This window comes from Verrucomicrobiia bacterium, assembly GCA_036405135.1.
GTDB lineage: Bacteria > Verrucomicrobiota > Verrucomicrobiia > Limisphaerales > JAEYXS01 > JAEYXS01.
Window position 1 is genome coordinate 57672 of the sequence record DASWYF010000028.1, and the last position, 57230, is coordinate 114901.

General features: G+C 56.9%; 54 protein-coding genes (2 of these 54 cut by a window edge). 32 read left to right on the forward strand and 22 right to left on the reverse strand.

The features are described 5' to 3' along the window. Together VGH19_14220 and VGH19_14225 are read left to right on the forward strand one after the other, a co-directional pair. Positions 1-2100: the end of a hypothetical protein gene (locus tag VGH19_14220; GenBank protein ID HEY1172521.1), read on the forward strand. 15732 nt of this gene lie to the left of the window's left edge; the window shows 2100 of its 17832 coding nt (coding positions 15733-17832); the start codon falls outside the window, past its left edge; it ends in the stop codon at positions 2098-2100. Positions 2101-2114: 14 nt separating this feature from the next. Then, on the forward strand, positions 2115-3872 hold the full coding sequence (locus VGH19_14225; protein HEY1172522.1) for a ShlB/FhaC/HecB family hemolysin secretion/activation protein: 1758 nt from the start codon (positions 2115-2117) through the stop codon (positions 3870-3872). Between the two features lie 15 nt (positions 3873-3887). Here VGH19_14225 and VGH19_14230 read toward each other — a convergent pair whose 3' ends face one another. The 6 genes from VGH19_14230 to VGH19_14255 all read right to left on the reverse strand — a co-directional run bounded on the left by VGH19_14230 (position 3888) and on the right by VGH19_14255 (position 11169). Further along, on the reverse strand, positions 3888-4688 hold the full coding sequence (locus VGH19_14230; protein HEY1172523.1) for an alpha/beta hydrolase: 801 nt from the start codon (positions 4686-4688) through the stop codon (positions 3888-3890). Then, positions 4681-6012, reverse strand: a complete 1332-nt coding sequence (locus tag VGH19_14235) for an MFS transporter (GenBank protein HEY1172524.1) — start codon at positions 6010-6012, stop codon at positions 4681-4683. The genes VGH19_14230 and VGH19_14235 overlap by 8 nt, the downstream gene beginning before the upstream one ends. Positions 6013-6016: 4 nt before the next feature. Then, a complete protein-coding gene (locus VGH19_14240) occupies positions 6017-8158 on the reverse strand; it encodes an AMP-binding protein (GenBank protein HEY1172525.1) in 2142 nt (713 codons plus the stop codon). Positions 8159-8190: 32 nt separating this feature from the next. Further along, entirely contained in the window at positions 8191-9678 is a 1488-nt protein-coding gene (locus VGH19_14245) for a nitrilase-related carbon-nitrogen hydrolase (GenBank protein ID HEY1172526.1), read from the reverse strand. Positions 9679-9708: 30 nt separating this feature from the next. Continuing rightward, positions 9709-10179: a MarR family transcriptional regulator gene (locus tag VGH19_14250; protein ID HEY1172527.1), complete on the reverse strand. Its 471-nt coding sequence runs from the start codon at positions 10177-10179 to the stop codon at positions 9709-9711. 486 nt (positions 10180-10665) lie between these two features. Next, positions 10666-11169, reverse strand: coding sequence for a zinc ribbon domain-containing protein (locus VGH19_14255; protein ID HEY1172528.1), 504 nt, complete (start codon positions 11167-11169; stop codon positions 10666-10668). A 224-nt stretch (positions 11170-11393) separates the two neighbouring features. Here VGH19_14255 and VGH19_14260 point away from each other — a divergent pair, with 224 nt between their 5' ends. After that, positions 11394-11807 (forward strand): hypothetical protein, encoded by a 414-nt coding sequence (locus VGH19_14260; protein HEY1172529.1) that lies wholly within the window; start codon positions 11394-11396, stop codon positions 11805-11807. Positions 11808-11864: 57 nt separating this feature from the next. Further along, positions 11865-12422: a dihydrofolate reductase family protein gene (locus VGH19_14265; GenBank protein ID HEY1172530.1), complete on the forward strand. Its 558-nt coding sequence runs from the start codon at positions 11865-11867 to the stop codon at positions 12420-12422. Positions 12423-12519: 97 nt separating this feature from the next. Here VGH19_14265 and VGH19_14270 read toward each other — a convergent pair whose 3' ends face one another. The 4 genes from VGH19_14270 to VGH19_14285 all read right to left on the reverse strand — a co-directional run bounded on the left by VGH19_14270 (position 12520) and on the right by VGH19_14285 (position 16910). Then, positions 12520-12960, reverse strand: coding sequence for a hypothetical protein (locus VGH19_14270; GenBank protein ID HEY1172531.1), 441 nt, complete (start codon positions 12958-12960; stop codon positions 12520-12522). A gap of 103 nt (positions 12961-13063) precedes the next feature. Beyond that, entirely contained in the window at positions 13064-14020 is a 957-nt protein-coding gene (locus tag VGH19_14275) for a thiamine pyrophosphate-dependent enzyme (GenBank protein ID HEY1172532.1), read from the reverse strand. Between the two features lie 25 nt (positions 14021-14045). After that, complete coding sequence (locus tag VGH19_14280) at positions 14046-15854, reverse strand: 2-oxoacid:acceptor oxidoreductase subunit alpha (protein HEY1172533.1); 1809 nt, start codon at positions 15852-15854, stop codon at positions 14046-14048. Between the two features lie 258 nt (positions 15855-16112). Further along, complete coding sequence (locus tag VGH19_14285; GenBank protein ID HEY1172534.1) at positions 16113-16910, reverse strand: HAD family hydrolase; 798 nt, start codon at positions 16908-16910, stop codon at positions 16113-16115. A 70-nt stretch (positions 16911-16980) separates the two neighbouring features. Here VGH19_14285 and VGH19_14290 point away from each other — a divergent pair, with 70 nt between their 5' ends. The 5 genes from VGH19_14290 to VGH19_14310 all read left to right on the forward strand — a co-directional run bounded on the left by VGH19_14290 (position 16981) and on the right by VGH19_14310 (position 20088). Continuing rightward, complete coding sequence (locus tag VGH19_14290) at positions 16981-17481, forward strand: tetratricopeptide repeat protein (GenBank protein ID HEY1172535.1); 501 nt, start codon at positions 16981-16983, stop codon at positions 17479-17481. Then, a complete protein-coding gene (locus VGH19_14295; GenBank protein HEY1172536.1) occupies positions 17478-17705 on the forward strand; it encodes a hypothetical protein in 228 nt (75 codons plus the stop codon). Before VGH19_14290 ends, VGH19_14295 begins: the two co-directional genes overlap by 4 nt. Next, entirely contained in the window at positions 17702-18010 is a 309-nt protein-coding gene (gene nirD / locus VGH19_14300; GenBank protein ID HEY1172537.1) for a nitrite reductase small subunit NirD, read from the forward strand. Before VGH19_14295 ends, nirD begins: the two co-directional genes overlap by 4 nt. Positions 18011-18269: 259 nt before the next feature. Next, the gene (locus VGH19_14305) at positions 18270-18551 is read left to right on the forward strand and encodes a hypothetical protein (GenBank protein ID HEY1172538.1); all 282 of its coding nucleotides are present in this window, start codon (positions 18270-18272) and stop codon (positions 18549-18551) included. A gap of 289 nt (positions 18552-18840) precedes the next feature. After that, positions 18841-20088, forward strand: coding sequence for an alpha/beta hydrolase-fold protein (locus VGH19_14310; protein ID HEY1172539.1), 1248 nt, complete (start codon positions 18841-18843; stop codon positions 20086-20088). 73 nt (positions 20089-20161) lie between these two features. Here the strand turns inward: VGH19_14310 and VGH19_14315 are convergent, their stop codons facing one another. The 3 genes from VGH19_14315 to VGH19_14325 all read right to left on the reverse strand — a co-directional run bounded on the left by VGH19_14315 (position 20162) and on the right by VGH19_14325 (position 21650). Continuing rightward, on the reverse strand, positions 20162-20728 hold the full coding sequence (locus VGH19_14315; protein HEY1172540.1) for an NUDIX hydrolase: 567 nt from the start codon (positions 20726-20728) through the stop codon (positions 20162-20164). A 196-nt stretch (positions 20729-20924) separates the two neighbouring features. Then, on the reverse strand, positions 20925-21119 hold the full coding sequence (locus VGH19_14320) for a hypothetical protein (GenBank protein ID HEY1172541.1): 195 nt from the start codon (positions 21117-21119) through the stop codon (positions 20925-20927). A 12-nt stretch (positions 21120-21131) separates the two neighbouring features. Beyond that, positions 21132-21650, reverse strand: coding sequence for a peptidylprolyl isomerase (locus VGH19_14325; protein HEY1172542.1), 519 nt, complete (start codon positions 21648-21650; stop codon positions 21132-21134). A gap of 142 nt (positions 21651-21792) precedes the next feature. On the opposite strand from VGH19_14325, the gene VGH19_14330 reads away from it, so the two are divergent. The 11 genes from VGH19_14330 (at position 21793) to VGH19_14380 (ending at position 31106) form a co-directional block, all read left to right on the forward strand. Next, entirely contained in the window at positions 21793-22872 is a 1080-nt protein-coding gene (locus tag VGH19_14330) for a peptidylprolyl isomerase (protein ID HEY1172543.1), read from the forward strand. Between the two features lie 22 nt (positions 22873-22894). Then, on the forward strand, positions 22895-23299 hold the full coding sequence (locus tag VGH19_14335; GenBank protein HEY1172544.1) for an FKBP-type peptidyl-prolyl cis-trans isomerase: 405 nt from the start codon (positions 22895-22897) through the stop codon (positions 23297-23299). A 404-nt stretch (positions 23300-23703) separates the two neighbouring features. Then, positions 23704-24720 (forward strand): F0F1 ATP synthase subunit A, encoded by a 1017-nt coding sequence (atpB, locus tag VGH19_14340; GenBank protein HEY1172545.1) that lies wholly within the window; start codon positions 23704-23706, stop codon positions 24718-24720. A gap of 78 nt (positions 24721-24798) precedes the next feature. Further along, positions 24799-25005, forward strand: coding sequence for an ATP synthase F0 subunit C (locus VGH19_14345; protein HEY1172546.1), 207 nt, complete (start codon positions 24799-24801; stop codon positions 25003-25005). A gap of 75 nt (positions 25006-25080) precedes the next feature. After that, positions 25081-25644 (forward strand): F0F1 ATP synthase subunit B, encoded by a 564-nt coding sequence (gene atpF / locus VGH19_14350; protein ID HEY1172547.1) that lies wholly within the window; start codon positions 25081-25083, stop codon positions 25642-25644. A 26-nt stretch (positions 25645-25670) separates the two neighbouring features. Beyond that, the gene (locus tag VGH19_14355) at positions 25671-26063 is read left to right on the forward strand and encodes a F0F1 ATP synthase subunit delta (GenBank protein ID HEY1172548.1); all 393 of its coding nucleotides are present in this window, start codon (positions 25671-25673) and stop codon (positions 26061-26063) included. A 24-nt stretch (positions 26064-26087) separates the two neighbouring features. Next, complete coding sequence (atpA, locus tag VGH19_14360) at positions 26088-27629, forward strand: F0F1 ATP synthase subunit alpha (protein HEY1172549.1); 1542 nt, start codon at positions 26088-26090, stop codon at positions 27627-27629. 34 nt (positions 27630-27663) lie between these two features. Next, on the forward strand, positions 27664-28545 hold the full coding sequence (gene atpG, locus VGH19_14365; GenBank protein HEY1172550.1) for an ATP synthase F1 subunit gamma: 882 nt from the start codon (positions 27664-27666) through the stop codon (positions 28543-28545). Between the two features lie 12 nt (positions 28546-28557). Further along, positions 28558-30009: a F0F1 ATP synthase subunit beta gene (atpD, locus tag VGH19_14370; GenBank protein HEY1172551.1), complete on the forward strand. Its 1452-nt coding sequence runs from the start codon at positions 28558-28560 to the stop codon at positions 30007-30009. 77 nt (positions 30010-30086) lie between these two features. Further along, complete coding sequence (locus tag VGH19_14375; GenBank protein HEY1172552.1) at positions 30087-30494, forward strand: F0F1 ATP synthase subunit epsilon; 408 nt, start codon at positions 30087-30089, stop codon at positions 30492-30494. Between the two features lie 159 nt (positions 30495-30653). Continuing rightward, a complete protein-coding gene (locus VGH19_14380; protein ID HEY1172553.1) occupies positions 30654-31106 on the forward strand; it encodes a ferritin-like domain-containing protein in 453 nt (150 codons plus the stop codon). A 29-nt stretch (positions 31107-31135) separates the two neighbouring features. On the opposite strand, the gene VGH19_14385 is transcribed toward VGH19_14380, so the two are convergent. After that, positions 31136-31510, reverse strand: coding sequence for a (2Fe-2S) ferredoxin domain-containing protein (locus VGH19_14385; GenBank protein ID HEY1172554.1), 375 nt, complete (start codon positions 31508-31510; stop codon positions 31136-31138). A 148-nt stretch (positions 31511-31658) separates the two neighbouring features. Between VGH19_14385 and VGH19_14390 the strand changes: the two genes are divergently transcribed. The 3 genes from VGH19_14390 to VGH19_14400 all read left to right on the forward strand — a co-directional run bounded on the left by VGH19_14390 (position 31659) and on the right by VGH19_14400 (position 33844). Then, on the forward strand, positions 31659-32174 hold the full coding sequence (locus VGH19_14390; protein HEY1172555.1) for a hypothetical protein: 516 nt from the start codon (positions 31659-31661) through the stop codon (positions 32172-32174). A 94-nt stretch (positions 32175-32268) separates the two neighbouring features. Then, positions 32269-33504, forward strand: coding sequence for an IS4 family transposase (locus tag VGH19_14395; GenBank protein ID HEY1172556.1), 1236 nt, complete (start codon positions 32269-32271; stop codon positions 33502-33504). A 106-nt stretch (positions 33505-33610) separates the two neighbouring features. After that, positions 33611-33844: a hypothetical protein gene (locus VGH19_14400; GenBank protein ID HEY1172557.1), complete on the forward strand. Its 234-nt coding sequence runs from the start codon at positions 33611-33613 to the stop codon at positions 33842-33844. An 83-nt stretch (positions 33845-33927) separates the two neighbouring features. Here VGH19_14400 and VGH19_14405 read toward each other — a convergent pair whose 3' ends face one another. Then, complete coding sequence (locus VGH19_14405; protein HEY1172558.1) at positions 33928-34815, reverse strand: TIM barrel protein; 888 nt, start codon at positions 34813-34815, stop codon at positions 33928-33930. 116 nt (positions 34816-34931) lie between these two features. Here VGH19_14405 and VGH19_14410 point away from each other — a divergent pair, with 116 nt between their 5' ends. After that, positions 34932-37541, forward strand: coding sequence for an alkaline phosphatase family protein (locus VGH19_14410; protein ID HEY1172559.1), 2610 nt, complete (start codon positions 34932-34934; stop codon positions 37539-37541). Positions 37542-37552: 11 nt separating this feature from the next. Here the strand turns inward: VGH19_14410 and VGH19_14415 are convergent, their stop codons facing one another. Then, positions 37553-39226, reverse strand: coding sequence for a sulfatase-like hydrolase/transferase (locus tag VGH19_14415; GenBank protein ID HEY1172560.1), 1674 nt, complete (start codon positions 39224-39226; stop codon positions 37553-37555). A gap of 264 nt (positions 39227-39490) precedes the next feature. On the opposite strand from VGH19_14415, the gene VGH19_14420 reads away from it, so the two are divergent. Beyond that, complete coding sequence (locus VGH19_14420; GenBank protein HEY1172561.1) at positions 39491-40069, forward strand: hypothetical protein; 579 nt, start codon at positions 39491-39493, stop codon at positions 40067-40069. 186 nt (positions 40070-40255) lie between these two features. Here VGH19_14420 and VGH19_14425 read toward each other — a convergent pair whose 3' ends face one another. Further along, positions 40256-41581, reverse strand: coding sequence for a hypothetical protein (locus VGH19_14425; GenBank protein ID HEY1172562.1), 1326 nt, complete (start codon positions 41579-41581; stop codon positions 40256-40258). A gap of 525 nt (positions 41582-42106) precedes the next feature. Between VGH19_14425 and VGH19_14430 the strand changes: the two genes are divergently transcribed. From VGH19_14430 to VGH19_14455, 6 genes are all read left to right on the forward strand, one after another. Further along, positions 42107-43717, forward strand: a complete 1611-nt coding sequence (locus VGH19_14430; GenBank protein ID HEY1172563.1) for a sulfatase-like hydrolase/transferase — start codon at positions 42107-42109, stop codon at positions 43715-43717. Positions 43718-43798: 81 nt separating this feature from the next. Beyond that, positions 43799-45613: an arylsulfatase gene (locus VGH19_14435; protein ID HEY1172564.1), complete on the forward strand. Its 1815-nt coding sequence runs from the start codon at positions 43799-43801 to the stop codon at positions 45611-45613. Positions 45614-45735: 122 nt separating this feature from the next. Then, positions 45736-47268: a sulfatase gene (locus VGH19_14440; GenBank protein HEY1172565.1), complete on the forward strand. Its 1533-nt coding sequence runs from the start codon at positions 45736-45738 to the stop codon at positions 47266-47268. Beyond that, a complete protein-coding gene (locus VGH19_14445) occupies positions 47265-48671 on the forward strand; it encodes a sulfatase (GenBank protein HEY1172566.1) in 1407 nt (468 codons plus the stop codon). Before VGH19_14440 ends, VGH19_14445 begins: the two co-directional genes overlap by 4 nt. 54 nt (positions 48672-48725) lie before the next feature. After that, entirely contained in the window at positions 48726-50141 is a 1416-nt protein-coding gene (locus tag VGH19_14450) for a hypothetical protein (protein HEY1172567.1), read from the forward strand. Next, positions 50141-51682, forward strand: coding sequence for a sugar ABC transporter ATP-binding protein (locus VGH19_14455; GenBank protein HEY1172568.1), 1542 nt, complete (start codon positions 50141-50143; stop codon positions 51680-51682). Before VGH19_14450 ends, VGH19_14455 begins: the two co-directional genes overlap by 1 nt. 67 nt (positions 51683-51749) lie before the next feature. Here VGH19_14455 and VGH19_14460 read toward each other — a convergent pair whose 3' ends face one another. The 5 genes from VGH19_14460 to lepB form a co-directional block, all read right to left on the reverse strand. Further along, positions 51750-53042, reverse strand: a complete 1293-nt coding sequence (locus VGH19_14460) for a sulfatase (GenBank protein ID HEY1172569.1) — start codon at positions 53040-53042, stop codon at positions 51750-51752. A 178-nt stretch (positions 53043-53220) separates the two neighbouring features. Then, on the reverse strand, positions 53221-54129 hold the full coding sequence (locus VGH19_14465; GenBank protein HEY1172570.1) for a carbohydrate kinase: 909 nt from the start codon (positions 54127-54129) through the stop codon (positions 53221-53223). A gap of 189 nt (positions 54130-54318) precedes the next feature. After that, positions 54319-54972: an endonuclease III gene (gene nth / locus VGH19_14470; protein ID HEY1172571.1), complete on the reverse strand. Its 654-nt coding sequence runs from the start codon at positions 54970-54972 to the stop codon at positions 54319-54321. Positions 54973-55129: 157 nt separating this feature from the next. Beyond that, the gene (locus tag VGH19_14475) at positions 55130-55456 is read right to left on the reverse strand and encodes a hypothetical protein (protein ID HEY1172572.1); all 327 of its coding nucleotides are present in this window, start codon (positions 55454-55456) and stop codon (positions 55130-55132) included. 30 nt (positions 55457-55486) lie between these two features. After that, a complete protein-coding gene (gene lepB, locus VGH19_14480) occupies positions 55487-56071 on the reverse strand; it encodes a signal peptidase I (protein ID HEY1172573.1) in 585 nt (194 codons plus the stop codon). A gap of 452 nt (positions 56072-56523) precedes the next feature. Between lepB and VGH19_14485 the strand changes: the two genes are divergently transcribed. Further along, positions 56524-57230 carry the 5' portion of an SGNH/GDSL hydrolase family protein gene (locus VGH19_14485; protein ID HEY1172574.1) on the forward strand. The gene runs 310 nt beyond the window's last position, so only the first 707 of its 1017 coding nucleotides appear in the window; its start codon is at positions 56524-56526; its stop codon lies off the right edge, out of view.

Here is a 57230-nt window from a genome sequence, read left to right on the forward strand (position 1 = left end):
ACGAATCTCGATGGTCGGACGGACATCAATGCCGTGACGATCAATCTGAACGGTGCGAGCGCGCTCTTCAATGATCCGGTGCTGTTGCTGGCCAACCTGACGATCAATGAAGCCGGTGTGGGCAGCATCACCTTCAATAATACGTTGAATGGTGCCTTCGCCCTCGTGGTGAACAGTGATGGCGGCGGCTTGACGATCTTCAACGGTGTCGTTGGTGGCACTGCCGCGCTGGTCAGCATCACGACGGATGCAGATGGTGCGACGCAGATCAACGGCGGGACGGTCACGACGACCGGCTTCCAAACTTACAACGATCCGGTGACGATCGGTGCGAACACGGTGCTGAACAGCACGGCGGCAGGTAACATCACCTTCGTCACGACCTTGAACGGTCCGTTCACCTTGCTGGTGAATACGGCTGGCACGACCACGTTCGGAGGACCGGTGGGTGGCATCACTCCCCTGAACAGCGTGACGACGGATGCGCCTGGCTTTACCGCGATCAACGGTGGCAGCGTGGTGACCTTCGCTACCCAGACTTACAATGATCCGGTGACGATCGGTGCGAACACGATTCTCACCAGCACGGGTGCGGCTGCACTGGGCAACGTGACCTTCAATAGCACGCTGGACAGCGCGGTCGGTCCGTTCTCCATGGTCGTGAATACGGCGGGCAACACGGACTTCAACGGTGCGGTCGGTGGAATCGGTGCTCTGTTGAGCCTGACCACAGATGCGCCGGGAACGGTGTCCATCGACGGTGGCGCGGTGACGACCACTGCATTCCAACTCTACAATGATGTGGCGACGATCGGCGCGAACACGGTGCTGACCAGCACAGGTGCCGGTGACATCACCTTCATGCAAACCTTAGATGGCGCCTTCACGCTGAACGTGAACACGGCCGGCAACACAATCTTCAACGGTGTGGTCGGTGGTATCACCCCGCTGGTTTCCGTGGTGACGGATGCTCCGGGGGCCACGCAAGTGAACGGAACGGCGGTCACAACGACCGGCCTGCAGACCTACAACGACCCGACGACGGTGGGTGCGAACACGGTATTCACCAGCACAGGTGCGGGTAACATCACCTTCGCGAGCACGTTGAATGACAACGATGGTGCAGGTGCCGCTGGTGGCTCGAATGTGACGGTGAACACGGCCGGTGCGACTACCTTCGGTGGAGCGGTGGGCGGTATCAATCCGCTGACCAGCCTGACGACGGATGCCGCAGGCAACGTGGCGATCAACGGCGGTCTGGTGACGACGTTCTTCAACCAGACCTACAACGATGTGGCTACGCTGGGTGCGGACACGGTCCTCAACAGCCTGCTGGCCGGCAATATCACCTTCGCCCAAACGTTGGACGACGATCTGACGATCCCGGCGAACACCTCGAACTTGATTGTGAACACCTCGGGCATCACAACCTTCGGTGGTGTGGTGGGCGGCATCTCGCCTCTGACCAGCATCACGACGGATCCGGCAGCGGGACCGGTGGTGGCGGGTGACATCACCCGGATCAACGGTGGTTTGGTCATCACGACCGGCTTCCAGACCTACAATGATCATGTGACGGTCAATCAGGACACCACCTTGACCAGCACGACGATCGGCAACATCACCATCGGCCAGCCGAATCCGCCGGTGCCGTGGGGCTTCACGACGCTGATGGGCACGGTGCCAGGTGTGGACATGATCATCAATGCCTTCGGCGGCAATGTACAGATCAATGCCGCTGTCTCGGCGGTCGAGACGCTTAACGGATTCGCTGTGAGTACATACGTTGCAGCTAACCCGGGCAACACGGGCATCAACCTGCACATCTCGGCTCCGACCTCGCCTTATGTGTTCATCTACACTGAGCCGCAGTCCTCGTTCAACGTGAACAACACGTTCTTCCTGGAAGAGCAGATCTTCGGCCGTGATGTGGCTAACCTGTTCCGTTATCCGGGTGACTCTACCATGATCAGCTCCAGCATCTCGGCGCTGCTCTCAACCAACAATGTAGAGAAACTCATCGGTGCATTGCCAACAGACAAAGTATTGACCAGCTACGACCTTGCAATCCTGGAAGAGGATGCCCGCAAGAAACGCTGATTCCTGAATAGCCTATGTATCCCCAATCACTGAAGACGCTCTTGGGAGTTGGACTGGTGGTTTTGAGCAGTTCGCCGGTCTGGGCGCAATCTGAAAGGTTGCAGCCAAAGAAGCCTGAGACGCCAGCACCCGCTACTGTGCAAAAGGCCGATCCGGCGACGGTTGGACTTACAGGTTCGCCGCAAGATCCGGGTCCTGCGCTGAAGGGCGTGGCCATACTCGGCTCCCGTGAAGAGGTGAAATCCAAAGGTGATGTGGCGGCTGATGGTGTGGAAGTAGGCCCTGGCAGCCAGCTAGATTTGCTGCGTTCCAAGGAGTTCAAAGTTGCCATTCAGCCGCTGATCGGACAGCCCATCAACAACTATAACTTGGGCCGTTTGCAGCGCGAGATCATCCTCTTCTTCCGCAAAAACCATCGCCCCTTGGTGGACGTCGTTTTGCCGGAGCAGGAGTCGGTTGGCAACGGAGTCGTTCAAGTGTTCATCCTTGAAGGAAAACTTGGCAAAGTAGAGGTTGAAGGGAACAAGTACTTCAAATCGGAGCTCTTCACCAAGAGCATCAGCTTGCGTCAGGGAGATGTGATTGATTCACAGGAATTGCTTTCCGATCTCGACTGGATGAACCGTAATCCGGGTCGTCATGTGGATGCTGCTTTTCGCCGTGGCGAGAAGCTGGGTGAGTCTGATGTCGTCCTGCGGGTCAAAGACCGGTTCCCGCTCCGTGGATATGTCGGTTACGAAAACAACGGTCCTTTCGTGGCTGGTGAAGATCGTGTTTTCGCAGGCTTTAATTGGTTCAATGCGTTCGGTGTCGATCACCGTCTGAGCTACCAATACACTACCGATATTGAATTCGATCTCATTCACGCTCACTCAGTGAGTTATGAGATTCCGCTGCCTTGGCGGCATACGATCAGCCTCTTTGGCGGCTATGTTGATTCTGAAGCGGACTTGCCAGCTTTTGCTGCCACCCAGAAAGGTTCCAGCTATCAGGCGAGCGGGCGTTATGAGATTCCTTTGGGCCGCATTGGCAACTTCTCGCACTTGGTGAATTTCGGCATCGACTTCAAGCGCTTGGATAACACCCTTGAGTTCAGCAATTTCCCGGTCTTCGGCCGGGAGTTGGACGTGTTCCAGGCGGCCGTGCAGTATCGTACGGAATGCACGGACAAATGGGGTGGTACGGGGCTGAAGGTTGAAGGCTTTTACAGTCCGGGCGATGTCACGGCCAACAATGACAATGCTTCTTACCAGAGCTACGTGCGTCTACGTGATTCCAGTTACATGTATGGCCGCCTGACCTTGGAGCGTATCACCAAACTGCCGTCGGACTTCTCTTGGGTCGTGCGTGCAGTGGGGCAGCTTGCCTCGCAGAATATCCCTACCACCGAACAATTGGGCATCGGTGGCTCCATCGGGCCTCGTGGCTATGATGAGCGTGAGGCTAACGGTGACAGTGGTTACCTCCTGATCAATGAGATCTATTCTCCCAGCCTCCCGTTGTTCAGCATGATCAACAAGAAGGCAGGAGATAATCTGCGTTTCTTGGCGTTCTTTGATCTGGGTGAAACTCAAAACAAAGACCTTGCTCCGAACGAAGATCCTCATCTCCAGTTGATGTCATTCGGTGTGGGTATGCGCTATCAGTTCCGCACAAACCTTTCTGTGAAGTTCGACTACGGCTGGCAGTTGATCGACTCCGGCTCTCCGCTCAACAACCCGCATAGCCCGGAGAATTCCCGAGGCCACATCTCGGCGATCTTGAGCTTCTAAGCCAAATAATCTGATTTAACCCACGCGCCCGAGCCATTCCTGGATGGTTCGGGCGCTTTTCGTTGGAGCGGAGAAGAGAACGTTGTGATCCGCTTTCAGGATGAGCTTGGAATCGCGATAACCGGGGCAATGACATTTCAGCCACGGCGTCACCACAAACCAAGGCACCAACTGATCCCAGACCCCGCTAAGGCTGAACACGGGCACCTGTGTGCGCCGGACAAGTTCCGCTGGAGCATGACCTTGGATCAAGCGCAGCCGATGTACCGCTGCTTGCGCATCTTCCGGCGTCCGTCGCTGGATAAACATCTCCACTGAACTCGCCGTCTCCGGTGTCTGCTCGTAGAAGCGATGCACGTAGCGCGCGTAATTCTTCATGGCCCTGCGGACACGCCCCTCATCCGCCATGAAGCGGGTGAAGCCTTTGCTGGCCATGCTTACTGCCCAAGGCAGTGGATGCCGCCCAAAGCCGCCCGCGAGAATGATGCCTTGGCATTGGAAGCCTGTGTCAGTCTCATTCGCCAGCAACCATGCCACTTGCGATCCGAAAGATTCCCCCAAGAGCCAGCCCCGCGTGATGCCGTTCTCCTTTAATGCTTTTCTGATGTGTTCGGCGTAGTCAGCCAAAGTCCACGTGACCGTTCGTGGATAAGTGATCTCCACGAAGCAAAACTGAGGGATGAGTTTATTCCGTAAGCCGGTGATGACACTCCAGTCACCATGCGTGCCGGGCAGATAGATGAGCGTGGGCAATGTCAGCGAATCGTGAATGCGGATCCGCACAGACTCATCGGCGCTGACCTTCTCCTCAGGCATTGCGCAGCTTCTCCCAATCACGCGGCTTGTCATCCACCTTTTGCAGGATGATGAAGCCCGCGATCATCATCGCCAGCAGGAAGAGCATGCTGATGCCCTGGCCAGTCAGCGGGTCCATGTTCATCTTTTGAATGAAGAACCAAGTGGATGCCGCCCAGATGCCCGGACCCGTGATCGCGGAGAAGCGCCCCACCATGCCGTAAAGGCCGTAGAATTCGCCTACGCGATCAGGTGGGGTCAGGCGCAGCATGTAGGGGCGATCTGCGGACCAGACGCCGCCCAGTGCGAATCCAGCCACGCCAGCGAGCACATACATCGCGGCCATGGGCAGCTTGAAAACGCCGATGCAGAAGCCGAGGATGAAATTGCCGATCCAGAGGGTCAGCACCATGTTCAGCGTCTTCTTCGGGCCGATCTTGTCCGTCAGCCAGCCCCAGAAAAGCCCGCCAGCGATGGCGAAGGTGATGGCAAACGTCAGGATGAGCTGCGCCTTCTTCTCGCCTTGCTCTTTATCCAATCCCGAAGCGATGGCGACATTCACCGTGAAGAGCGACATCACTGTAAGCACCGTATTGATCGGGTCCGTGTAAAACACACGACCAATCAAAAAGCGTCCCAAGCCCGGAAATTTGCTGCCATCTTTCAAAGCCCGGATTGTTTCACCGGTGGATTTACGGACCATATCCAAATCAATCGGCCGGGGATTTGGATTGCCGCGTTCCTTCACAAAAGCGAGGCAAGGCAGCGAGAACAGCAGGAACAGCAACGCAGTCAGCACGAAGAGAAATGGCTTGTCACCCGTGCCGAAGTAGAGCGAAGCACCCACTGCGATATAAGATCCGAGATAACCGATGCCCACGCCGTAACCGCCGATGCGCCCGCGATTCGTCTCATTGCTCACCTCTGGTAACAGCGCATCGTAGAACTGCGTGCCTGCCTGATACGCGATATTCGCGAGGATGTAGCAAATGGCCGACAGCATGAACCCAAAGCGCCCCAGTGTCGTCGTCAGCAGGATGCAGATGAGCGTGCTTGCGAAGAGAAAAGGCATCCGGCGCGGCGCACGATCGGTCATTGCTCCAAGGATCGGCGAAGCGATGAAGATCAGGCCCATCGAAATGGCGGTGATGATGGTGAAGACTGTGTCCGCCTTTTCCGCACCGTAGAGGTCGCGCACGTAGAAGGGGAAGAAGAGTGATGTCACACCCATCGCGAAGATGGTGTTCGCGAGATCGTACATGACCCACCCAGTCACGGCGCTCTTAGTTACAACATGCGGTGCCGGTACAGACGATGTGGTCGCCCCGGTGGTTTCGGAGTTCATAGGATTACTTCTTTTCCTCGCTGATAAGCTTCTGCAGCTCGCGATGGTTCACTTTACCCGTGCCCAGCTTGGGGATCTCGCGCACCGCTTTGATCTCACGAGGAGCACTCAGGTTGCTAAGCCCCTTTTCTTTGATCACCTTGCGCAAGTCTTCCAGCGTGAGCTTGGGCTCATTGCTGATGGCGATGAGCTTCTCGCCCTTTTCTTCATCGGGGATGGAAACGACTGCCACTTGGCAGCGCAAGCCGAACTGTGGGAACGCACCCGCGAATGCATCTTCAACTGCCGTGAGACTCACCATCTCACCGCTGATCTTGGCGAAGCGTTTCATGCGGCCGCGCACGGAAAGGAAGCCATCGGCATCTACGGCGACGATGTCACCTGTATCATACCAGCCGCCGTTCTCCTTGAACTTCGCATTCGCATCTGCGTTCAAATAACCCTTCATGATGTTTGGACCACGCACATGCAGGCGCCCGCCATCTTCCACGCCTTCGACTGGTTCGAGTTTGTATTCGATGCCCGGCAGCAAACGCCCCACGGTGCCATTACGCGGTTGCAACGGCGTGTTCACGCTCACGCACGGACTGCACTCCGTCGCGCCGTAACCTTCCAAGATGCGCACGCCGAATTTCTCGGACCAGGTCTTGGCAGTCGTCTCTTGGAGCTTCTCAGCCGCCGCAAAGAGATAGCGCATGCTGCGGAAATCATACGGATGCGCCTTGCGCGCGTAACCGTTGAGGAACGTGTTCGTGCTGAGGAACACTGTGCAGTCGCGATCATAAAGCGCCGTAGGTACTACACGGTAATGCAGAGGCGAAGGATAGACGAATGAGTAAAGCCCGCGCACCAGCGGCAGCAACGTGCCAACGCTGAGGCCGAAACTGTGGAACATCGGCAGACAGTTGAACACGCGATCATTATCCTGCAGATCGGTGATCGCGAGCATCTGTCGGATATTCGCGAGGATGTTTTTGTGAGTCAGCTCCACGCCCTTCGGCACGCCTTCTGAACCGCTGGTGAAAAGGATGACGGCGGTGTCATTGTAATCCTTCGTGCAGGGCAGGGCGGTACGCGGCCAGAGCAGGTGCTTAATTAGCGTGGAGAGCTTTTGTCCGCCAGTGACACCAGCACGCAAGTCCTCGAGGTAGATGAATTCAATGCCCGCCTTGATCATCGGTTCAATGTCCAGTCGTGCCTTCTGTAGAAAAGTCTTGGAGGTGACGATCTGTTTCATGCCTGCGAGTTGCGCGCAAGCGATCATGATGGGGATGCCCGTGCTGAAATTCAGCAACGCTGGCACGTGCCCCAGTGACCAGAGGGCTACACACGTTACCGGTGTGGCACTGATGTTCGGCAACAGCACACCAATATGAGTGGATTGCTCAGGGAGACGTTTCCGTAATTCCTGGCCGATCACATCCGCGCCCACGAGGAACTTGCGGAAGGAGAGTGGTGTGCGGTTCACGTCTTCCAGTGCGATCTCGTTCGGTACATCCGCTGCGGTTTCTGCGATGGCATGCACAAGGTTTTTCTCGCCGAACGCCATTTCCGTATCGAACTGCAATGTCACTAGTTTATCGCGCAGCCAGTTTGTCACCACGACGCGTGCTTGCGATGTGCTCAAGTGTTCCAGCTTCGGCACGGTATGGATGCCGCTGAAATGCGCGGTGACTTCCGGGAACCATTCCTTCCAGCCCGTGTGCGGCGAGAGCGGCAGGCGATGCGCCTTGCGCAGATAGCACGTGATAACTTTCGCGTTCGTCTTGTAGATGAGGAAGCCCGTGCCATCGAACAGCTTCATCAGATTGCCTGTGCGCGAGAGGCGGCCTTCCGGGAAGAGCACAAGGCGACCGCCCTTCTGTAAATACTCCGCCATCTGCTTCACTGCGTAAGGCGAGTTCGGATCGATAGGGAAGGTGCGCTTGTTCACCATCACTTTGCGATGCAGCCAGGATGTCTTAGCCGTGTTAGCCGAAGTGACGAAGCGCCAATCATCATCCAGACATACTGCGAGGAAGAGCCAATCCAGCCATGAGATATGGTTCGGCAGGAGCAGCACCGGCCCCTGCGTCTTCAGCACCTCGGTGTCATATGCCCGGAAACGGTAGAACAACCGGACGAGGAACTGGAAGAATGCTTTCATGCTTATATGTTGTTACGACTAGAGAACAGATTTTAATGCGTGGGACGAGCAGCAAGTTCTTTGGCTTTGCGGCGACGCAATGTGAGGGCCAGCAAGCCGATCAGTGGCGTGGCCGCACTGGCAGCGGGAGCAAGGTGGCGATCGATGGGCAAGGAGCCTTGCGTCACCACCGTCATGCAGCCGCCGATAACTTCGCCATCGCCGGGCATCGAGGCGGAGGCGAGCACGCGACCTTTGCCATCCACCAGTTGCGAGATACCCGAGCTGGCCACGCGAAAGATAGGCACGCCGTGTTCCATTGCGCGAACCGGAGCGACGCGGGCGTGAAGCTGATGCTGGTATTCGCCCCAATGCATCACATCCATGGTTGGCACAAGAATGCCCTGCGCGCCTTGGCGGACGAGTTCATCCACCACACGGGAGAAACTAAGATCGTAGCAGATGCAAATACCCAAGCGGCCCCAAGGCGAATCCCACAGGGCTTGCTTCTCCGCCGGCAAACCATCGGCGAAGAATTGGATGGGCACTTGCTTTACTTGTTCAAAGACCGTTTCGCCTGTGGGGCCGATGACGAAAGCGGTGTTGTAGAAATCACCATTGGCCGCCGGAGCTTTACCGCCCGCCACGAGATACTTCTGGTTCGTCTTGCACCACGCGCGGACTTGTTCCGGCACGGGACCGGAGAAGGTATATTCACTCAACATGATGAGCTGGGCCTCGGGTTGCTTCACCAACACATCTTTGAGGGCGCGCATCACTTCGCCGTCGGCAGGAAACTCCATCTGCACGCCAGCCACGGCGAAGGAGCGGACGGGCACGCGTTTGGAGAGTTTGGAGGGCAGGGACCAATCGCGGGTGGAGGCGGTGAACGCGAGCATCACCAGCGCGGTCACGACGAGCATGGCTTCACGGCGCAAGAGCGAGAGCAGGCAAGCCAACAGCATCAGCATGAAACCGAGGCCATAGACACCGAACATCTGGAGCAAGCCGCCGGGCAGATGCAGCCCCATAGTGAAACCGGCGTTCAACCACGAGAAGCGCAGGTAGTAGAGCTCGCTGCGGAAGTATTCGATGCCCATCCAGACCAGCGGCAGGGTGATGACAAAGGCCCACGCGGGGAACTGGCGTCGCATATGGCAACCCAGCCAGAGGAACAGGCCGAACCAGAAGGACAGCACGACCCACAGAGGCACAGCGGCCCAACTGAAGATGTTAAAGAAGAAACTCAATTGCGGTGCGACCAGCGAGAAGCCGAATAAGCAGCCGATGATGAAACTGGCGCGGCCGGGCTCAAGTCGTGTGAGTTGAACCAATGAGAGGTAGGTGAGTAACAGCCAGCCTCCCGCCGCTGGTGTTACATACGCCGCGTGAAAACCAGCCATGCCTGCAAGCAGCCACAGAAACGCTTCGGACTTCGTCAATGCGGCCGAGCCGAGGAAATGCAAGCCCTGCAATCGCGTGTGAAACCATTGCGGAATCAATAGAGCGATGTGCGGGATGTTCCAGGTGCGGGTTTGCATGGCGACCTCCTTGTTGTTTACGGCAGTTGTTTATTTTTGGCTGTACTTCTGGGCAATCACTTCCGCCTGCGTCTTGATGGCGTCGAGTTCGTTCACCAGCTCCTTCGCGCGCTTGGCGGACATCGGGCTCCAGACTTCCTCTGAAGCCTGATAATAAACGGGCAAAATCTCCTGAAGCAACTTGCGACCAGCATCGGTCAGCACCACGCGATACGCGCGGCGATCTTCTGGCACGCTCTGACGTTTCACGAGCGCGCGTTCCTCCAAGCGATCCACTAAGCCGGTGACATTCGAGCGATGGGTGAGCAGGGCTTCGCTCAAGTCCGTCTGGGAAAGGCCATCCTCATGGTCGCGCAGGATGTTCAGCACGTTGAACTGGCTGGGGCTGAGATCCCAACGGGAGAAGAAGAGGCGGCTGGAATTCCAAAGGGTCTCCGCCGTGCGCAAGAGTTGAAGCATGGCCTCGTAGTGCGGTCCGGGTTGCGGCGTTTTCGTGCTCACGGAGATATGTCTATAGGTAGATTGTTGATATGTCAACAATATGATTTGGGATAGAGAATGAGAGTATGCAGAAGTGCGAAGCGAATGCCTGTGCTGCCGGATTCCAGCCGGCAGTAAGCAGGTGTACGACGAAGCCTGTGTCAGTGCTCACAAACCTTATCCTGTCGGAACAAAGGTTGCTGGTTGATTATTTGTGAGCGTTCTTACCAATCCACACCCTTTACTGCCGGCTGGAATCCGGCAGCACATTGCGCTCGGCTTTCAAGCCGCCGTGTGATGAGAATGAAACGCCGTCACGTAGTGACGGAAGATTGCTTGAAGGGCGATATCTTGCGTCGCTACGCGACGCTGGAAATTGACGACGCTCGCCACGGGTTAAAACCCGTGGCTATGAATCTGTCCTCGCTGACGCGAGGGGGAAATCGAGGACGACGACGAGAACGCCCCGACCAAAACGTGCGGGGTTCAGGACGAAGGACGATTGCGTCAATAATCGTAAAGCCCGCTATCTTGTGTATAGGCGCCACCGCCTTTGCCGCCGCCGGGGCCGCCCATCCAATCGCCGAGCACATCGCCCATGTCGGCCTCGATCTTTTCTGGGTCTTCGCCTTGTTCGAGGCGTTTGATGGCGACATCAAGTTCCTTGGGCACGGAGCCGGCGGGCATGATGTCTTTCATCTTTTTCATCATGTGCGCGATGTGCTTGGGGTTGTTCTCATCCATCGTGCCCATGTCGCGCTCCATCTCGTTCATCACCTTTTGCACGCGGGGATCGTCGAAGTTCGGCATAGCCATGTCATCGCCGCCTTGGCCCAAGCCGCCAGCAGATGGTTCCGTTGCGCCTTTGATCATCGCGAAACGGCTGAGCTCCTTGACCATCTTTTTGTTGCCGCACTTGGGGCAAGCAGGCAGGCGGTCGGGATTGATGCGCTTGGACAGGAAGTTGAAAATCTTCCGGCACTTGGGACACGCATATTCGTAAATGGGCATGAGGAAAGCATAGCCACAAAAAGGCGCAGAAGGCACAAAAAACTGAGGCATGGGTAAGCGCAAAGTGGTGGAACTCGCTCCTTCCGTATTCGGCCAAATTTCCGGTGGTGAATCGCCATTGAGTGGCTTACTATCAATTCAAGAGTGAATTCTATCTCCTTAACCTCAGACACACTGGACCAAACCACAGTTTTGGCTAATGTCTAATTGGCCGTTCACACGCTATGCACGAAGTACAGTTTACTACCACTGAAGTTGAATTGGCAGAGGGTCGATTGCTTCCGCATACCCGCACGGCTCACGTAGCCAGTCTCGTAGATTTCTTTTTTGCCCACGTGGGATCGCATTTATTCGGTGTCTTTCCACCGCGTCGGTATCTTAACGACTTTATACGGCTTGGCAGCATAGACGGCCAGTTTGAAGGCCGACATGTGATCTTTGAGTGGCAGCCGTACGAGCTTTCAGAGGCAGAATATTCGCAGGTTGCCGACACGGTTCGTCAGTTGCCGGGACAGCCGTTCGAGTTCATTGACCCGCCCAATACTGTGAAGACCAAAGCAGAGTTCGAGCATTGGGCATTCGTTCGAGCTCTTGACCGGCCGGAGAGAGAATTTACGGATGATGCCGATTCGGCTTAGCCATTCCCTGAACTTTTATTCTCAGATAGCTCCAAGGTGAATAATACTCTTACTTAAATGCGCCTCCTCCGTTACTCCATCAACATCACCTTGGACGGCTGCTGCGATCATAGCGCCGGTTCCACGGATGAAGAATTGCACCGTTTCTGGACTGAGCAAATCGCTCAGGCCGATGCCCTCCTTTATGGCCGCGTGACCTATCAGATGATGTCCGCCTGGCGCTCCGTCGCCGAGACCGGCGTGCGGCCGGAGTGGATGTTGCCCTGGATGGAACCCTTCGCCCACGTCATCCACCCCAAGAAGAAATACGTCGTCTCCAGCACCCTAACCCATGTGGATTGGAACGCTGAACTCGTACGTGGCGATCTGGCGCAAGCTGTGCAACGACTCAAACAGGAACCGGGCAATGCAATCTCCCTCGGAGGCGTAACACTCCCCTTGGCCTTGGCGGCACTGGGATTGATCGATGAATACCTCTTCGTGATTCATCCCCGGATCGCCGGTCACGGTCCGACGCTTTTCGCCGGACTGCCGAAGCATCTCGACTTGAAGCTCGTCAGTCGGCGGGAGTTTGCCTCTGGAGCGGTGGCTATGGGGTATGAGCTGAGAAGTTAGCGGGTGTTTTCTCCACCCAACTCTCTCGCTCAAATTCTGCAGAACTCTCTTTCTCTTTTAACGTTCTCGTAGATCAGCATGGTGGCTTAAGACAGGCTCAGTTGAAGTGAAACCATGCTTTTACAACGGCCCAGAAAACTCCGATTACAATTCCCGCCAGCAGCAGGATTTTGCACAATCGGGGGATTATGTTGTCCCATGAATCAGCCATGGTTTCCCACCTGTATCCAGCCTTCCAAGTATCATCGCCAGTAGCATAACGTTGGAAAATACTGATGACGGTCACCTCATCGAGTGTTGGGGAATCAGCGGTAAATTGTGCAACATGGTTCTCCTCCAATGAAAAGCCGATCCATCCTTCTGTGGGCAATCCAGATGTGGTCAAGGAGTTGCCTTCGCTTCGCCGCAAGGTCAACAGCGAGATGGGAGGAGAAAGCCATTTGCTTTCCTCGCGGGGAATGGAACGAAATGCCTCCGCGATTTTCTCCAAAGAGGGGTTCTCGATGCGCTTGCCATCCACATCCAGCACCAAGGTCATGTTTCTTTTTTGCCTTTGCTGGACCTGTTTTTCAATGCGAAAGGGGAAACAAAAAAGCCCCGGCTTTGTAGCCGGGGCTTTCGAATCTTTATGACCTGAAAGATTACTTCATGCGGTCGAAGTTCTTTTGCAGGATCTGCCAGTCTTTCGCGTCTTTCACCTTCTCGCGGTGCGAGGCGATGAGCTTGGCTTCGTTCTGGTTCTTCGTCGGGCGGCTGTTCTTGTAGAAGATGCCGAACTGGCCCGGGAACGGTTCGTCCGCGAGCTTGTAGGCGGCGTATTCATCCGTCACGTCGTGGCCTTCCGGGATGAGGTCGAACTTGCCACCCTTGCGCGGGTTGGCGGAGTCGAACGCGCCGGGGAAGAACTCGATGCACTCGCTCAAGCACTGGATGAAGCTGAAGCCATCATGATCCATGGCGGCTTCCATCATCTGCAGCACGTGATTCGGGTTCGTAGAAGTCGTGCGGCCCACGAACGTCGCGCCCATGGACACCGCTTGCTTCACCGGATTGATCGGGCGATCGGAAGAACCCCAGATATCCGTCTTGGACTTGAAGCCCATCGGGGATGTCGGGGACGTCTGTTTCTTCGTCAAACCGTAAACCTGGTTGTCCATGACCACGTAGGTCATCTTGATATTCTTACGCGCCGTGTGCGTGAAGTGGTTGCCACCGATGGAGAAGGCATCGCCGTCCCCACCGAAGACGAACACGTGCAGGTCCGGGCGGCTCAGCGAGATACCGCTGGCGAAAGGCAGCGCGCGGCCATGGATGAAGTGCGCGCCGTGCGCCTGCACGAAGTAGGGGAAGCGGCTGGAGCAGCCGATGCCCGCCACCGTCGTGATCTTCTCATGCCACATCTTGCGCTTTTCGATCAGTTTGAAATAGAGCGCGAGAACGGAGAAGTCACCGCAGCCGGGGCACCACGTCGGGTGATCGGCGGCGACTTCTTTCTTGGTCAGGCCCTTGCGATCGGCATCCGCGATGGGCGGCACCGGGGCGGTGTTCAGGCTGCCCGTGCGGGACAGCGGCTGGAACGGGAATGCAAAAGTTTCCATATGCTTGCTTAGATAAATTATGCGGTTACTTGGCCAGCTTGTGGGCGTTATCCAGGATTTCCTTCACCTTCCAGGTGAGGCCGTCCACCTTCGTGATGCCGCGGATGCTCGCGTTGCAATAACGCGCGCGGAGGATGGCGCAGAGCTGGCCGTAGCCGTAGAGACCTTCATCGTTCAATTCCACGACGAAGATGTGTTTGAAGCCGCTGAAGATCTTGTCCAGATCGTTCGGCAGCGGGTTGAGATACTTGATGTGCAGCGCGGAGATGGCCTCGCCAGCAGCGCGGGCGCGATCCACGGCTTCGCGGACTGGACCTTGGCTCGAGCCCCAGCTCACCAAGAGAATCTGGCCTTCGTTCGGGCCATAAACCTTCGGCAACGGCAGGTCGGCGCCGAGCTTCTTGATCTTGTTACGGCGCTTGGCACCCATCTGCACGTGCAGCTTCGGTGAACCAGTCGGGTGACCGAGCTCATCGTGCTCCAGACCGGTGACCACGGGATACTTGCCGCTGCCCACACGTGTACCGGGGGCGAGATGGCGCGTGATGCCGTCGTTTGCAGAGAGGTCGTAAGGCTTGTGATCGGTGACCGGTGTGAGGTCCGGGCTGATGTCCTGGCAAATCTGCTCGAGGTTCGGTTCCGGGAACGCTTCGATACGCGTGGCGATGCCTTGATCCGTGAGGAACAGCACGGGCACGCTGTATTTGCGGGCGATGTTCACGGCCTCGATGGCCATGTAGAAGCAGTCTTCCACATTCGCCGGGGCGATGACCACGCGTGGTGAATCACCGTGACCGCCGAAGCAGGCGATGTTCAGGTCGGACTGCTCAACGTTCGTCGGCATGCCCGTGGAGGGACCGCCGCGTTGCACGTCGATGACCACCAGCGGCATTTCCGCCATGACGGCCCAACCGATGGCTTCCGTCTTCAGCGAGATACCAGGACCGGAGGAACCCGTGACCGCCACGCGACCTGCGTAGCTGGCGCCGATGGCCATGGAGACGGCTGCGATCTCGTCTTCGCACTGCACGAAGGTGCCGCCGTATTTCGGCAGTTCCTTGCGGAGCAGCTCCATGATGTCGGACCAAGGCGTGATCGGATAACCGGCACCGAAACGCACACCCGCGGCGATGAGGCCGTAGGCGATGGCTTCGTTACCGTTCATCACCACCTGATTGCCGCCCTTGTGGACGCCTTCATTAAATTGATAGATCTCGACGGCCTTCTCGAGCGAGTGGCTGTAACCGGCGTTGAAGCAGGTGACGGCGTTCTGGACGATCGTCGGGTCTTTGCCACCGAAACGCTCTTCGATGAGCTTCATCAGCTTCGGCACGTTCAGGTCGAACATCTTGGCCAGGAGGCCCATGGAGTAGATGTTCTTGCCCTTATCACGGCCGGTGCCGCCGATGGCTTCCACCGTGAGGCTGGAGATATTGATGCCGATGTGGTGATACGATTCCTGCCACTCGGGCTTCGGCGTGCAATGATCGGCGTCATAGAGGACGATGCCGCCCTTTTTCAGCGAGTTGATGTGGCCTTCGTAAGAGTGCTGATAGAAGGCCAGCAAGAGATCCGCCTCATCACCGGCGCTCAAGACCTCGCCGGAGCCGATGCGGACCTGGAAGATGGAGGGACCGCCGGAAATGGTGGCGGGAATGGTCATAAACGTCATGACCTCCTGCTCGCTGCGGCCGGCGAGGCGCGCGAGGAAACCACCGATGGCCTGAATACCGTCCTGTGAATTTCCCGCGATACGGATGACCGCTTCAGAAATGCGGGACACCTTGGGGGAAGCACCGCCCGAAGTGGGGGCGGCAGTTGTAGACTCGCTCATATTTGCCTGAAAATCGCTTTAGATACCGCCGGGACCTGTCTTAGTTGTTTTGATGTTTAGACAGTAAGTCCGTATTAACGTCGGTACCTGCGTTTGAGGTTCACACTATCATGGGGGGGCGCGTAGTCAAATGATTAGTGGAACTTTATCTGCTTCATTATCAAGTATTTGCGCATAAAACGCCCTTCTTGAAGGGGCGGTTTTGGAGAAAATCACTAAGCTGTCAATAGTAAAATAAGCAAATCTACTACTTGAATATTAGGCCGACAAAAGTCGATCCATATAGAATTCGATGCCTCTCGCGACGCCTTCACCGCATGGATGCTGGCTGAGATAGCCACCCTCGCGCTCTACCTGAGCTTTCACGACAGGAATCGCATTTGAAGGTGCAACGAGTGCGTGTGCGAACTGCTTTTTCAGCATCGGCAAGTCATTCAAGTGATCGCCTGCGGCTAAAGTCCGCTCCGGCGGAATGCCTAATAAGCGACCGACTTCTGCGAGTGCCGTGCCTTTATTATAAGCGGCATGGCTGAAGCGCGCATAGATGTCGTTCCGCACCAAAGTGAGGTTCGGGATCGTGGCGCAGTAAGCCTCCATGTAAACTTGGATGGCGTCCGCATCCTGGTTGTTATCCGCAATGAGGCAGAAAGGGGACCACGGGTCTTCGTAAAGCGTGGCTTTAAATTTCGAATTCACCCAGCCGACCAAATCAGGCAAATCCTTGCGCACGAGGGCGAAGAGCGCGTTTTGATCCGCCGTGCAGCGTTGATTCCACGGGTCTACGCTGCTGAATTTGAAATGACCATCCTCGCCGGTGCGTTGATGGATCTCGCGTTCCACCACTACGACGTAGTCCGGTTTGATGCGCACATGACCGCGGCCCAGCGTCTCCATCAGGCTGTTCATATCACGGCCCGTATTGATGATCCACTTCGCGCCTTTGCTTTGCAGATGCGCGATGATGGCTTGCAAGGTTTCGGGCACGGGCGGATTCGTGAATTCGGAGAACAGAGTTCCGTCGAAGTCAGTCGAGATAAGCTGGATGGGCAAAGTCATTTTGATTCAAACGATCAGGCTCCGCTTGCGCCCGTAGAGAAACGTAAGCTAGGTTCCCCTGTCAACGCTTATGGCCAGCCTCCAGGAACAATACGACGACGCGATGTATGACTTCAGTTGCGGCGATTACGACGCTGCGATCGGGAAGTTCCGCGCCATCCTCGCCGTGGAGCCGGAGCATTTCGATGCCCAGCTCTCCCTCGGCATGGCCTACTATCGTAAGGAAGATTATACCACAGCCATCGCTGAAGGCCACAAGGCAGAGAAGCTGAAACCCAAAGAACAGCTCGTGCACACGAACCTCTCGCTGTTCTACATGAAGTCGGGCGATAAGAAGACCGCCGAACATCACGGCCTGCAGGCACGCATCGCCTCCTGGAAGGAGAATATGGGCGCACCAGGCGCGGCTCCAGCGGATGCGGGTGATCCAGAATTGCAGATGGCGAAGCCGAAGGTGGAAGGATTCAAAACCCCGGAGAAATTTCCCGATATGCCGTGGAAGAAGAAGCCGGTGGTCAGCGCCTCTTCGCCTAAACCCGACACGGAGAAGAAAGAAGGCGGTAATCCATGAACCGGCCTATTGTGTTTGGTTTCATGGTGGTGTGCGCATTGTTCTGGACCGTGATGTTCGTGCTCCCGTTTGTCATCAAGCCTTCAGCGGAAAGCGGGGAAAAGCAGTCGACGGTCTTGAAAGATATTGAAGCGCGGCGCTCAACCGCCTTGGGTTTCATGGTGATTTCGTGGGTGGGCGTGGCCGTGCTGCGGATGGGCAAGTCCACCAGCAAATCCGCATGAGCGAGTTCCTTCCAGCCGCACCATTGGCACAGATACCTGCGGGTCGCGGGCTGACTGTGCAAGTTGGCGGACGCGAACTCGCGCTGCTGCGGGAAGGAGATAAAATTTACGCACTGGATAACAAATGCCCGCACAAAGGCGCGCCATTGAGTTTCGGTTGGGTGGAGAATGGCAAGGTGGCGTGTCCCATGCACGGCTGGGAATTCGAGTGTGGAACGGGAGTTTGCACCGATCGTCCGAATGTGGCGGTGAACCGGTATGAGGTGAAGGTGGAAGAGGGGATGGTGATGGTGAAGGTGGAGTAGGAGCGTGACTCTCCGAGTCGCAGCAATACGCCTGAGCAAAGTTAGCTCACAAAACGACTGGCGTATTCGCCGGGGGAGGTTTTTAAAATGTTTTACCTCGTTTGATTATTGGATGTTGCCGCGACTCGGAGAGTCGCGCTCCGGCCGCGTGGGCTGGTTCCCCATCGCTTTTTGCGTCAGGCTGTGTTAGATAGATTTCAACGTGAAGCAGCGACTCATGATTTAACCATTCACAAATCACGATTTACACTTTCTCACCATGAAAAGCGCATACGAACTGGCGATGGAACGCCTAAGCAAATCCTCGCCCACCGTCAAGCTGACCGCCGCACAGAAGACCGAACTGGCCGAGCTGGAATCCGTTTACGCGTCCAAGATCGCGGAGCGCGAACTGGCCACGAAGGACGCGATCAAGAAGGCGGAATCGGAAGGGGATTTCGAGAAGATGGGCGAGTTGGAAAAGGAACTGCCGTTCATCCGGAAGAATCTGCAGGCGGATCTGGAAGCGAAGAAGGAAACGGTGCGGCAGCGGAAGAAGTGAAGTCTGTTGTTTGCCTGGTTCGCTTTTAATCGTGCCGTTAGGCGCGAAAGATTCTTAGCGGCGGCCTTTAAGCCGCCGTCTTTTTTGATAGGACTGCGTCGCGTTAGCGACGCAAGATGCTTTTCTCTTCGGTCACTACGTGACCATTCATCACTTACGTCTCACAGCGGCTTAAAAGCCGCTGCTAGGAATCTTTTGGCCCTACGGGCCAAAGGGTGACAGTTAGGCCTTGCCTGTTGCGAAAGAGAGCCAAGTGAGAAGGGTGCTGTGCTTCGCGATTTAGCGTGAAATGAAAGGAAACTTTTGGCCTCATGGCACGGCGGTGAGCAACCGCGGCATGCTGGCCAAAGGTTATTTTACGGCGACTTATGTTTCCTCTGTGGATGACACGGAGCAGCCGTTTGCCCTTTGGATTCCCCGGAGTTACTCGCGGCGCAAGGCTTATCCTCTCATGGTGGTGCTGCATGGTTCGGATGCGGATCATCGGATGATCCCGGAGAGCTGTTTTGAGATCCAGAAAAACGGGTTTCGCGAAGACATGATTTTGCTCAGCCCGTTTGGACGAGGGGATATTGATTACGCTGGGCCCGGTGAGACGGATATCTGGGCGGCGATGAACTGGGTGCGGGAGCGGTATCGCGTGGATGCGCGGCGGCAATATCTCACAGGGCTTTCACTCGGCGGTTACGCAGCGTGGCAACTGGCGTGCGAATATCCCGAGCAATGGGCAGCCATCGCGCCTGTGTGCGGTGGTGGTGATGTGAAAGCCGTGAGCGCGATGAAGTCCGTGCCGGTGTGGTGCGTGCACGGGGAGAAAGATGATGTCGTGCCGGTGGAGAATGCGCGGCGCATGGTGGATGCGCACAAGCTCATGGGCGGCAAGGTGCGCTACGATGAATTGCGCGGCTGGGGACACAATGTGTGGGATTGGATCTACGACGGCGACCGCAAGACCGACACGCTGGCGGAATGGTTTTTACAGCATCGCAAGGCGAAGACAGTGGAAACGCGAGTGAGTCCGAAGCGGCGCGGCACGTTTCTCGATCTGTTCAACGAGCGCGTGATCATCTCGTATCCGGCGAATTCACCGGTGCCGCGTGAGGTGGATATGCTGCGGCAACAGGCGGAGAAGCTGGCACGTTTTTCTTGGGGTGAGAACACGATGCGCACGGGACGTCTCATCGTGAAGAGTGATGCGGAACTCACAGCGGCGGAGGTGGCGAGTGCCAATATCATCGCGCTGGGGCGCAGTGATAATCATGCATGGTTGCAGAAGGCGGAGCGCAAGCTGGTCGCGCGGCATGTGAAGGGGCAGTTGCAGGTGAGCCGCAAGCCGTATCTCGGCAAATCACTGCTCGCACTGACGATGCAGCCGAGCCCGTGGAATAAGGAGAAGCTGCTTGGCGTGCTTACGTATCAGCAATTCCGCCAGATGAAGGACATCGCGGATTTTGTGCTGAACCGGCTGAGCGGTTTGGGCGCGGTGAATGTGTATGACACGGCTGAGAAGAAATTCCTAATGACCAAATCCGAATGACGAAGGAATGACCAATTTCCAATGCCCTAATTGGACATTGCTCATTCCTTCGTCATTCGTGCTTGGACATTCGTCATTTCCCAGCTTGTTTCCTCTGCCACAGATCAAAATGGAACAGTGCCACCACCACGAGTGAGTGCTGGATCTTTCCTGATCGCACGAGTTCCGGGAGGTCCTTGATCGGCACCAAGCGCGTGATGATGTCTTCACCGGTATCGAAACGGGTTTCCGAGGAGAAATGGCAATTGCGCACCAACACCGTGTAACACGTGTTGTTCATGATAGCCGGATTGGCGGCGACTTGGCCTAGCAACATGGCGTCAGTGCCTTCAAAGCCGGTTTCTTCCAGTAGTTCGCGCACGCCAGCTTCCACGGGATCGTTATCGCCTTTGTCGATGATGCCGCCGGGGATCTCGAGCTCGATGGAGTTCGTGCCATGACGATACTGCTCGATCATCACGATCTCGTCGTCTTCGGTCAGGGCGATGATGTTCACCCAGTGACGGGATTCGATGACGTAGAACTCCATCTCCTTATGCGTGCGGGGCGAGACCTTGCGGTCGGCGCGCGTGGTGAAGATGCGGTAGTTGTTCAGCGGTTTTGATTCTACCAGCGGCCACGGCCTGATTCTATCGCTCATGCTGTCTCCTTGGGATTATTCCTGAACCACGAATGGACACGAATGCTTGTAGCGGTTTTGGAGCGCGGGTCTCTGACCCGCAGCAATGTCCGAATGCCCGCAGGTAACAACATGGCCTGCGAGGTTGTTGGAATTTGCTGCGACTCGGAGAGTCGCGCTCCAGGGTCTTGCATTCATTCGCGTCTATTGGTGTTTCCTAGAATCCCCGTTCCTTGGCAGCCCAGCCTTGTCGCATCAAGGTGAGCAGGTGTGTCAGCGCTTCCTCGTAAGTTTTCCCTTTGGTTTCGGCGAGCTGGCGGGCCCGCTTATCGAGCTGGCCCGCCATCTCCAATGATTTTTCCTTGGGACAACCCATGGCCACGAGCACTTGCGCGAGTTGTTCGTGGTCCATGGTGTGAAACTGTTAAGCAGTGATGGTGCTGATGCGCACGCTTTCCACCTGGATGCGTTCCTTCGGCTTGCTGCGTTCGCCGCCATTGCTCATGCCTGTGGGTGTATCGCCGATGAGACCGAGCACATCATCACCTTGGATGACTTTGCCGAAGGCGGTGTATTGGCGATCGAGGAACTTCGCATCGGCGAGGCAGATGAAGAACTGGCTGCCAGCCGAGTTCGGGTCTTGCGAGCGAGCCATGGAGAGCACGCCGCGGACATGGGGGCGTTCATTGAATTCCGCCTTCACCTTCCAGCCCGGATTACCCGTGCCCCAGCGATATTCTTCCTCCGGGTCTTTGGTCAGCGGATCGCCGCCCTGGATCATGAAACCCTTCACGATGCGATGGAAGCAGGTGCCATCGTAAAAGCTTGAGTTCGCGAGCTTTTTGAAATTTTCAACGGTCTTGGGAGCGACGTCCGGCCAGAATTCCACGACCATTTCTCCCTTGTTGGTCTTGATGACGGCCACTTCTTTATTTGCTTGCATGATAAGGTTGTCCGTTGCCTTCCGGCGGGGACGTGGGCTAACTTCCGCCTCTGCCGCCGGTTTGTCACGTCATTTTGCGGTGAACCGGCGGAGCAGTTTGGACGTCCAATAAGTTGAACGTCCGTAAATCGAGACTAACTATATGAAGCAATCAGTGATCCGTTCGCTGTTCCTCGGTGGCCTCTTGATGGCCGCCACGCTGCCTTTTTCAACCATGGCTCAAGACGCATTAAAAGACGGGCTCTACGCGGAGATCGATACCACGAAGGGCAAAATCCTCATCCAGCTCGAATTCGAGAAGACGCCGCTGACGGTGGCGAACTTCGTCGGTCTGGCGGAAGGCACCAAAGATTCCAACAAGCCGAAAGGCACGAAGTTCTATGACGGCGTGATCTTTCATCGCGTCATCCCCGGCTTCATGATCCAGGGCGGTGATCCGGATGGCCGCGGCACGGGCGGTCCCGGTTACAAGTTCCCAGATGAGTTTGATCCCACCCTGAAGCACACGAGCGAGGGCATCCTGTCCATGGCGAATTCCGGTCCCGGCAGCAACGGCAGCCAATTCTTTATCACGCTCGGGCCTACGCCACATCTGGATGGCCGGCATAGCGTGTTTGGCAAAGTGATCCAAGGTCAGGATGTGGTGAAAGCCATCGGCGATGTGCCGAAGGGCGCGCAAGACCGCCCGATCACCGAAGTGAAAATGAACACGGTGAAAATCATCCGCCAAGGCGACAAGGCCAAGGCGTTCAAGGCTGACCAGGCGGCGTTTGATGCATTGCTCAAAGGCGCAGGTGCCCGCGAAGCGGAGAACAACAAGAAAGCGGCGGAAGCAGCCAAAAAGGCGACGGAAGCCACGCTGGCCGAGATTAAAGCGCGTTTCCCGAAGTCGGAAATGGTGACTACGGCATCAGGTCTTCAGTATCTTACGGTCACTGATGGTTCGGGCGATGGCATCAAGGCGGACGGAAAAGCCAGTGTACACATCGTGGCCAAACTCGCGACGGGTGAATTGCTGGATGATACAACCAAGCGCGGCCAGCCGGTTCCGTTGGAACTGGGCCGTACGATGCCCGGTTTGTCCGAAGGCGTCACGGGTATGAAGAAGGGCGGCAAGCGCATCCTTATTGTTCCTCCCAAGCTGGGCTTCGGCGAAGCGGGTGGTCGCGGCATCCCTCCGATGGCGACGATTATCTTTGAAGTCGAATTGGTGAGCTTTTAAGCAATCAACTCTAACTACTACTATGAGCCGCGAACAACAGCAGCTTGATAACGCCATCGCCAGCCTGAAGGCTAAGCATCCCAACGCGCAACTGGTGACCAGCCCTTCGGGCTTGAGCTACTTGGTGACGGCCGAAGGCCAAGGCAACAAGCCCAAGCCGGGCACGGATATCAAAGCGCATTACACGGGCAAGCTCGTGAACGGTACGGTGTTCGACAGCTCGGTGGAGCGTGGCGAACCGTTGGAGTTCACCGTGGGCGTCGGCCAGGTCATCGCTGGCTGGGACGAGGCGCTGGTGGATATGAAGAAGGGCGAGAAACGCGTCCTGATCATCCCGCCGCAGCTCGGTTACGGTGCGAGCGGTGCTGGTGGTGTCATTCCGCCGAATGCCACGCTGATCTTCGAAGTGGAGATGGTGGGATTTTAAGTAATCCTTAGAATATTCAGAAAACCGCTGTCTGGCTTCTGCTGGACGGCGGTTTTTGCTTTGGAGCGCGACTCTCTGAGTCGCAGCAGGGTGAAAAGCCAAATAGCGGTAAAAATGGCTGCGGTTAAGTGATGGAAAGCCTTTGAAGTGACTCGGGCTGCTTTTGCTAATGAGAGTTGCTGCGACTCGGAGAGTCGCGCTCCACTTGGAAACCGGCTGAAATCAGGGGGTATGAGCGGAATTTCTGATTAAGCGGATAAGTAGACTCAAATTCGTCCCTTTTGTTCAAAAAAATCGCTTGTGAAAAATTTCACGATGAGACACTCTGCCGGACCGTTTCGGTTGTAACGAAGTACGAATGCGGCCTTTTTGTGAGGTCCGTAAACGTGTTTTTGGGTAATAGAATGCGCACGCTGAAATCAATTTTGGCGGCAGTGGCCTTGTTGGCTCTGCCTCTGTTCGGTCTGGCAGCTGAGTCTGTGGCTCCAGCCGTGCAGGAAACTTTGCATGCGGCTACGAATGCCGTCGGTGAAGCGGCTGGTCATGCGGCTGACGCAGCTCATGCGGCAGGTGCGCATGCCGAGCATCATGCTGAGGGTTTGCCTGCTCATGCTCCCGTGCTCGTGGATTTGGGTTTCTTCAAGGTCACCAATTCTATGGTGGTCACTTGGATCGTGGCGATTTTCCTGATTGTTGGCGCGCAGATGGCGACGAGCAAGCTGCAGCGCGTTCCCTCCGGTTTGCAGAACTTCGCTGAGTGGGTGGTGGAAAGCTTGGAAAACTTCCTCGCAGGTCTGCTGGGTCACAAGCTCGCCCGTGAAACGTTCTGGTTCTACGCTTCGGTGTTCCTCTTCATTCTTTTCGCCAACTGGTTCGGTTTGATCCCGGGTGTGGGTTCGATCGGTTGGGGTGTGCCGGATGCGGAAGGTCACTTGCATCACTTGAGCCGTCCGGTGTTCCGTGGTGCGAATGCGGACCTGAACATGACTTCGGCCATGTCTATCGTATTCTTTGTGGCGTGGATCTATTGGGCGGTGAAAGCGAATGGTGTGGGTGGCACCTTCAGTCATATCTTCGGTTATCATGGTGACGCGGTGGGTGGTATGAAGGCGTTCCTGATCTTGGTGTTCTTGATGGTGGGTCTGTTGGAGGTGGTTTCCATCCTGTTCCGTCCGGTGTCCCTCAGCTTCCGTCTCTACGGTAACATTTTCGCCGGTGAAAACTTGCTGGAAGCCATGGCGATCATGGGTGGCAAATACTTCGGCTGGCTGGTGCCGTTGCCGTTCTATTTCTTGGAGTTGCTGGTCGGCTTCGTGCAGGCCTTGGTGTTCACCTTGCTGACGGCGATCTTCACGCAGTTGATCTGCTCGCACGGTGATGGGGATCACGCTCATGAAGAGGCGGGTCACGAGCATCATTAAGATTTAAACAATTTCGGCAGTCTGACCATTGGCTATGACTGTGGGGGCTGCCGGGAAAGACAAAGAAAGGTAAATAACATGTTCGCAGAAATCAGTGGCAATCTGCACGTAGCCATCGCGGCTCTCGGTTCCGCTATCGCCGTAGGTATCATCGGCATGAAGGCGTCCGAAGCAGTTGGTCGTAACCCGGGTGCATCAGGCAAGATCCTGACCCAGGCGATCATCAGCTCCGCTCTGGCGGAAGGTATCGTGTTCTTCGCGATCTTCCTCGTGAAGAATACCTAAGCCTGAGTGCTTGTAGTTATATCCGGGCTGCTTCGGCAGCCCGGGTTAATGCGAACCAGTTAATTTTTTGATTTTATGATCAATCACTTGATGCTTGCGGCAGCAGCGGCTGCTCCTGCTGGTGCGGAACAAAGCATTCCGGCGCAAATCGCCGAGACGTTCGGTTGGAATGCATCGCTGTTCATCTCCCAGCTCATCTCGTTCGTTGTCGTGGCGTTGTTGCTCAAGAAGTTCGCCTACGGCCCGATCTTGAACATGCTCGCTGAACGTCAGAAGACGATCCAGCAGGGCTTGGAGAACGCCGAGAAGATCAAGGTGGAACTCGCCCAGGCTGAGACGGAGCGCAAGCGTCTGATCTCTGAAGCCAGCGCAGCGGCCAGCAAGATCATCGAAGAAGCCCGCACAGCAGCGGCCCAAATCACCGAGCGCGAAAGCCAGAAGGCGGTCGCGGCTGCGGCTGAGATCATCGCCAAGGCGAAGCAGGCGAATGAGAGCGAATTCAAGCGTTTGGAAACCGAGTTGAAGCGTGAGATCGGTAACCTCGCGGTGAAGGCGGCGATGCAAGTCTCCGGCAAGATCCTTTCTGCGGATGACCAGAAGCGTCTGGCCGAGGAAACGAATCGCCAGTTGGCTGCTTAATCAACTAAGCAACTTTTTAAACTACTGTGAAAATCGGCAAACAAGCCCGTCGTGATGCGAAGCAGCTCTTTTTGACCTGCCGCGTGAACGGCCTGTTGGACGAGAGCCGCGTGCGGGAAGCGGTGACCCAGGTGATCGCGCGCAAGCCGCGCGGTTATGTGGCCACGCTCCAGCATTTCCAGCGCTTGGTGAAGCTGGACTTGGACCGTCGCACGGTCCGCGTGGAAAACGCGACCGAGACCTCGCCGGAATTGATGGCCAGCATCAAGGCGAACTTGGAAAAGCGTTACGGCACGGGCTTGAACGTCACCTTCTGGGTGAATCCGGCCTTGATCGGTGGTTTGCGTATCAAAGTGGGCAGCGATGTGTATGACGGCAGCGTGGCCGCGCGTCTGAATGCCCTTAAAGAATCTCTGTAATTTTAGGAATTTTAACGAACTGCTATGAGCTCCATTCTCCAGGATATTGAAGCCCAGATCGCCGGCGTGAAGACGTCGGTCTCCAAGCAAAACGTCGGTATCGTCCGTGAGATCTCTGACGGTGTGGCGAAGATCGAAGGTCTGACTGACGCGATGGCCAACGAGATGTTGGACTTCGGTAACGGCGTCATCGGCCTCGCGCTGAACCTCGAAGAAACCGAAGTCGGTGCGATCATCTTGGGTGACTACCTCTCCGTGAAGGAAGGCGCCGAAGTCCGCACTACGGGCAAGCTGCTCTCCGTGCCGGTGGGCAAGGGCCTGCTCGGTCGCGTGGTGGACGTGCTCGGTCGTCCGTTGGACGGCAAGGGTCCGATCCAAGCCACGACGCAATATCCGGTGGAAAAGATTGCGCCCGGTATCATCAAACGCCAATCCGTGAGCCAGCCGCTCCAGACGGGTATCATGGCGATCGACGCGATGATCCCCGTGGGCCGTGGTCAACGTGAATTGATCATCGGTGACCGTTCGACGGGTAAGACCGCGATCGGCGTGGACACGATGATCAACCAGGCGAAGATCAACAACCAGGCGAAGCAAGCGGATGGTTCCTATCCGAAGGGTTTCCGCCCGGTTTACAGCATTTACGTGGCCGTCGGTCAGAAGCAATCCAACGTGGCGCGCGTGATCGCGGAGTTGGAAAAGGCGGGCGCGTTGGAATACTCCATCGTCGTCGTGGCTGCCGCTTCCGATTCTGCCGCGAACCAATACCTCTCTCCGTTCTCCGGTGCGGCGATGGGCGAGTGGTTCATGGATAACGGCATGGATGCGCTCATCATTTTTGATGATCTCTCCAAGCAAGCTGTTGCCTATCGCCAAGTTTCCCTCGTCTTGAAGCGTCCGTCTGGTCGTGAAGCGTATCCGGGTGACGTGTTCTATCTCCACAGCCGTTTGCTCGAGCGTTCCGCCCGTGTGAATGAGCGCGCTGGTGGCGGTTCTTTGACGGCCTTGCCGATCATCGAGACGCAAGCTGGTGACGTGTCCGCGTACATCCCGACGAACGTGATCTCCATCACGGACGGCCAGATCTACTTGGAAACGGATTTGTTCTACCAAGGCGTTCGCCCTGCTATTTCCGTCGGTCTCTCGGTGTCCCGCGTAGGTTCCGCCGCGCAGATCAAGGCGATGAAGCAAGTGGCCGGCAAGATCAAGCTGGACTTGGCGCAGTTCCGCGAGCTCGCGGCCTTCGCGCAGTTCGGTTCCGATCTCGATGCGAAGACGCAAGCCACGCTCGAGCGCGGTAAGCGCATCGTGGAACTGTTCAAGCAGAACCAATACAATCCGTTGCCGGTCGAGAACCAAGTGGCCGTTCTGTGGACGATGCAGAATGCGTTGCTGGACGACGTGGCCGTGGACAAGGTCAAAGATTTCCAAGGCAAGCTCCTCGACTTCCTGGGCACGCGCAAAGCGTCGTTGCTTGAGAAGATCCGCACCGAGAAAGCCATCAACGACGCTCTCGCAGCCGAGTTGAAGGCGGCGGTGACCGAGTTCAAGCAGTCTTATCGCTAAGCGATCTCACAGCCGTAAACGCATTTAACGAACCATGCCCAGCACGCGCGACATACGCCGACGGATCAAGTCGGTGAAGAACACGGCGCAGATCACCAAGGCGATGCAGATGGTGGCGTCGTCCAAGATGCGCAAGGCGCAGTTGGCCGCCCTCGCGGGCCGTCCCTACGCCACGCTCATGAATGAGGTGCTGGCAGCGGTGAGTGAAGGCGCCGGTGAGTTCACCCACGCGCTGATGGACAAGCGCGAAGTGAAGAAGCGCGCGATCATCGTGATCAGCACGGACAAAGGTCTGTGCGGTGCCTTGAACTCCAACTTGCTGCGTGAAGCGGGTAAGCTGGACAAGAACACCACAGTTTACATCACGGCTGGCCGCAAGGCGTCGCAGTTCATCGCGCGCACGAAGCGTAATCTGGCGGCGGAGTTCACCTACAAGGACGCTCCGCAGTTCAGCGAAGCGCGCGCCATCTCCAAGTTCGCCCAGGAACTGTTCCTGAGCGGCGAGGTTGATCAGGTGGACGTGCTCTACACGAATTTCATCAACACGCTCACGCAGAAGCCCGAGATGCGCACGCTGTTGCCGATCGGCGAAGTGGGTGCGTTGGATGCTGACATGGGCGGCCATAATAACGAAGCCGCGAAGCTGCAGAAGAGCGAGCTGGAATATCAGTTTGAGCCGAGCGCGGGCGAAGTGTTCAGCAACTTGCTGCCGCATTACCTGAACTATCAGGTGTATCAATATCTGCTGGAAGCCAAGGCGTCCGAGCATAGCGCACGGATGGTGGCGATGAAGAGCGCGACCGACAACGCGAAGCAACTCATCAAAGACCTTACGCTGGAATACAACAAGCTGCGTCAGGCAAATATCACGAAAGAACTTTTGGAAATCACCAGCGCCGCGATGGCGATGGGCTAATTCTAGATCCGCATGAACAAAGGCAAAATCGTTCAAATCATCGGTCCGGTGGTGGACGTGGAGTTCACAGGCAATCTGCCTGCGATCTACAACGCACTGACCATCAATTTCACCCCGCCCGGCGGCGAAGCCGTCAAGTTGACGCTCGAAGTGCAACAGCACCTCGGCGACAACTGGGTCCGCGCCGTGGCCATGAGCACGACGGAAGGTCTCCGTCGCGGCATGGAAGTCACGGACGTCGGCGCACCCATCTCGATGCCCGTCGGTGAGGCCGTGATGGGCCGCGTGTTCAACGTCACTGGCGACCCTATCGATGAGCAGGGCCCGGTGAAGGCGGACAAGTTCAACCCGATCCATCGTCAAGCCCCGGCGCTCGTGGACCAGTCCACCAGCCCGCAGATCCTGACCACCGGTATCAAAGTGATCGACCTGATCTGCCCGTTCTTGAAGGGTGGTAAGGTCGGCGCGTTCGGTGGCGCCGGTGTAGGCAAGACCGTCGTGATCATGGAGCTGATCAACAACATCGCGAAGCTGCACGGCGGTATCTCGATGTTCGCGGGTGTCGGTGAGCGTACCCGTGAAGGTAACGATCTTTACAACGAAATGATCGAGTCCAACGTCATCAAGGTGAAGAAGGACGAGCATGGTCATCCGAAGAAGGATGAGCATGGCATGCCGATCATCGAACCCGGTTCCCGTATCGGACTGGTGTATGGCCAGATGAACGAACCTCCGGGTGCACGTCTGCGCGTGGCATTGTCCGCTCTCGCCGTGACGGAATATTTCCGTGACGAGAAGAACCAGGACGTGCTGCTGTTCGTCGATAACGTGTTCCGCTTCTCGCAGGCCGGCTCGGAAGTTTCCGCGCTGCTGGGTCGCACACCGTCCGCGGTGGGTTACCAGCCGACGCTCGCTGCCGAGATGGGTAACTTGCAGGAACGCATCACCTCGACGAAGAAGGGTTCCATCACGTCCTTCCAGGCCGTTTACGTGCCTGCGGATGACTTGACTGACCCGGCGCCCGCCACGACGTTCGCGCACTTGGATGCGACGATCGTGCTGGAGCGTTCCATCGCCGAGTTGGGCATCTTCCCGGCCGTGGATCCGCTGGCCTCGAACTCCCGCGCTTTGACGCCGGACATCGTCGGCCAGGAGCATTACAATGTGGCCCGTGGCGTGCAGAAGATTCTGCAACGCTACAAGGACCTGCAAGACATCATCGCGATCTTGGGTATGGATGAACTCTCGCCCGAAGACAAGACGACGGTGTTCCGCGCCCGTAAGATCCAGAAGTTCCTCAGCCAGCCCTTTACGGTTGCTGAGCAGTTCACGGGGCGTAAGGGTGAGCAGGTGCCGGTGGCCGAGACGGTGCGCGCGTTCAAGGAAATCATTGAAGGCAAGCACGACGACGTGAACGAGGCCGACTTCTACATGAAGGGCTCGATCGACCAAATCAAAGGCTAGTTTAGTTGAGTGATGATGGTTGAGAGTTGAGGGCTATTCCCTCTCTCAACCCTCAACTCAAACTACACTCAACAGCAATGGCTACACTGAAACTAGAAATCGTCACGCCGGAAGCGAAGATCTATTCCGAAGACGTGGACATGGTGACGCTTCCCGGTGTCGAAGGCGAGATGGGCATCTACCCGATGCACGTGCCGCTGATGACGCAGGTGGTGGCGGGTGAAGTGGCCGTGCGCAAGAACGGCCAGGACAGCCTGCTCGCGGTGGGTGATGGATTCGTCCAGATCACCGGTGACCGCGTGGCCATCCTCACGGACATGGCCGTGAAAGCGGATGACATCGACGAGAACAAGGCCGAGGAAGCCCGCAAGCGTGCGGAAGCGCGTCTGCAGGAGAAGCTGAGCGACGAAGAGTCCGCCTTGGTGCAGGCTGCGCTGGCGCAATCGCTGGCCCAGTTGAACGTCAAGCGCCGCCAACGCCGCTAGTTCGCAATCTAAAAATCTTTACACGAAAAGGACGCCTGAGAGGGCGTCCTTTTTCTTTTTGTGAACTGTCAGGTTTCGTCGGTCTGCTGGGTGTACACCTACCACGGGAAGCGGCCCGGCTTTTTGGCAGAGGCTGTTTCGATGCTATAGTGCCCCATTATGGGCAAAGACAAGATCATCAAAGAACTGGCCACGGCCTATGCCATGGAATTGGAGACGGTGCAGAATTACATCGCCAACTCGGTGAATCTGGATGGTGTGCGGTCCGATGTGGTGAAGAAATCATTGGCGGCGGACATCACCACGGAATTGATGCATGCGCAACGCCTGGCCAAGCGGATCAAAACGATGGGTGGCTTGGTGCCGGGATCGTTAGATTTGCCGCGTGATCAGAAATATCTGCAACCCCATAAGGACACCACCGACATCGTGGCTGCGATCAAGGGTGTGATCGAGGCGGAAGAGGGTGCTATCGCTCAATACACGAAGCTGATCAAGATCTGTGACGGCGAAGACTTCGTGACGCAGGATATGGTGATCGAGATTTTGGCGGATGAAGAGGAGCACCGGCGTGAGTTCGTCGGCTTCCTGAAGGAATACGAGAAGAAGTAAACAGTTCTTCAGCCTGAAATTTTATCCAATTAGTCCGCTGCGGATTTATCCGTCAGCGGATTTTTTGCGAAGGCATATTCCTTCACGATACGCCCGTGAATAAGATGTTCCTGGATGATGCGTTCGAGCACTTCAGGGGTGCAGGAGTGGTACCAAGTGCCTTCGGGATAAACGACAGCGATGGGGCCCTGTGTGCAGACTTTCAGGCAATTCACCTTGGTGCGAAACACTTGCGGCTCGGAACCGACAAGTTTCAATTCCTTGAGGCGATCTTTCAGAAAGTCCCAAGCTTTGAGGCTGACTTTTTCGCTGCAGCACTTGGGCTTGTCAGGGCCGGCACAAAGAAAGATGTGACGCTTGAATTTCTCGAGGCCCAAATCTTCGACGGTATCTTCTAATGACATTTCGCCCATGGGAATAAGTTACGCCGGGCCGCAGACCGGAGCAAGGGAGCTTGTTGTGTCTTAGGGGATTGAGTTTATCTTCGGCTGGGGTATGAGTTGGGACAGTTGGATCTGAGTCAATTCAGGTCATAATAAAGCAGAAGGAACTATGGCGAATTCTTTTGGATTAGTCTTTTGGGGATTGGTGCTGATCGGCATCGATGTCCGTGTAGGATTCGATCTGCTTCCTGATTTCATTGGATACATCTTGGTGGCGATCGGTTGCAGCAGGTTGGGAGCGGCATCACGGAGGTTTCCATTCACCAGCAATCTTGCGTGGATTATGGTAGGGCTATCACTGATCAGTATCGTTATGCCGGGAGGCGTTTTGTCGCGATTGCTATATTTGGTATCCGCGTTGGTTGATTGCGGGATGATGTGGCAGTTGCTAGCCGGAATCATCGAACTGACCGAGGTGAAAGGACGTTCGGATTTGGCGAAGGACGCGGACAGGTGGCGGACGGCTTATATGGTGATAGCAGTTATAGGGGCGGTATTCGTCTTGTTAGCTGTGGGAAGTTTTCTCAATGCGTTGCTTTCCCTCGCGTATCTCGTGGTGGTGGTGTTGATCGTTTATCTGATTCACCGGGTGAAGTTGGAGGTGGTTGAAAAGGTGAGTATTTAGGGGCAGTATTTTACCAAGGAAGTCCAGTAGCAAACCACAGGAGTAGAAGCAGAAAATGCTGGTCTGAGGATTTTGACTGCGCCACACGGAGCAGGTGAAAACAAAAAAGCACTCAAACCAGCACCGTTCGAAACTGGAAGTCCTGCGGCAGATTTGCAATCTCATTCCCGGTCATCTGGTGGAGCGGCTGGGGCGGCAGACGGGGGTGGCGGAGCGGGCACGCACCTTCACCTGTTGGAGCCATGTGGTGAGTCTGGTGTATGCGCAACTGACCCATGCCATCAGCCTCAACGATGTGTGCGACTCCTTGCGGCTGCATGGCCATGCGCTGGCGACCATCCGTGGGGCGGTCGCCCCCAGTGCCAACGCGCTGTCCCATGCCAACAAGGTGCGTGATCCCCAGTTGGCCGAGCAGCTCCTGTGGGCCATGCTGGAACACTTGCAAAGCATCACCCCGGCTTTTGGCACAGGCAAACAACGGCTGACCCGTTTCAAGCGCACGGTGCATGCGGTCGATGCGACTGTCATCACCTTGGTCGCCAACTGCATGGACTGGGCCCGTCACCGTCGGCGCAAGGCCGCCACCAAGCTGCACCTGCGGCTGGATCTCCAGACCTTCCTGCCCCGCCTGGCCGTGCTGGATCTGGCCCCGCACCATGAAAGCAGCCATGCGGCGGCGCTGTGCGCCGGGCTTAAGAGCGGTGAAATCGCCCTGTTTGACCGGGCTTACATGATCTTTGCCCAGTTGTATGATCTCCAGCAGCGCGGCGTCTTCTGGGTCACCCGCGCCAAGGAGAACCTGGACTACCGGGTGCAGCACCGCTTGCCGGTCCCGGAGGACGGCCCCATCCAGCGCGACGACCTGATCAGCTTGCAGGGAGTCAAAAGCAGCCAGCACTATCCGGAAACCCTCCGCCGCGTGGTGGCCGAGGTGGAGGTAGACGGGCAGCTTACCGAACTGGTCTTCCTGACCAATAATCTGGAATGGCGCGCCACCAGCATCGCCGAACTCTACCGTTGTCGCTGGGACATCGAGAAGTTCTTCCGCCAGCTCAAGCAAACCCTGCAGCTGGCTGACTTTCTGGGCAACAGCGCCCACGCCGTCCACTGGCAGGTCTGGACCGCCCTGCTGGTCTATGTGCTCTTGCGCTATCTGGCCCACCTCAGTTCGTGGGAGCACAGCTTCACCCGGCTCTGGGCCTATCTGCGCTCGGCCTTGTGGTGCAAGCTCGACCTTCTCAAACTGCTCAAATCCTGTGGGACAGCAGACGGCCACTTCCGCCTCCTAGGACGCCCGGAACAAACCTATATGCCTTTTGCTGTGGGATAGCACAGGCCCCCGTTGACCTTAAAAACAACCGCTCAACCGCTTAAATCAAAATCAAGAAAACCGCCACGCGCGTTCTTTCACGCGCCATTCATCTCCTTTTGTACGCTTGGCTCAGCTCTGTGGTTTGCTACTGGTCTTGGATGTAAACTTTAACGAGGACCAGAGCCGCGCCCGCAGCGGTCATGCCGACGAAAACCTCGCCACCCTCCGCCGTTGGGCCTTGAACCTTATCAAAGCCGATCAACTCAAAGCCAAACGCAGCCTCAAAGGCCGCATGAAAGCCGCCGGCTGGGACAACCGCTATCTCCTCCACCTCCTCGGCATCAATTTAAATGCGTGAGCCCTGGGATCACGACCGAAAAGCAAAACAGCCGCTGGATCACTCCAGCGGCTGTGCACAAAACCTTTTAACGATTCAACGAATCACTTTCTAACCTCGGCGATCAGCTTCTCCAATCGCTTGCCGTATTCGATGAAGTTCGCCTGCGTGTCGGCTTCCGTCACCGTCTTGCCGCCGCCCGTCGTATCATGGAACACCACGACCATGTGCGGTTCGATGGAGATGCCGGCGTTGTAACCGCTCGCGAAGGCATCGCGCAGGATGTCCTTCACGCGGCCTTGACCTTCACCGGGCCAGTTGTAATCGGCATCATTCTTCGCCGGATTCCACGTCGCATCCTTGATGTGGATGTGCGCGGTGTGCGGCTTCATCTGGAGCCAGAATTCCCACGGGTCCTGACGGCCCCAAGGCTTCGCGCCGCGGCGATCGTAGTTGAAAATAGGATTGGCGGTATCGAAGACCCACTTGAGGCCGGGCACCTTTTCGATCATCTGAATGCCGTGCTGCCAGCTGATGCCGCCGTAGTTCATGCAGTTCTCGTGCACGGGCTGGATGCCAGCATCGAGGAACATCTTGGTGACTTCACGCACGCGCTCAAAGACGACGGAAGGAATCTCCGCGGCATCTTCCGTGGGCTTAAAGCTCATGATGCGGACGAACTTCGTGCCGATCTTCTGCATGCGGGGGATGGCGCGTTTCACTTCGCCGACGGTGACATCGAAGGGCGTCTCGATCGTCTTCGCCCAGTTCATGATGGTGGAGCCGAAGGCATAGACGGTGATGTCGTTTTCCTTGAGCTTCGCCACGGCCTGATCAAATGCCGCTTCGGGAATATTATGGAAATTATCCTTCGCAAAGCCCGGCACTTCCACGCCGCGCATCTCGATATGTTTCCAGCCGAGTGCTTTGGTGGCTTTGATCTGTGAATCCAGGCTACCGCCTGCCTCATCGCCGATACCCATCAATAACATAATGCTCTCATCGTGCGAAGACCTCGCGAATGGTGCAAGCGAATCTTCGGGCGGCGTGCAATTTGGCTTTGCGGTTTACCGCGCTATCGGAAGGGGCTATAAACCGTTCTCAAACCATGATGACCTTACGATTGCTGGCGGGGACCGTCGCACTAGCCATCACTTTTGCCGCTTCGGCTGCGGAGAAAACATCGGCCGCTTCTTCCGCGCGCTGGCCCGGTTTGCAGGCGGATGGTTCCGTGCTGCTGCCTAACATGTGGTCGCTCCGGCCGGCGGGTAAGCAAGTGGACCTCGGAGATTTTCCGGTGAATATCGCCATGCATCCAGCCGGTCGTTATGCGGCCATCCTTCATTCCGGGCATGGTGCGCATGAGGTCGTGGTGGTGGAGATCGCGAGTGCCAAGATAGTTCATCGCGCGAAGGTGGAAGAATCTTTTTACGGACTGGAGTTCACCCGCACCGGTGACCGTCTCTATGCCAGTGGCGCGGGTAATGAAGTGGTGCACAGTTTCAGTTTTGAAGCGGCGACGGGCAAGCTGGGTGAAGCCAGCGCTGTCCGCCTGAAGGATGTGAAGGAACGTGGCATCCCCGCGGGCATGGCCTTGTCGGGTGATGCGCAGAATCTCTATGTCGCCAATGTGTTGGGGCAAAGCATCGCGCGAGTGGATCTGAGCGGAACGAATAAAGTCGTGGATATCGGTTTTGAAGGATATGCAGCGGCACGCAGTAAAGTATTCTCTGCATCAGGAGCCGCTGTGAGTGACGATACCGCCGCCATTCGCAAGCGCGCCGAGGCGGCTTCTGACCCGACCAGTCCGGAAGCGCCGTTTCCTTACGCGTGTCGTCTGGATGAACGCAAAGGGCGTCTTTACGTCAGCCTTTGGGCGCATGCACAGGTCGCGGTGATCGATCTTAATTCCAACAGCATCATCGCGAACTGGCCCACGGAGGATCATCCGAACGAGATGTTGCTGACGAAGAACGGCAAACTTCTGTATGTGGCGAATGCGAACCGGAACACTGTGACGGTGTTCGACACGGAGAAGGGCAAGCCGATCGAGACCATCTGGGCGGCATTACATCCGGCCTCGCCTCCGGGAGCCACGCCGAACAGCCTGGCGCTGACACCGGATGAGAAAACGTTGTTCGTCGCCAATGCGAATATCAACACACTTGCAGTGATCGATGTCAGTGTGCGTGGCAAGAGCCGTTCGCTGGGATTCATCCCGACGGGCTGGTATCCCACATCGGTGCGCGTGACGCCGGATGGGAAGAAACTGCTCATCGCGAATGGCAAAGGCATCATCTCCAAGGCCAACCCGAATGGACCGCAACCGGGCAAGAAAGCGCCTGCGGGAACGGTGACGGAATACATCGGCGGTCTTTTCAAAGGGACGTTGAGCATAATTGATCTGCCCAAGCGTTCGGCCTTTGCAACGCAACTGGAGACTTATACAGCGCAGGCGTATCAATGCTCGCCGTTGCAAAAGGACAATACTCCACCTGTAGCGAGGCCGGGCGACAATCCCATTCCCGCCAAGGTGGGTGAGGCGAGCCCGATCAAGTATTGCATCTACATCGTGAAGGAGAATCGCACTTATGACCAAGTATTCGGTGACATGCCGGAAGGCAAAGGCGATCCGAAGCTGTGCCTGTTCCCAGAAAAGATCACGCCGAATCATCACCAGCTCGCCCGTGATTTCGTGCTGCTGGATAATTTCTATGTTGAAAGCGAGGTAAGCGCAGATGGACACGAATGGAGCATGGGCGCGTATGCCACGGACTTCGTGGAGAAATTCTGGCCGCTGAGCTACGGGCATAACAAGACGAAGAAATATTCCTATCCGAGCGAGGGTAATTTCCCGATCGCGACACCGGCAGGTGGTTATCTCTGGGACCGGGCCAAAGAAGCGGGCGTCACATTCCGGAGTTATGGAGAGTTCGTGCAGAACGGCAAGACACCGAAAGACCCGGCGAAGGCCAAGGTCAAAACGTTGGAAGGCAACTTCGATCCTTTCTACCAGAGCTTTGACATGGATTATCCGGATGTGAAACGGGCGGAACGTTTCATCAGTGAGTTGCGGCGGTTCGAGAAGGAAGGTGAGATGCCACGGCTCCAGATCGTGCGTCTGCCCAATGACCATACCTCCGGCACTTCACCGGGCAAGCATACGCCAGCGGCGGCGGTGGCGGATAACGATCTCGCGTTAGGTCAAGTGATCGAAGCGCTTAGCCACTCCAAGTTCTGGCCGCAAACGGCTATCTTCGTGGTGGAGGACGATGCGCAGAATGGTCCTGATCACATCGATGCCCATCGCACAGTGGCTCTGGTGGTGAGCCCTTACACGAAGCGCAAGCATGTCGATTCCACGATGTATTCCACCAGCTCGATGCTGCGGACCATGGAACTGATCTTGGGCATGCGACCGATGTCGCAATTCGATGCGGCAGCCACGCCGATGTTTCATTCGTTCCAGGCCAAGCCGGATTTGCGCCCGTATACGGCCAAGGCCGCCAATGTCGACCTGAACGAACGGAACACCAAGCTGGCTTGGGGTGCTGAGGAATCGCGCAAGATGGATTTCACGAAGGAAGATGCGGCGGATGATCTATTGCTGAACGAGATCATTTGGCGCGCCATCCGCGGGGCGAACAGTCCGATGCCAGCGCCGGTGCGAGCGGCATTTGTCTTCACGCGTCCGGGTGGGGATGACGATGATGATTAGAAGCGGCGCGGCTATTTCGCTTTGGTCGGGGGATTCGCCACGTTGTTGGTGACGAATTCTTCTTTGCTCAGGAATTTGTCGCCGTTCACATCGCGGGCTTTGAACCAGCCTTCGGCATCGGCACCGCGTCCGGCACTGAATTCTTCCCAACTCAGCTTGCCGTCGCCGTCCTTGTCCTTCTGCGTGAATTGTTTTTCACGGGCGGGATCGGCGGCTTGCTTGCCTTTCTTTTCGGCAGCAGCAGCACCACCGGCTTTGCCTTTCGGTCCTGGCGGGATGGGGAGTGGCAAGTAATCGAAGTCCACGATCATCTTGCGCTGCATGGCTTCTTTCAGGCCCATCTCCACTTCGGCCAAGTCTTTTTGTCCGGCGAGGTTGTTCAGTTCCGATGGGTCTTTCTCGAGGTCATACAGTTCATACACAGGGCGCGGGCTGGTGAAGTAGAGCTTCACGAATTCGCTCGCGAGTTGGTTTTGTTCATTCGCTTGCAGCATCGCTTTCCAGCCGGGATCGCCTTGGCTGTCCACGGGTGTGTAGCGGATGTTCGGTGTCACGTTATAGATGAGCTTGTAACGATCACTGCGAGCGGCGCGGCTGTAATCGACGGAACTGGCGGTCGTGTTTTCTGTGAAGGTCGAGCTGCCATGAGGTCCGCGCTCGGCGAAGATGTGTTCGCGGCCCTTGAATTGTTTCCCCTGTAAAAGCGGGAGGAAGCTCACACCGCTGATGCGGTCGGGGACTTTTAATCCCGCCGCTTCAAGGCAGGTTGGTGCGATGTCTTCACCGGAGATGAGCGTTTTGGAATCGCCACCGGGCTTGATGACGCCGGGCCACCACGCGAGCAATGGAACGTTCAGGCCGGGATCGTGCAAAGAGCCTTTGCCACTGGGGAACGCCATGCCGTTATCGCCCATGAAGATGATGAGCGTGTTCTCCAAGCCAGCCTTGGCCTTGAGGATGTCCAGCACGCCTTGGAAATCGCCATCCATGTGTTCGATCTCGCCCATATAGCGTGAGAGGTCATCGCGCACGCCCGGCAGATCGGGCAGGGAACCGGGCACTTTGAGCTTGGCCGGATCAGGCGGATTCTTTCCTGTGTTCCAGGGATGATGCGGGTCGCTGAAGTTCACCCAAAGGAAGTAAGGTTTGTCTTTCGGGCGTTGATCGAAGAACTCGGCCATGCGCTTGGGAACATTCTCCTGGCCAGTAGCATCCACATAATCGAAGCGTTCCTTGAATGTACGCATCTTCTTTTCATCGAAAACGCGGGCGCTGGCTTCGGGTGCCTGGCCTGAACCATCGAGATGATAAGAGCGACCGAGCACACCAACGAAGTAACCGGCCTGTTGCTTCAATATCTCAGGGAAGGTGATCTCTTCGCGGTGCAATGGGGAGCTGAAGCGCGTGATGCGCGCGGCGACGGGTGAACGGCCGGTCATGATGCTGGCGCGGGAAGGTACGCATTGCGGAGCGGTGGTGAACATGCGGCGGAACTTGATGCCTTCACTGGCGAAGCGATCGATGTTCGGCGTCTTCATGTCCGTGCCGTAACAGCCAAGGAAAGGATAGCTGTGATCGTCTGATAGGATGAAGACGATGTTGGGCTTGGTGGTGGCGGCAAAGGTTTCAGACGCAAGGACCATGACACCGCAAAGGAGGTGCAACCACAGTTTGGGAAAGCGCATGAGGGGAGAGTAGCGGAGGAAGGGATGATTCGGAAGGTAATTTCAGACGAACGAGGACGAACGAATGGAGGGATAGTTCTGGTGACTGCTCTGAAATGACTGACGCCATCTTTGCTTATGGATGTTGCTGCGGGTCGGAGACCCGCGCTCCGGTGGCTAGGGTATCACCTACCTGTGGCGCGGTTTGCAAAAGCTTGAGTGAGGCTTAGCTTGCGGGACGCGGATGGGATTGGTGCTTGACCAACTCTCATCCGGGTTTTGTTTATGAAAATGCGTGTGTTGTTACTTTTGTTTGTGATGACCACGGCATTTTTGCAGACGGGGTGCAAGAGCATGTCGGCGAAGGGGCGGGCGAATACGGAGATGAAGTGGAAGACGTTCGAGGCGGCAAAGAATGATTTCGACCAGATCAAGGTGAATGCGACGATGACGGAGGATCTGGTCTATCTGGGGTTTCATCCGTGCGGGAATCCGAACGTACGCGTGCTCACTTATCTGGATGTGATGAACCGCTTCGTGCCGAACGGTTCGGTGAAGATGGAGGATGTGCCGCCGCCAGTGCGTGATTTCATCGCAGCGCAGGAAAAGGGCTGTGCTTACGAGGTGGAAGTGATCGATGAGAGGAGCAAGCGTTACGGGAATCTGCTACTTGATGTGTTCTCCTTTGATCGCAAGACGTGTTATCAGGGGTGGAATTTTAAGGCGCTGGTTTTGGTGAAGGATGACACGGTGGTTTATACGATGTGGTCGGGGCAGCCGAAGACGGAGCGGCATGAACGGAAGACGAGGCCGTTGGGGCCGGTGCAGGAGCTGGAGGGGTTGTTGGGGAGGTTTGTGAGGTAGTGGAGGAGTTTCAAGTTTTCAGCCGGTTGCACCGGAGGCCTATAAAGTTTCGTGTTTCTGGTTTTGGGTTTCGGGTTGAGAAGGGCGCAGTCAGGAGATAGGGCTGGGAAATTTTAGTTACAGGGAAGTGCCTCCTCTCCCTGGCCCTCTCCTCCGATTGCGGAGGAGAGGGGAATTGAAGTTCGCTTACTTGGATTTCAGTCCCACGGTGTTTACGGCGATGATGCGGTATTGGTGTTTCACGCCAGCTTTCGCTTGGGTGTCGGTGTAGCGCATGAGCACGAGCGGTTGTGATGGGGTGTCGCTGTATTGGAGGTTTTGGAAGATGGGGCGGCCGAAGGGGTTTTTACCTTTCTCGGGGACGTTAGCGAGGAATTGGCCGTCGCGCTCGATGATGAAGCTGGCGAGGCCGCTTTCGAGATCGGCAGTGGATTCCCACGTCAGTTCGTTGCCGTTCACTTTCAGATTGGTGGGAGCGGGCGGCGGGGTGTCATCGGTCACGGCGGTGTCTTTCACATATTGCGCCCATGCTTTGGCGACGGCTTGGTTTGGCAACCAGACGGATTTTTCCACGGCACCGGTGAATTTCGCGGCGGTCACGGGAGGGACGATTTCTCCTTCTCCAAGGTAGAGCGGGGCGAGCCAGGCGTCCTTGGCGGACATGGGTTTGAGCGGGTCGCCAGCCTTGGCGGGCAGGCGGGCGGCGAGGCAGGCATCAAGCCACGGGATGGCGAGATAGCGTTGGTTGCCGCACTCATGAGAGGTCAAAGGATCCGCGGAGACGCCGATGAGGGCACCTTTGCTACGCATGGCGAGGAAGAAGGTCTCGACGCCTTTCCAGACACCGGCGAAACGTCCGTCTTTTACGGTGACGCCTTCTTTCGTGCCGAGATTGCACATGACGGGCACCTGAGCCACGGCGTCGGTGATGGCGTAATCTGGTTTAGGGGTGCTCGGAGTCAGCGGCGGCACACCGGAACGCAACCATGCGGCAGCGACGCGATCGGGATGGAGCAACACCATGCCGCCGGACCAATGTCCACCACCGCTATGTCCCCACAGCGCCCAAGGCACCTTGGCGAGTTCGGGATGGCCGGACTGTGCGCCCAAGTCGGTCAGAGATTTCTGAAAGGCGGCAGCGGAGCCGTTGCGGGGATCGCACCACATCTGGCAGTTGGCTTTGTCCGGCTGCTCATAGGTCGGTGAGAGGAGGGCGCAATCGTGTTTCTTCGCCAGCGCCTGCCAGTGCAGGTCGAACGCGCCGGTCTGGCCGGATTTGCAGGAGCCTTCGCCGCAGCCGTGCTGATGAACAACCACGCCACGCACAGTTTTCACGCCGGGCGGAATCCAGAGGGTGTAGTTCACCGGATACACGAGTTCGCCGGGCTTAGTGGAAGCTTCGTAGCGCACGCGATAGTAGGGAGGCGCGACGGGGAGCGGTTGGTCGTAAGGGGCCACTTGCGCGGAGGCCGATAGGGCGAGGGCGAGAAAGAGCAGAATGAAATGACGCATGGGTGAGGGTGCTATAGCGCGAGGAGGAAGCGGAAGAAAGGAGAAACTGGTTGCATCAGGGGCCTATGGGGGAAAGGGGAAACGTCCAACTTCCATCCAACGTTCAGAGAGGGAAGGGAGAAGCAACGAATATCGAGACGGAGCCGGCGTAAAGATAGGCCGCTATGTCAGGATGCTCCGAATGCCATATTGAACGATTCTTTACTGCCGGCTGGAATCCGGCAGCACGGGCTGTGTGTTTCGTCGCACGCTGATGTCTGGTGAAGGGCTTGCGTGAATGGAGAGTTTGCTTCAGTCTTAGGGGAACAATCCTTGAAACCTGCGGGCGGTGCGATGACGTCTATTACGAGAATGCTTTTTATGAATCTCAAAATCCGCAATTTTAGCACGACGGATTATTGGATGATCCCTTCCCCCTCACCCCGGCCCTCTCCGCCGAAGCTCGGCCTGCCATCGGGGAGAGGAGGGGATATTTGCCGCGTTTTCATACTGAGGACGATGGCGTGTGTTCTTTTGTGCTTAGTCATGGGGTTGTCGGTTAGGGCGGCAGAAGTTGAAAAGAAACGGGCGAATATCGTGTTCATGTTCGCGGATGATTGGGGGCGGGTGGCGAGTGCGTGTGCGAAGGTGGATGGGGCGGGCTCTTTCAACGATGTGGTGAAGACGCCGAATGTGGATCGCGTTGCACGCGAGGGCGTATTATTCCGCAGAGCATTCGTATCCGCGCCGAGTTGCACGCCTTGCCGGAGTGCGTTGCTTTCAGGACAGCATTTCTGGCGGACGGGACGGGGAGCGATTCTGCGGGGGGCGGTGTGGGATGAGAAGATCCCGGCGTATCCGCTCTTGTTGAAGGAGGCGGGTTATCACATCGGGGAGACTTACAAGGTGTGGGGGCCGGGAACGCCGAATGATGCGCCTTACGGCGCGGGCAAGTATGCATATGAGAAGGCGGGCGGGAGATTCAACAATACGTCTGAGAATGTGACGCAGATGGTGGCGAACGGGAAGAATGTGGAGGCGGCGAAACAGGAATTATATGCGGAAGTGGCGGGTAATTTTGATGCGTTCATCGCGGCGCGGCAGGCGGGGCAGCCGTTCTGTTATTGGTTCGGGCCGACGACGACGCATCGCAAGTGGATCAAAGGTTCGGGGAAGAAGTTGTGGGGCATCGAGCCGGATTCGCTGAAGGGCAAGCTGCCGCCGTTCATCCCGGATTCACCGGAGATGCGGGAGGATTTCGCGGATTATCTGGGCGAGGTGCAGGCGTTTGATGCGGCGGTGGGTGTGTTGCTCAAGAAGCTTGAGGCGATGGGTGAGCTGGATAACACGCTGGTGGTCTTGAGCGGTGATCATGGGCCGCCGGGTTTTCCGCATGGGAAATGCAATCTGTATGATTTCGGCTCCAGTGTGACGCTGGCGATTCGCGGGCCAGGCGTTAAGGGTGGTCGGGTGATCGATGATCTTACGACGTTGCCTGACTTGGCGCCGACTTTCCTCGAAGTGGGTGGTGTGAAGGCGCCCGCGACGATGACGGGACGTAGTCTCATGCCGTTGCTGACGAGCGCGAAGTCGGGACAGATCGATTCGAAGCGGGATGCGGTGTTTATCGGGCGTGAGCGGCATGTGGAGAATGCGCGCGCGGAGTATCTGCCGTATCCGCAACGGGCCATTCGCACGGGAGATTATCTCTATATCGTGAACTTCATGCCGGAGCGGTATCCGCTGGGCGATCCGTATCGGCTGGATGGAACAAATGTGCCGACGGCGGAGGAGATCACGGAGGAGACGCGGGTGACGTTGCCAGATGAAGATGCGGGTCCGGCGAAGGCGTGGCTGGTGAGTGTGCGGAATGATCCGAAGTGGAAGCCGTATTATGATCGCGCGTATGGCAAGCGTCCGCGTGAGGAGTTGTATGATCTGAAGAAAGATCCGCAGCAGATGAAGAATGTGGCGGCGGATTCAGCCTATACGGGTGCGAAGGCATTGCTGGAGGCGCGTTTGATGGAGGAACTGAAGCGCACGGGTGATCCGCGTATGGTGGATGGCGGGAAGTATTTTGAGACGCCGCCATTGGCCGGGCCGGTGAATGAAGGGCCGGCGGGTGGGAAGAAGGGCAAAAAGAAAAATGACGAATGACGAAATCCGAATGACCAAGGAATGAGCAATGACGAATGACGTGATTGGTTAAATCGTTAGAATGACTAGGAAGGGGAGACTATGAAACGGATATTCAAGTTGGGTTGTTTGCTGGTCACCGCAGTGATGCTGTTGCCGATAATGGCAAATGCTGCTGTGGCGAAACCGAATGTGGTGGTGATGCTCGCGGATGATGCGGGGTTTGGGGATTATAGCGGGAATGGGAATCAGATGGTGCGGACCCCGAACATCGATTCGCTGGCGAAGGATGGGGTGCGGTTGGATCGGTATTATGTCTGTCCTGTTTGTTCGCCGACGCGGGCGGAGTTTCTCACGGGGCGGTATCATCCGCGTGGCGGGGTGAAGGGGGTTTCAACAGGGCAGGAGCGGTTGGATCTCACAGAGAAGACGGTGGCGGATGCGTTCAAGGCGGCGGGTTATGCGACGGGTGCTTTCGGCAAATGGCACAATGGCAGCCAGTGGCCTTATCATCCGATGGCGCGCGGGTTTGATGAATACTTTGGTCACACGTCGGGACATTGGGGCGAGTATTTCGATCCGCCGCTGGAAACGAATGGGAAGATGGGGCGGGAGAAGGGTTACATCGCGGATATCTGCACGGACAAGGCGCTGAGTTTTATCGAACGGAACAAGAGCAAGCCGTTCCTGTGCTATGTGCCGTTCACCACGCCGCATTCGCCCTGGGCGGCACCGGAGAAGGATTGGAAACGTTTCAAGGACATGCCGATCACGCAAAAGGCGACGGACCCGACGAAGGAGGGGGAGAATGAGACGCGTTGTGCGCTGGCGATGATCGAGAACCAAGACATGAACGTGGGACGCATTCTGGCAAAGTTGAAAGATCTGGGGCTGAGCGAGAATACCATCGTGCTGTATTTCTCTGATAATGGGCCTAACAGTTTTCGCTGGAATGATGGGATGAAAGGGCGCAAGGCGAGCACGGATGAGGGCGGGGTGCGTTCGATATTTTATATGCGCTGGCCGGCGAAGTTGCCGAAAGGGCATACGGTGAAGGAGATCACGGGGGCGATTGATTTGTTGCCGACGTTGACGTCGCTCGCGGGGATTCCGCGTGTGGGCAATCTGCCATTAGATGGGCGTAACTTGAGTCCGTTGTTGATGAAGCAGAACACGAGTTGGTCGGATCGCATGATCTTTTCTACTTGGGCGGGGAAGGTGAGTGTGCGCACGCAGCAGTATCGGCTGGATGATGCGGGGAAACTTTATGACATGATCGCGGACCCGGGCCAGACGACGGCGATCAATGAGAAGAATCCGGCGAAAGCGGCGGAACTCGCGGAAGCGGTGAAGGCGTGGCGCGCTGATGTGTTCGGCAAACCGCAGGCAGCCGGAGCGCAAGCGAAAGGCAAGGCGAAGGGTGGTAATGCAGTGGATCAACGGCCTTTGACGGTGGGCTACAAAGAGTTTCCCATCACGATGCTGCCTGCACGGGATGGTGAGCCGCGTGGCGCGGTGAAGCGCAGCAGCAGCGCACCGAATTGCTCTTACTTCGTGAACTGGACGAGCAAGGAGGACAGCATGGTGTGGCTGCTGGATGTGCATACGACGGGCAAGTATGAGGTGACGGTGGATTACACGTGTCCGGTCCCGGATGCGGGATCGCTGGTGGAGCTGAGTTTCCTAGAGAGCAAGCTGGCGGGTAAAGTCGGGCCGGGATGGGATCCGCCGCTGAACACGAATCAGGATACTTTGCCGCGGCCAGACGGGGAATCGCAGATGAAGGAGTTTAAGACGTTGAAGCTCGGTGAGGTGAAGCTGACGAAGGGTGTGGGGCCGATGACGTTGAAAGCGTTGGAGATTCCGGGGAAGTCGGTGATGGATGTGAGAAGGGTGACGTTGACTCTCTTGGATTGAGGTAGGCGTTGGGCTTGCTCACTCCTCACCCCGGCCCTCTCCTCGTTGAGAGGAGAGGGAGAAGAGGCTCTGGGCGTTTTTATGTCATGTGAGTGATCGTTAGCGCTGAAGGAATGAAATTTATGAGAATGCAGTTAATGAAGTTTTTGTTGGTGGGTTTGCTTTGTTGCTGTGGGGTTGCTCAGGCGGCGGAGGCGAGGCGGACGAATGTTTTGTTTCTTATCGCGGATGATCTGAATACGTATTTGGGGTGCTATGGCGATCCGTTGGCGAAGACGCCGAACTTGGACAAGCTGGCGGCGCGAGGGGTGAAGTTTGAGAAGGCGTATTGCACGTTTCCTTTGTGCGGGCCGAGTAGGAATTCTTTTCTCACAGGGCTGTATCCGAACAGCAGCGGCATCGTGGCGAATTCACAGGTTTTCCGACAAACGGTGCCGAGGCAAGTGAGCTTGCCGCAGGCGTTCCGGCAGCAGGGTTACTTCGCGGCGCGCGTGGGCAAGCTGTATCATTATAATGTGCCGAACTCGATCGGCACGGATGGACATGATGATCCGGGCTCGTGGGAGATGGAGATCAATCCGGCGGGTGTGGATCGCTTGGAGGAGATGCCGAAGATTTTTACGCTGGTATCGAATCAGTTCGGTGGCGTGCTGAGTTGGTATGGGTCGCCGAAGAGTGAGGAGCAGCATACGGATGGTAAGATCGCTATGGAGGCGGAGTGGTTGTTGGAACGATGCGCGAAGCAGAGGGATCGCCCATTCTTTCTCGCGGTGGGATTCTTCCGTCCACACACGCCGTATGTCGCGCCGAAGACGCCTTACTTCGATCTGTATCCGGAGAACAAGATGCCGGTGGTGACGGGCGTGGCGGAAGATCAGGCGGATGTGCCGCCTGCAGCGCTGAACAGTCGCAGGAAGGAACAGGATGCGATGTCTGATGAGCAGCGGCGGCAGGCATTGCAGGCGTATTACGCGAGCATCAGTTTCATGGATGCGCAGGTGGGGAAAGTGATCAACGCGCTGGACCGGTTGGGCTTGGCGGAGAACACGGTGATCGTGTTCACGAGCGATCACGGTTACCTGATGGGGCAGCATGGATTGTGGCAGAAGCTGAGTCTCTTCGAGCAAAGTGTGCGGGTGCCGTTGCTGATGGTGGCGTCGGGTGTCTCCAAGAAGGGTAGCGTGGTGAAAACGCCGGTGAGCCAGCTTGATCTGTATCCTACACTCACGGAATTGGCGGGTGTGAAGGCGCCTGCAAACATTCAGGGGCAGAGTCTGGTGCCGTTGCTAAAAGATGTGAATGCGAAGGGACGCGGCTGGGCGCTTACGCAGGTGATGCGCGGGAATGTGGCGCGACCGGGGATCAATGCGCCGACGGAAGGTCCGAATCGCGGTTTCTTCGGCTACAGCCTGCGCACGGCGCGCTGGCGTTACACGGAATGGGATGAGGGCAACAAAGGTCGCGAGCTGTACGATCATGAAAAAGATCCGCAGGAATTGACGAATCTGGCGACAGTTTCCGAACACGCAACGACGGTGGCGGAGCTATCGAAGCAATTGCGCGAGGCGGTGAAGGCGTCGCTGCCAGCGGATGGAAAGATGCCGGAGTTTTTGGGGAGTGCACCGATGTGGGCGCCGAATCTGACGAATCCATGAGGAGGATAAAGAAATCCAGTCTGTGTGCGTTCGTGCTGGCCTGTCTGTGGGTGATGATAACTCCAATGCAGGCGGCGGTGACGCAGCCCAATGTCATCATCATTTTGGCGGATGATCTGGGCTGGGCGGACCTGGGCTGCTACGGGAATACGTTCAATGAGACGCCGAACATCGACAAGTTGGCGAAGCAGGGGATGCGCTTCACGCAGTTCTACGCAGGGCCAGTGTGCTCACCGACGCGGGCGAACCTGATGTCGGGTCAGGATCAGGCGCGATTCGGCATCACGCAACATATCCCGGGACATAAGCGGCCGTATGCGAAGCTGATCGATCCGGTGGTGCCGTTGCAACTGCCGCTGGCGGTGGAGACGTTTGCGGAGCGCTTGCGCGGTGTGGGGTATCAGACCGGTTACATGGGTAAGTGGCATCTGGGCGGCGCGGGGTTCAGTCCGGCAGAGCAGGGCTGGAGCAGCGTGCAGGAAACTCAAGGGCATACCGTCACCGCGAAGATCGATGAGAGGGCGGTCGGCAAGCGGACGACCGAGTTTCTGACGGACAAGGCGGTGGCATTCATCGGCGATCACAAAGCGAAACCGTTCCTGCTGCAAGTCTCGCATCATGCAGTACATATCCCACTGACCACGACGCCGGAGTTGCTGGCGAAGTATCAGGCGAAGAAAGCGATGGCGGGCTATCCCAGCCGGCCAGAGTATGCCGGGTTGTTGGAGGAACTGGACCGGAGCGTGGGGCGCATCATGGAAGCGGTGGATAAAGCGGGCATCGCCGGGAACACGTTGATCCTGTTTCTCTCGGACAATGGCGGGCTGGAGCATGAGCAGAGCGGGCGCATCGTGACCTCCAATAGACCGCTGCGCGGGGAGAAGGGCACGCTGTATGAGGGCGGCATCCGCATCCCGGCCATCGCACGCTGGTCGGGCACGGTGCCAGCAGGAACGCACTGTGATACGCCTGCCATCACGATGGATGTGTATCCGACGTTGTTGGAGTTGTCCAAGGCATCAGCGGCCGAGAAGCAACCGCAAGATGGGGTGAGTCTGGCGGGAGTTCTGAAAGATCCGCAGGCGAAGCTAAAGCGTGAGGCGCTTCATTGGCATCTACCGCATTATCATCACAGCACACCGGCGAGCGCGGTCCGCAAAGGTGATTGGAAGCTCATCCAATTCTACGAGACGGACAAAGCAGAGCTTTACAATCTGAAGGATGATTTGGGGGAGAAGAACGACTTGGCGGTGAAAGAAGCGGGGCGGGCGAAAGAATTGAAGACGGCGTTGGCGGAGTGGCGTCAAAAGGTGAAGGCCCAGATGCCGGTGCCCAATCCCAACCATGACCCGAAGCGGGCGGATGAACTGGCGAAGGGCAAGGGGAAAAAGGGACAGGAGTAGAACTGGTGATGAAAGAGAGTGATGATGAGTAAAAGACTATTTGGGATGGTTCTCATGGCGGTCGCCCTCGGGATGACGTTGGCTTCAAAAGCTCATGGTGCCGAGCTCTGGGTAGGTGCGGCCACGGTGGACATCACCCCGGCTGAACCGGTGGCACTGGACGGACAGCGAAATGCCCGGATATCCAAGAAACCGGAGACGCCCATTTCGGCGACGGTGCTGGTGCTGGAATCACGAGAGGGCGGATTAAAGGTGGAGGAGGCGATCATCGTTTCATGCGATCTGGTGGCCATACGCGAAGGGATTTTGGACAAGGTGCGCGAGCAGTTGCGGGCGAAGCAGGCAGAGTTTGAACTGAAGAAAGTTTTCTTAAGTGCCACGCATACGCACACAGCACCGGTGACCCAGGAGGGGAAGTACGATCTGCCGAATACCGGTGTCCAGCAGCCAGGAGCTTATGCGGATTGGGTGACGGCGAAGATCGCGGATGGGATCATGGCGGCGTGGCGAGGACGGCAGAAGGGCAAAGTGGCATGGGGACAGGCGCAAGCGGTCATCGCGCAGAACCGGCGCGCGGTGTATGCAGACGGCACGGCGGTGATGTATGGCAAGACGGATGCGGCGAACTTTCGCGGCATCGAGGGCTATGAGGATCATAATGTCGATGTGCTCTTTTTCTGGAACGCGGAGAACAAGCTCATCGCGACAGCGATCAATGTGCCGTGCCCAGCGCAGGAGGTGGGCAGCCGTAGCAGTATCAATGCGGATTTCTGGCATCCGGTGCGGGAGAAGTTGAGGGAGAAACACGGGAAGGATTTACACGTCGTGGCATGGAATGGGGCGGGTGGTGATGTGACGACGCGGTTGATGTATGGCACCGCAGCGGATGAGCGGATGCGCAAGCTGCGCGGAAATATTTCACGACTGGATGAGATCGGACGACGGATCGTCAATGCGTGGGAGGAAGCATACGAAGGGGCGAAGAAAGATATCCGGCAGGATGTGCCTTTGCAGCATACGGTGAAGACGCTCGACCTGCCTTGGCGCAAGGTGACCCAGGCCGAGGTGAATCTGGCGAAGAAGGAGGCGGAGAAGTTTTCCAAGGATCCGAAGCAGCTCTGGAACTATCGCTGGAATCAGGGCGTGGTGGCACGGCATGAAGCGCAGGCAGAGCTGAAAGAAGGATCGTTCCAGATGGAGTTGCACGCGTTACGGTTGGGTGATGTGGCGATCGCATCGAATGCGTTTGAATTGTTCACGGATTACGGCGTGCAGATGAAGGCGCAGAGTCCGGGCATACAGACATTTCTCATCCAGCTCGCGGGTTCGGGTGGGTATTTGCCGACACCAAGGGCAGTGGCGGGCGGAGGTTATAGCGCGGTCATCCAAAGCAGTCGCGTAGGACCGGAGGGCGGGCAGATGCTGGTGGAGCAGACATTGGGGGTGTGGAAGGGGATGTGGAAGAAGTGATGAGTGAGAATACTGTGAATCTTTTGGAAGTGCGGAAAGTGTGCAAACGCTTTCCGGGGGTGAGGGCGTTGCACAATGTTAACCTCACGCTGGGCAAAGGTGAGGTGCTGGCGGTACTCGGGGAGAACGGTGCGGGGAAGAGTACGCTCATGAAAATCCTCGCAGGGGTGCAGCAGCCGGATGAGGGGGAGATTTTACTCGATGAGCAGGTGGTGGAGGTGGCTTCAGTGCAGGCGGCGTTGAAGCTGGGGATTGCGTTGATCCATCAGGAATTGAATCTGGCGGATAATCTGGATGTGGCGGCGAATATTTTTCTGGGACGCGAGCCGCGCAAGCTGGGGTTGATCGACAAGGCGAAGTTGTGCGCGGATGCGAAGCAGTTTCTGGCGATGGTGGGATTGGATATTCCGCCGACTACGCTGGTGCGGGAGCTGACGATCGGGCATCAGCAGATGGTGGAGATCGCGAAGGCACTTTCGGTGAATGCGCGGGTGCTGATCATGGATGAGCCGACGTCCAGCCTGACACAAAAGGAGACGGAGCAGCTTTTCAAAGTCATCAAAGACCTGAGCGCGCGCGGAGTGAGCATCGTGTATATCTCGCATCGCTTGAGCGAGGTGCGGGTGGTGGCGCATCGCGTGGTGGTGTTGCGCGATGGTGAGAATGCGGGAGAACTCTCGACGGGCAGTATCACGCATGAGGCGATGGTGAAGCTGATGGTGGGACGGGAGCTTTCGCAATATTATCCGCATGAACCGCACGCGCCGGGTGAGGTGGTGCTGGCGGTGAAGGGTTTGCGGACACCAGCGCACCCGACGAAAGAGATAGGATTGACGCTACGTGAGGGGGAGATCGTGGGCATGGCGGGATTGGTGGGCTCGGGTCGGACGGAGTTGTTGCTGACGTTGTTCGGCGTGACACCGGCTTTGGGCGGGACGATTGAGATCGCTGGTGAAGAGAGGTGCATCTGTTCGCCGAGGGAGGCGATCGCGGCGGGATTAGCGCTGGTGCCGGAGGATCGGAAGCAGCAGGGCGTGATTCTCGAAATGGCAGTGCGGGAGAATATGAGCCTGGCGAGTTTGCGACGGGATCAGCGGAATGGATTTTTGAATCGTGCCAAGGAGAGCGAAATCAGCGCGGAGATGGTGGGGCGGATGCGGGTGAAGACGCCGAGTGACAAGCAGTTCGTGCAATTTCTTTCAGGTGGTAATCAGCAGAAGGTGGTGTTGGGCAAGTGGCTGGCGATGAATCCGAAGGTGTTGCTACTGGATGAGCCGACGCGAGGGATTGATGTGGGGGCAAAGTCGGAGATCTATGCGCTCATGGAAGAACTGGCGGCGAAGGGAATGGCGGTTTTATTCGTATCGAGTGATATGGAGGAGGTGCTGGGGATGTCGGATCGTGTGCTGGTGATGCATGAGGGGCGGATTACGGGGGAGCTGAAGAGGGGGGAATTGAGTGAGGAGGCGGTGATGAGGTTGGCGGTGGGGGAGTATCGGGAAACATCGAACTTCGGACTTCGAACGTCCAACATCGAATGAGGGGAAACGCGGCAAGATGCCGCTTAACCCGCCCGCAGGATGCGGGCGCTACGTGGGAAGTGCTCCGTTATTTGGCGGGCCACCAAGTGTCGATTTTTTTGGTCAGGGTGGTGACGCGGCCTTGCTCTTTGGGGGCGAGGTTGTTTTCTTCGAAGGGGTCTTTTTTCAGGTCGTAGAGTTCGATGGGGGCGTCGGGTTCGTTTTGTTTGGCGGGGAGGATGAGTTTCCAGTGGTCTTCGATAGCCCAGCGCCAGCGGAGGCTGGTGGCGGGGACTTGGAGATCGACGGCGTTGTGGGTGAAGCATTCGCCGTAGATCGTTTTGCGCGCTTTCACGGCTTTGTCATCGAAGAGGTCGAGGCCTTGCATGTCTTTGGTGACGGTCAGACCGGCGGCTTTCAGCAAGGTGGGCATGATATCGAGGGAGAGGGCGAGTTCTTCGCTCATCTGCGGTTTCACCTTGCCGGGCCAACGGATCATGATGGGCGTGCGCACGCCGCCATCGTATTGGGATTGCTTGGACTTCGGGGCGTAGCGAGGAGCTTCGGTGTTTTGGATCCAGCCGTTGTCGGCGACATAGACGATGATGGTGTTCTCGCGCAGGCCTTGTTTATCAAGGTGATTGAGGAGTTCGCCGCAGGTTTCATCGAACCACTCGACCATGGCCCAGTATTTCGCCACGTGGAGGGAGTTCGTTTTGTCCTGATATTTTTGGAGCAAGCGGTCAGGTGGTGTGTGGGGATCGTGCGGTAGCAACGGCGCGTACCAGACGAAGAACGGCTTCTGCTCTTTCTTCGCGGTGGCGATGAAGTCGTAGATGGGCTGCATGGATTTGCGACCGATTTCCAAGCCCACATCGCCGTGGCGACCTCCTTGCGTCATGCCGTGGGTGAAGCCGCCGCGGCTGAAATGTTTTTGCCACCACTTGCCGGTCTGGAGGCTGAGGTAGCCTTTTTGCTGCAGGGTGCGGGGCAAGGTCGGTGCGTCCTCGATGAACTTGGACATGATCTCGCGGCCTTCATCGAAGAGGGGGGATTTCTGGAAATCGCGATTCGTCATGCCTTTCGGGATGGCGGGGTCGTTGCTGGTGACCTTGTGCTGATGCGGATAGAGGCCGGTGATCATGGACGCAAGACTGGGGCAGCAGAGGCTGCCGGGGACGTAGCCGCGCTTGAAGGTGAGGCTTTCGGCGGCGAGCTTGTCGAGATGAGGCGTCTTGATCTGCGGATGGCCCATGAAGCCGTAATCGGTCCACGCGTGGTCGTCGGAGACGATCATGACGATGTTCGGGGGCGGGGTGGCGGCGTGAGTGGTGAGTGCGCAGAGGAGGAGGATCGTGAAGAGAAAGTTTTTTAGGCGCATAAATTTATAGTTGCACGGTCGCGTTTGGCACTCGTTTCACCCCTCACCCCGGCCCTCTCCCCTCCGAGGGGCGAGGGTGAAAGCTGCTTGTGTGATTGGTGGCGTCGGGCACGCATTAGTTATTGCAACGTTTTTCGTATGCTTCTTGGACGTGGTGAACGGTGGGGGAGGTTACTCTTTATTTGGTCGTGTTGGCAAAGACCATTTCCGGTTTGTAGCTGGGTTGCGGGCCGTCCTGGCTGGCGACGAAGGCACCTAGAGCGCAGGCATCGGCAAGGAGTTTTTGTGGTTCGGCGAGGGTGGCGGAGGAAAGGAGGCCGGAGACGAGGGTGGCGGTGAAGGCGTCGCCGGAGCCGATGGTGTCGCGGACGGTTACGGGAGGTGCGGTGGCGGAGATGGTTCGGCCATCGTGGAACCAGAGGGCGCCGTGCTCGCCGCGGGTGATGCAGATATTGCGGCAGGGGACTTTCGTTTGGAGGACGGCGAGTTGTGCTTGGATCAGGGGTTCGTTGGCATCGGCCTCGTTTACGGGGGCGTGATCGGTGAGGCGGAGGAGTTCGCTGGCGTTGAGTTTGAGGACATCGGTCTGCTGGGCGAGTTCCAAGATCAGCGGGATATTGATGTAAGGCTGGCGAAGGTTGACGTCGAAGACGCGGAGGCCGTGCTTTTGCGCAAGGAGCTTTCTTAGGACTTTGCGGTTCTCTTCGTGGCGCAAGGCCAAGGAACCGAAGACAAGCGCAATGCTCTGCTGGCTAGTCTCATGAAGGGCGGCGGTATCGGGCAGGCGGTCCCAAGCGGCCGGATCGGCGAAGGTGTAGGTGGCGTTGCCGGAGGAATCGAGCTCGGCATCGACGGTGCCGGTGGGCAGGGTGTCGTCTATGTGGATGAGGCGATCGGAGAGGGCACGGGCGCGGATGCGTTTCAGGGTTTGGGCGCCGAGCCAGTCGTTACCGAGCGCGGAGAGCATGAGCGGTTCGTGGCCGAGTTGTTTCAGATGGTAGGCGACGTTGAAGGGCGCGCCGCCGAGGAACAGGCCGTGCGGGAGGCAGTCCCAGAGGATTTCGCCGAAGCAGAGGATGGTGCTCATTGTGATGGGGGAAACTTTAACCACAGATGGACATAGATGCACACAGATGCCGGTTGCACCCCGACTTTTTAAGCACGGGGCATGCCGACGGGCCCCATGATGGGGAAGAAACATCGAACATCCAACATCGAACTCTAAACATCGAGAGGGGGAATTAGTTAGAGCCTCCTCACGTCGGCTGCTACGTTTTTAGGCTTTGTCGGCGCTGGGGCACAGGGTTCGGATTTCGCAGTTGGGGCAGTCGGGGTTGCGGGCGTAGCAGCGGCGGCGGCCGTGGAAGATGAGTTGGTGGCTGAACTGGCACCAGTCGCTCTGCGGGATGAGTTTCATGAGGTCTTGCTCGATCTTTTTGGGATCGGTCTCACGGGTCAGGGCTAGGCGATTGGAGAGGCGGCCTACGTGGGTATCGACCACGACACCGATGTTGATATTGAAGGCGTTGCCGAGGACGACATTCGCGGTCTTGCGCCCGACGCCATCGAGGGCGGTGAGTTCTTCCATCGTCTTGGGGACGTTGCCGCCGTGGTGCTCGATGAGTTTGCGGCAGGTGGACTGGATGTTCTTCGCCTTCGCGCGGTAGAGGCCGATGCGGCGGATGTCCTCGGCGAATTGTTCCGGTGGGGCGTCGGCGTAATCCTGTACCGTGTGGTATTTCTTGAAGAGCTGTTCGGTAACGATGTTGACCTGTTTATCGGTGCATTGCGCGGAGAGGATGGTGGCGATGAGGAGTTCGAGTGAGTTCGAGTGGTTCAGTTCGCAATAGGCGTTCGGGTACGTCTCAGTCAGCCCGGCGATGATGCGCTGGGTGCGGTCGTGTCGGGCGGCGAAGGACTCGCGAGGCATGGCCCAAATTGTCTGACAATTTGGGAATGACCAAGGACGAAATCCGAATGACCAAAGGGAAACATCGAACATCGAGAGACGGGGAATGGCCGCAAAGAAGCGCGAGAGGCGCAAAAAGGATGAACCGCGAAATACTCGAAATACGCGAAAAGGGAGGTCAGAGGACGTGGTTGTCTTTTAGGGTTATCCAACGGTCGGAGCCATCGGGAGCTTGCATGCTGAGGGTGAAGATGTGGATTTTATCTTCGTAAGGGGTGACGCGTGATTTCATTTGGGAGACGATATACAGGTCGATAGTAGATTCGCGGACGCCAGAGGTGAAGGTGCTGAGCAGTGCATCGAAGGCAGCGACGCGTTCGGGCATCGGAAGCGAGCTGTTTTGGTAAGTCGCGGTGAGATGGCGGCGTTTGGCGGTGAGGTAGTCAGGGGATTTGCAGGAGGTGGTGAGGCATATCACCAAGAAAAGGAGAAGAGGTGTTTTCATGGAGGGTGGCGTCAGAGAATGAATGGTCGTTCATTTCACCGGGCCGCTGCGGGATGACGGGTAGTAGCAGCGGAAGATGCGGCCTTTGATGTTTTTAGCGGGGAGAGGGCCCCAGAAACGGCTGTCGAGACTGTTGGTGGAGTTGTCGCCCAAGACGAAGTAGTGATCTGGTGGTACCGTGTAGTTTGTGGAGAGGTCGAGCATCTTGAACGCATTTCCGGGAGGCGGGAGGTGGAGGATTTCGCCTGTTGAATTGGTCAAGGGACGTAGTTGATCGTTGATGTATAAATGTCCGTCTTGAATACGGATTTTGTCGCCGGGACTTCCGGCGAGGCGGTGAACAAACCAACCTTTGGGAAAAGGGAGGCCATCAGCGGTGTGGACCACGATATCGCCGAAGGCTGGCGGGTGGCGAAGATAGGAGATGCCTTCCATGAGGATGTGGTCTCCAGGAGAAACGGCGGGGGCCATGCCGCCGGTTGGAATTTTGAAAGGGCGGACCAAGCCGGTGATACGCAAGAGCAAGATGGTGGAGCCAATCAAGACCAGGGGGATGAGCAGCCAAATGGCTTTGCTGAGTTTGCGGCGGGGTAAAGGTGGTGGATTGGCGGTCATGCTCTTGGCGTCTCAATGGGATAATCCGTCACCGAGATGAAGTAAAAGAAATTTGGAAAATGAAACGCAAGAACACGCGGAAGGTGGAGAAGACACTCATTTCACGAATCGGCACGGATTTGTGAGAAGGTTTCTTGTTCACGCGTTTTGTGTTCGGGTGGGAGGACTACGAAGCGACAGTATCAAATCTACGAATCATGGAATCATGATGATTGGTGGAAGGGCTTGAGGGGTAGCAGCTTCTGGAGTGAAAACAGAAGTTATTCACAGTATTCACATGGACAGCCAATGTCCTACCACCTCGGGTAAGGTATGAATTATGAAGGATGAGGTATGAAAAGAAAACCGAAGGGTTCGAGGACGACGACGAAGGACGATGGGAGCAGTGAAATTGATAGACCGCTGGGCTTGCTCTGGAGGGAGTTTCACGGTTTAGTTTTGGGGTCACACGCATGAATACTTGGCACAAATTGGGTTTGTTGTTGGTCGCCACTTTGGCGGCGGGGTCGTTTTCTGTCTCGGCTGCGTCGGCGAAATGGGAGCCGCAGAAGGGGGAGACGATCGTGGTGCTTGGGAACACGTTCGCGGAGCGGATGATGTCCGCGGGCTATTTCGAGGCGGCGCTGCATGCGCAGTATCCGAATCATAATCTGCGCGTGCGCAGCATGGCGTGGAGTGCGGATGAAATCTCGCTGCAGCCGAGGCCGTATCTCTTTGGTGATCTGAAGGACAAGCTCTCGCTGCCCAAAGAAAACGTGGATCCGAAAGAGGTTTGGTTCAATGGCGTGGGGGCGGATGCGCTCATCTTGTGCTTCGGGATGAATGAGTCGTTCAAGGGTGAGGCGGGCTTGGCGAAGTTTCGTGCGGACTTGGATGCGTCGGTGAAAAATCATCTGGCGCAAAAGTATAATGGGAAGACGGCTCCGAGGTTGTTGCTGGTGTCACCGATCGCGCATGAGAATCTGGGCAAGCCGCTGCCGGATGGCGTGCAGCACAACAAAGATCTGGCGAAGTATGTGAAGGCGATGAGCGAGGTGGCGGAGGCGAATGGCGTGGCGTTCATCGATCTGTTCACTCCGCATCAGGATTGGCTGAAAAAGAATGCGAAAGAAAAGCTGACGTTTAATGGGATTCATCAAACGGAGTTCGGTAACTGGGT

Bases quoted from the DNA above. Each gene is read 5' to 3' on its own strand.
- VGH19_14225 (HEY1172522.1), top strand. From the start codon at position 2,115: ATGTATCCCCAATCACTGAAGACGCTCTTGGGAGTTGGACTGGTGGTT.
- VGH19_14230 (HEY1172523.1), bottom strand. From the start codon at position 4,688: ATGCCTGAGGAGAAGGTCAGCGCCGATGAGTCTGTGCGGATCCGCATT.
- VGH19_14235 (HEY1172524.1), bottom strand. From the start codon at position 6,012: ATGAACTCCGAAACCACCGGGGCGACCACATCGTCTGTACCGGCACCG.
- VGH19_14240 (HEY1172525.1), bottom strand. From the start codon at position 8,158: ATGAAAGCATTCTTCCAGTTCCTCGTCCGGTTGTTCTACCGTTTCCGG.
- VGH19_14245 (HEY1172526.1), bottom strand. From the start codon at position 9,678: ATGCAAACCCGCACCTGGAACATCCCGCACATCGCTCTATTGATTCCG.
- VGH19_14255 (HEY1172528.1), bottom strand. From the start codon at position 11,169: ATGCCCATTTACGAATATGCGTGTCCCAAGTGCCGGAAGATTTTCAAC.
- VGH19_14260 (HEY1172529.1), top strand. From the start codon at position 11,394: ATGCACGAAGTACAGTTTACTACCACTGAAGTTGAATTGGCAGAGGGT.
- VGH19_14265 (HEY1172530.1), top strand. From the start codon at position 11,865: ATGCGCCTCCTCCGTTACTCCATCAACATCACCTTGGACGGCTGCTGC.
- VGH19_14270 (HEY1172531.1), bottom strand. From the start codon at position 12,960: ATGACCTTGGTGCTGGATGTGGATGGCAAGCGCATCGAGAACCCCTCT.
- VGH19_14275 (HEY1172532.1), bottom strand. From the start codon at position 14,020: ATGGAAACTTTTGCATTCCCGTTCCAGCCGCTGTCCCGCACGGGCAGC.
- VGH19_14280 (HEY1172533.1), bottom strand. From the start codon at position 15,854: ATGAGCGAGTCTACAACTGCCGCCCCCACTTCGGGCGGTGCTTCCCCC.
- VGH19_14285 (HEY1172534.1), bottom strand. From the start codon at position 16,910: ATGACTTTGCCCATCCAGCTTATCTCGACTGACTTCGACGGAACTCTG.
- VGH19_14290 (HEY1172535.1), top strand. From the start codon at position 16,981: ATGGCCAGCCTCCAGGAACAATACGACGACGCGATGTATGACTTCAGT.
- VGH19_14295 (HEY1172536.1), top strand. From the start codon at position 17,478: ATGAACCGGCCTATTGTGTTTGGTTTCATGGTGGTGTGCGCATTGTTC.
- nirD (HEY1172537.1), top strand. From the start codon at position 17,702: ATGAGCGAGTTCCTTCCAGCCGCACCATTGGCACAGATACCTGCGGGT.
- VGH19_14305 (HEY1172538.1), top strand. From the start codon at position 18,270: ATGAAAAGCGCATACGAACTGGCGATGGAACGCCTAAGCAAATCCTCG.
- VGH19_14310 (HEY1172539.1), top strand. From the start codon at position 18,841: ATGAAAGGAAACTTTTGGCCTCATGGCACGGCGGTGAGCAACCGCGGC.
- VGH19_14315 (HEY1172540.1), bottom strand. From the start codon at position 20,728: ATGAGCGATAGAATCAGGCCGTGGCCGCTGGTAGAATCAAAACCGCTG.
- VGH19_14320 (HEY1172541.1), bottom strand. From the start codon at position 21,119: ATGGACCACGAACAACTCGCGCAAGTGCTCGTGGCCATGGGTTGTCCC.
- VGH19_14325 (HEY1172542.1), bottom strand. From the start codon at position 21,650: ATGCAAGCAAATAAAGAAGTGGCCGTCATCAAGACCAACAAGGGAGAA.
- VGH19_14330 (HEY1172543.1), top strand. From the start codon at position 21,793: ATGAAGCAATCAGTGATCCGTTCGCTGTTCCTCGGTGGCCTCTTGATG.
- VGH19_14335 (HEY1172544.1), top strand. From the start codon at position 22,895: ATGAGCCGCGAACAACAGCAGCTTGATAACGCCATCGCCAGCCTGAAG.
- atpB (HEY1172545.1), top strand. From the start codon at position 23,704: ATGCGCACGCTGAAATCAATTTTGGCGGCAGTGGCCTTGTTGGCTCTG.
- VGH19_14345 (HEY1172546.1), top strand. From the start codon at position 24,799: ATGTTCGCAGAAATCAGTGGCAATCTGCACGTAGCCATCGCGGCTCTC.
- atpF (HEY1172547.1), top strand. From the start codon at position 25,081: ATGATCAATCACTTGATGCTTGCGGCAGCAGCGGCTGCTCCTGCTGGT.
- atpA (HEY1172549.1), top strand. From the start codon at position 26,088: ATGAGCTCCATTCTCCAGGATATTGAAGCCCAGATCGCCGGCGTGAAG.
- atpG (HEY1172550.1), top strand. From the start codon at position 27,664: ATGCCCAGCACGCGCGACATACGCCGACGGATCAAGTCGGTGAAGAAC.
- atpD (HEY1172551.1), top strand. From the start codon at position 28,558: ATGAACAAAGGCAAAATCGTTCAAATCATCGGTCCGGTGGTGGACGTG.
- VGH19_14375 (HEY1172552.1), top strand. From the start codon at position 30,087: ATGGCTACACTGAAACTAGAAATCGTCACGCCGGAAGCGAAGATCTAT.
- VGH19_14380 (HEY1172553.1), top strand. From the start codon at position 30,654: ATGGGCAAAGACAAGATCATCAAAGAACTGGCCACGGCCTATGCCATG.
- VGH19_14385 (HEY1172554.1), bottom strand. From the start codon at position 31,510: ATGTCATTAGAAGATACCGTCGAAGATTTGGGCCTCGAGAAATTCAAG.
- VGH19_14390 (HEY1172555.1), top strand. From the start codon at position 31,659: ATGGCGAATTCTTTTGGATTAGTCTTTTGGGGATTGGTGCTGATCGGC.
- VGH19_14405 (HEY1172558.1), bottom strand. From the start codon at position 34,815: ATGTTATTGATGGGTATCGGCGATGAGGCAGGCGGTAGCCTGGATTCA.
- VGH19_14410 (HEY1172559.1), top strand. From the start codon at position 34,932: ATGATGACCTTACGATTGCTGGCGGGGACCGTCGCACTAGCCATCACT.
- VGH19_14415 (HEY1172560.1), bottom strand. From the start codon at position 39,226: ATGCGCTTTCCCAAACTGTGGTTGCACCTCCTTTGCGGTGTCATGGTC.
- VGH19_14420 (HEY1172561.1), top strand. From the start codon at position 39,491: ATGAAAATGCGTGTGTTGTTACTTTTGTTTGTGATGACCACGGCATTT.
- VGH19_14425 (HEY1172562.1), bottom strand. From the start codon at position 41,581: ATGCGTCATTTCATTCTGCTCTTTCTCGCCCTCGCCCTATCGGCCTCC.
- VGH19_14430 (HEY1172563.1), top strand. From the start codon at position 42,107: ATGGGGTTGTCGGTTAGGGCGGCAGAAGTTGAAAAGAAACGGGCGAAT.
- VGH19_14435 (HEY1172564.1), top strand. From the start codon at position 43,799: ATGAAACGGATATTCAAGTTGGGTTGTTTGCTGGTCACCGCAGTGATG.
- VGH19_14440 (HEY1172565.1), top strand. From the start codon at position 45,736: ATGAGAATGCAGTTAATGAAGTTTTTGTTGGTGGGTTTGCTTTGTTGC.
- VGH19_14445 (HEY1172566.1), top strand. From the start codon at position 47,265: ATGAGGAGGATAAAGAAATCCAGTCTGTGTGCGTTCGTGCTGGCCTGT.
- VGH19_14450 (HEY1172567.1), top strand. From the start codon at position 48,726: ATGGCGGTCGCCCTCGGGATGACGTTGGCTTCAAAAGCTCATGGTGCC.
- VGH19_14455 (HEY1172568.1), top strand. From the start codon at position 50,141: ATGAGTGAGAATACTGTGAATCTTTTGGAAGTGCGGAAAGTGTGCAAA.
- VGH19_14460 (HEY1172569.1), bottom strand. From the start codon at position 53,042: ATGCGCCTAAAAAACTTTCTCTTCACGATCCTCCTCCTCTGCGCACTC.
- VGH19_14465 (HEY1172570.1), bottom strand. From the start codon at position 54,129: ATGAGCACCATCCTCTGCTTCGGCGAAATCCTCTGGGACTGCCTCCCG.
- nth (HEY1172571.1), bottom strand. From the start codon at position 54,972: ATGCCTCGCGAGTCCTTCGCCGCCCGACACGACCGCACCCAGCGCATC.
- VGH19_14475 (HEY1172572.1), bottom strand. From the start codon at position 55,456: ATGAAAACACCTCTTCTCCTTTTCTTGGTGATATGCCTCACCACCTCC.
- lepB (HEY1172573.1), bottom strand. From the start codon at position 56,071: ATGACCGCCAATCCACCACCTTTACCCCGCCGCAAACTCAGCAAAGCC.